Here is a 57,671-nt window from a genome sequence, read left to right on the forward strand (position 1 = left end):
TCATCGTCGCGATCCGGGCGCGGGCGCCGGGGGAGAGCGTCGTCCTCACCGTGCGCCGCGGGGACGGCGAGCAGGAGGTCGAGGTCGTCCTCGGGGAGGCGACGAGCGAGTAGGGCGTCGCCGCTCCGCGGGCGGCTCGCGGCGCGCCTATGCTGGGGCGGTGCCGATCAGTGGGTCAGAGGCGGTCGTCCTCCTCATCATCGCCCTCATCGTCGTCGGCCCCGAACGGCTGCCGGTGTACGCCCAGCAGCTCGCCCGGCTCGCCCGCGAGCTGAAGAAGATGGCCACCGGCGCCCAGGAGCGCGTGCGCACCGAGCTCGGCGACGAGTTCGCGGACCTCGACCTCGCCGCGTTCGACCCGCGCCAGTACGACCCGCGCCGGATCGTGCGTGAGGCGTTCATGGAGGACGACGCCGGGCACACGGCCTCGAGCTCGCGCAGCGCGGCCGGCACGCTCGGCAGGAAGCCGGCCGGGGGCACGCCCGGACGGACCGCGGCCGGCGCGGGAGCGGGAGCGGCGGGCACGGCTGCCGGCGCGGGAGCGCCGGGCGCGGCCTGGCGCGGGCCGGGCGCGACCCGGGCGGCCGGCGCAAGCGCGCCCGTCACCGGCGCGACCGGGCCCGCACCGACCCCGTTCGACGACGAGGCCACCTGACGCACGCCCCCCGGCAGGGGATCGCACCCCGGACTCCAGGGGGTGATCCGCTCCGGAGCCGACCGCGCCCGGGCGGGGCGGGTCAGACGGGGCTGAGGCCGAGCGAGCGGCCCGCGAGGCCGCGGGAGCGGCGGGACAGGCCGCGCGAGACCTCGCGCAGCGCCGTCGCGGCGGGCGAGTCGCCGTCACCGAGGACGAGCGGCACGCCGGAGTCCCCGCCCTCGCGCAGCGCGATCTCGATCGGCACCTGGCCGAGGAGCGGCACGTCGTAGCCGAGGCCCTCGGTGAGGCGCTCGCTCACCTTCTGCCCGCCGCCGGAGCCGAAGATCTCGAGGCGGGAGCCGTCCGCCTGCTCGAGCCAGGACATGTTCTCGATGACGCCGACGACCTTCTGGCGGGTCTGGGAGGCGAGGGCGCCCGCACGCTCGGCGACCTCGGCGGCCGCGGTCTGGGGCGTCGTGACGACGAGCAGCTCGGCGCCCGGCAGGAGCTGGGCGACGGAGATCGCGATGTCGCCGGTGCCGGGCGGGAGGTCGAGGAGCAGGACGTCGAGGTCGCCCCAGAAGACGTCGGCGAGGAACTGCTGGAGCGCCCGGTGGAGCATGGGGCCGCGCCACACGACCGGCCGGCCCTCGGGGGTGAACATGCCGATCGAGATGACCTTCACGTCGTGCGCGACCGGCGGCAGGATCATGTCGTCGACCTTCGTCGGCGCGTGCTCGACGCCGAGCATGCGCGGGATCGAGAAGCCGTAGATGTCGGCGTCGACGACGCCCACCTTGAGGCCGTCGGCGGCCATGAGGGCCGCGAGGTTCGCCGTGACGGTGGACTTGCCGACGCCGCCCTTGCCGGACGTGACCGCGTAGACGCGCGTGAGGGAGCCGGGCTCGGAGAAGGGGATGACCGGCTCGGCCGCCCCGCCGCGCAGCTGCGTGCGCAGGGCCTTGCGCTGCTCGTCGCTCATGACACCCATGTCGACGCGCACCTCGGTGACGCCGGGTACCTCTCGCACGGCGGCGGTGACGTCCTTGGTGATCGTCGTCTTGAGCGGGCAGCCCGCCGTCGTGAGGTCGATGCCGACCGTGACCTCGCCGGCGCCGTCGACGTCCACGGAGCGGACCATGCCTAGCTCCGTGATCGGGCGGCGGATCTCCGGGTCGAGGACCGTGTCGAGGGCAGCGGTGAGCGACTCCGTCGTAATGGTCATACGTCCATGGTAGGTCGCGGTGGCGGACCCCCGGTCATGCCGTGAGTCACACCGGCGCCGCCGTCAGCGGCGCCGGTCGCCCTCGCCGGCCCGGTTCCCGCGCTCGTCCTCGTCCGGGTCCTGGAGGTCCTCGAGGAGGCTCCGGAGCTCGGAGCGGACGAAGTCGCGGGTCGCCACCTCGCCGAGCGCCATGCGCAGCGCCGCCATCTCGCGGGCGAGGTACTCGGTGTCCGCGAGGTTGCGCTCCGCCCGCTGCCGGTCCTGCTCCGCCGTCACGCGGTCCCGGTCGTCCTGCCGGTTCTGCGCGAGCAGGATGAGCGGGGCGGCGTAGGAGGCCTGGAGGGAGAGCATGAGCGTGAGCGCGGTGAACCCGAGCTCGGCGCGGTCGAAGCGCAGCGCCTCGGGTCCCCACGTGTTCCAGCTGAGCCACACGATGACGAACCCGGTGAGGTAGAGGAGGAAGCGCGGCGTGCCGGTGAAGCGCGCGATCGCCTCGGAGACGCTCCCGACGGCCTCGGAGTCCAGCCGGGGGCGGCGCCACCGGCGCCGGGGCTCGAGCGGGGTGTCGAGACGGTCAGCCATGGGCACTCCTCGTCATCGCCTCGTCGGTGGCGTCCTCGTCGGCGTCGCGCCAGTCCTCGGGCAGCAGGTGGTCGAGCACGTCGTCGACGCTGATCGCGCCGAGGAGGTGGCGGTCCTCGTCGACGACGGGCAGCGCCGTGAGGTTGTACGTCGCCAGGAGCCGCGTCACCTTGCCGATGTCGTCCTGCGGGTCCACCGGCTCGATGTCCCGGTCGAGGAGGGCGCCGATGAGCCGGTGCGGCGGCTCGCGCAGCGCCCGCTGGATGTGGACGGCCCCGAGCAGCGTGCCGGTCGGGGTCTCGAGCGGCGGGCGCACGACGAAGACCATCGTCGCCAGCGCGGGCGTGACGTCGGGACGGCGCGCCGCCGCGAGGAGGGTGGCCACGGTGGCCTCCGGGGGGAGGATGAGCGGCTCGGTCGTCATGAGCCCGCCCGCCGTGTGCTCGTCGTAGGCGAGGAGCCGGCGCACGTCGTCGGCCTCCTCGGGCTCCATGAGCTCGAGCAGCTCGGCCGCGCGCGCCGTCGGGAGCTCGCTGATGAGGTCGGCCGCGTCGTCGGGCTGCATGACGTCGAGGACGTCCGCCGCGCGCTCGGGGTCGAGCCCCGCGACGATCGCGACCCGGTCCTCCTCGCCGAGCTCCTCGAGGACGTCGGCGAGCCGCTCGTCGCCGAGCTCGTTGGCGACCTCGAGCTGGCGGGCCCCGGGGAGGTCGTGGAGGAAGTCGGCCAGGTCGGCGGGCTTGAGGTCCTCGAGGGTGGCGAGGAGCGCCGCCGCGCCCTGCTGGCTGCTCTCGTCGATGAGCCCGGTGACGTCCCCGACGTCGACGAGGAGCGTCTCGCCCCGCCGCCGGCGCAGGCTGCGGCCCTCGAGGACGCGGCGCACGAACAGCTGGCTCACGACCCAGTCCCGGTTGCGCTGCTGCTCGATCGCGACGTCCTGGACGACGGCCCTCCCCGAGCCGTCGTTGAGGATCACCTCCCGGTCGAGCAGCTCACCGACGGCGAGGGTCTCGGCGGTGCGCTGGGAGAACCTCCGCAGGTTGAGCAGGCCGGTCGAGATGACCGCGCCGGTGTCGATGCTGACGACCCGGCTCAGTGCGAGGAAGACCCGCCGCTTGCCGGGGACCTCGACGACGAGGCCGACGGCGTTCGGGGGTCCCTTCGGACGCAGGAGGACGACGACGTCGTGCACCCGGCCGACGCGGTCACCGAGCGGGTCGAAGACGTCGGTGCCCGCCAGCCGCCCGACGAAGACGCGGGACGGGGGGTTCCGGGTCGGGGAGGTGGTCATGGCCGCCAGCCTAGGTCCCGGCCCGGCCCCGTGCCGACGCAGTGGGCACGTCGGCGCACGCCTGCGCCCTCGCGGGGGGCGGACGTGGCGCCGGTGCCCGACGCGGGAGAGAATCGGGGCATGCCTCCCAAGAGTCGGATCTCCGTGCCGACGACCCCCACCCTGCCCAAGGGCGTCGCCGTCGCCTCCTTCGACACCTACCTCGAGGCGCAGAAGGCGGTCGACCAGCTCTCCGACCGGGCCTTCGCCGTCGAGCGGACGACCATCGTCGGCACGGACCTGCACATGGTCGAGCGGATCACCGGCCGCCTCACCTACCCGCGCGTCGCGCTCGCCGGGGCCATGTCCGGCGCCTGGTTCGGGCTCTTCGTCGGGCTGCTCTTCGGGCTCCTCGCCGACGGCGACGTCTTCGTCATGCTCCTGCCGGCCCTCCTCATCGGAGCCGCCTTCGGCATGCTCTTCGGCCTCGTCTCCTACGCCCTCACCGGCGGGAAGCGTGACTTCACGTCCTCGAGCCAGGTCGTCGCCGGGCGCTACACGCTCCTGTGCGAGGACGAGTACGCCGGTGAGGCGAGGCGGGTCCTCGCCGAGACCGGCGTCCGTGGCACCGGCGCAGCGGCACCCGTGGCGCGCGCCGCCCAGCCGCCCGCCGTCGGCGCCCCGGTGGCGCCCCCGGCCGGCGGGGAGGCCCCGGACGCGGCCCGCCCGCCGTCGCGCTTCACCCCGCTCGAGGACGCGGACGGCAACCCGCGCTACGGCCAGCGGCTGCCGGCCGCGCCGGTCGAGGACCCCCACGACCCGGCGGGGACCGGTCCCCGCGAGTGAGCGCGAACGGGCAAGGACCGGGCACGTCCGTCGCGCTGTCGACGTCCTCGTGCTACCCGCAGAGCACCGCCTGGGCCTTCGCGCAGGCGGCGCGCCTGGGGTACGACGGCGTCGAGGTCATGGTGTGGCGTGAACCGGCGTCCCAGGACGTCGACACCCTGCGCGACCTCGTCCAGCAGCACGGCGTGCCGGTGCTGTCCGTCCACGCACCGACGCTCCTGCTCACCCAGCGGGTGTGGGGCTCGGACCCGTGGGCGAAGGTCGACCGGTCAGCCGCGCTGGCCGAGGCGCTCGGCGCCGAGGTCGTCGTCATGCACCCGCCGTTCCGCTGGCAGCGGGACTACGCCCGCGGGTTCGTCACCGGGGTCGCCGAGCGGCAGGAGCGCACCGCCGTCAAGCTGACGGTCGAGAACATGTTCCCGTGGAAGGCGCGCTCCCGGGAGAGCCCGCGGGCCCGCGACCGCCACGCCTACCTGCCGCACTGGGACCCCGTGCCGCTCGACTACGCCCACGTCACGCTCGACCTCTCCCACGCCGGGATCGCCGGCATGGACGCGCTCGCGGCGGCGCGGGCGCTCGGCCCCCGCCTCGCGCACGTCCACCTCACCGACTCCTCGGGCTCCAACCGCGACGAGCACCTCGTCCCGGGTGCAGGTGCGCAGCCCTGCGGAGAGCTGCTCGAGCTGCTGCCCGGGATCGGGTTCACGGGGTCCGTCGCCGTCGAGGTGACGACGCGCAAGATGAGCGAGGACGCCCGCGACGAGGCGCTCGCCGCGTCCCTCGCCTTCGCTCGCGCCCACCTGGCCGGCGGCGCCGGTCAGGCCTGACGCAGCGACGCCATCCACGCCTCGACGTCGTCGGGGCGCCGGGGCAGGGCGGCGGAGAGGTTCTCCACGCCGTCGGCGGTGACGAGGACGTCGTCCTCGATGCGGACACCGATCCCGCGCAGCTCGGCCGGCACGGCGAGGTCGTCGGCGCGGAAGTACAGGCCCGGCTCGATCGTGAAGACCATCCCGGGCTCGAGCTCGGCCTCGAGGTACATCTCCCGCCTGGCCTGGGCGCAGTCGTGGACGTCGAGACCGAGGTGGTGGCTCGTGCCGTGCACCATCCAGCGACGGTGGAACTGGCCCTCGGGGGCGAGCGACTCCGCCGCGGTGCCCGGCAGGAGGCCCCACTCGGCGAGGCGGGCGGCGATGACATCCATGGCCGCCGCGTGGACGTCCTTGAACCGCGCGCCGGGACGCCCGGCCACGGCGAAGGCGGCGTCCGCGGCGTCGAGCACGGCCGTGTAGACCCGGCGCTGGGGCTCGGTGAAGACACCGTCGACGGGGATCGTCCGCGTGACGTCGGCCGTGTAGAGGGAGTCGACCTCGACGCCCGCGTCGATGAGGACGAGGTCACCGGGGCGCACGGCGCCGTCGTTCGCGATCCAGTGGAGCGTGTTGGCGTGGTTGCCGGCGGCGGCGATCGTGTCGTAGCCGACGGCGTTGCCCTCCTCGCGCGCCTTCGCACCGAAGGCGCCCTCGAGGACGCGCTCCCCGCGGTGGTGGGCGACGGCGCGGGGCAGCGCGCGCACCATGTCCGCGAAGCCCTCGACGGTCGCGGCGACGGCGTGGCGCATCTGCTCGACCTCGTAGTCGTCCTTGACGAGCCGGAGCTCGGACAGGGCCTCGACGAGGCCGGCGTCGGCGTCGGCCGTCCCCTCCTGCCCGCTCCGCGCCGCCGCGACGAGCGCCTCGACGGCCGCGTCCGCGGCGCTGACGACCCGCAGCTGCACCCCACCCGCGCCGGCGTCCTTGGCGAGGGCGTCCGCGAGCCCGTCGATGTGGGCGCAGCGCAGCCCCGTGCGGGCCTCGACCTCCGCCAGGCTCGGGCGCGCCCCCACCCACAGCTCGCCGTACCGCGCGTCCGCGAAGAACTCCTCGGTGTCGCGGCCGGCCCGGGGGCGGAAGTACAGGACGGCCTCGTGGGTGGCGGCCTCTGGCTCCGAACCGGTGACGTCTGCGGGCTGCTCGTCGGGGGCGACCGGGTGGAGGACGAGGACGGCGTCGGGCTCGGCCTCGGCGGCGAGGCCGGTGAGGTGGACGAACGCCGAGTGCGCCCGGAAGCGGTAGTCGGTGTCGTTCGAGCGGACGACGAGCGCACCCGCGGGGACGACGAGCCGCTCGCCCGGGAAGAGTGCCCCGACGCGCGCCCGGCGCCCGGCCGCGTGGTCGGCCACCTCGCTCCGCTCCGGCAGGCCGGAGGCCTCCTCGCCCCAGCTGCTCGCGATGAACTCGCGGAAGGCGGGCGAGGAGGGACGCTGCGAACGGTTCGAGCCGCGGTCCTCGAGCGGCTGCTCGCCGGGCGCGGAGGCGGGGAGGTCGGCGTCGGCTGCGCCCGCCTGCGTCGGGACGGCCGGCTCTGCGGCGGCGGGGGAGGCGACGGCGGAGCCCGCGGCGGGCTCGGCGGCGGTCGCGTCGTCGGGGGCGCTGGAGGGGATCGACGTGCTCATGGCCACATCGTCGCACCTGCGGGGCGAGGGGCGCACGGGGCGCCCCGGCCAACCGCCTACCCTTGCCTCGTGCCCGTCCGCCACCCCGTCATCGACCCCCACACGCACTCGAGCGTCTCCGACGGCACCCAGTCCCCGGGCGAGCTCATGGCCGCCGCGGCGCGGGCCGGCGTCGACGTCCTCGGCCTCACGGACCACGACACGACCGCCGGCTGGGCGCAGGCCGAGGAGGCCGTCGCGACGACCGGCGTCGCGCTCCTGCGCGGGACCGAGATCTCGTGCTCGTCCGCCGGGATCAGCGTCCACCTCCTCTCCTACCTCCACGACCCCGGGCACGCACCCCTCGCGGCGGAGCTCGACCGCTCGCGCGCCTCGCGCGACGACCGGGCGCGGCTCATGGTCACGCGGCTCGCGGAGGACTACGAGCTCACGTGGGGCGACGTCGAGGCGCAGATGGAGCCGGGCACGACCGTGGGGCGCCCGCACATCGCCGACGCGCTCGTCGCCCGCGGCTACGTGCGCGACCGGAGCGCCGCCTTCACCTCGATCCTCCACGCGCGGAGCCCGTACTACGTGCGCTACTACGCCCCGGACGTCCAGGCGGCCGTGCGCTGCGTGCGCGCCGCCGGCGGGGTGCCGGTCATGGCGCACCCGTTCGCGAGCGTGCGCGGGCGCATCGTCGCCGCCGAGGTCATCGAGTCCATGGCGGCCGCGGGCCTCGCCGGCGTCGAGGTTGACCACCGGGACCAGGACGCCGCGTCGCGGCGACGGCTCACCGAGATCGCCCGCAGCCTCGGGCTCTTCGTCACCGGCTCGAGCGACTACCACGGCGCAGGCAAGCCCAACCTGCTGGCGGAGCACTCGACGTCGCCCGACGTCCTTGCCGCCATCGAGGAGGAGGGCCGGATGCCGGTGGTCCGCCCGTGAACGACGTCGTCGACCTCGCGCTCCTCTCGACGACCTTCTTCACGCTGTTCGTCATCATGGACCCGCCCGGCATCGTCCCGGTGTTCCTCGCGCTGACGTCGACGATGACGGCGAAGGAGCGCAAGCGGGCGGCCCTCCAGGCGACGGGCGTCGCGTTCGGCGTCATCTCGATGTTCACGATCTTCGGGCAGTACATCCTCAGCTTCCTGCACATCTCCGTGCCGGCGCTCCAGCTCTCCGGCGGGCTGCTGCTCCTGCTCGTGGCCATGGAGCTCCTCACCGGCAAGGCCGAGGAGCCCAGGGCGGCCGGCGCCGGACGCGTCAACGTCGCGCTCGTCCCGCTGGGCACGCCGCTGCTCGCCGGACCGGGCGGGATCGTCGCGGCGATGCTCGCCGTCGAGGAGTCCGACGGGCCCCCGGGGTGGGTTGCGATCGCGCTCGCCGTCGTCGGGGTCCACATCGCGCTGTGGCTCGCCATGCGCTTCTCGTCGGTCATCCACCGGGTGCTCGGGGAGGGCGGCACGACGCTCGTCACCCGCATCGCGGGCCTGCTCCTCGCGGCGATCGCGACGCAGCTCATGGCGGACGCCGTGTTCGCCTTCATCGACGCGCACGGCTGACCCGGGGGCGCGGCCGGCGCCCGACGCACGAGGGCCGGTCACCTCCCGTGGGAGGCGACCGGCCCTCGTCGTACGCCGTCAGCCCTGCGGCTGCTCCGCGCCGGGCGCGGCGCTGCGCGTCCGGCGGCGGTTGCGCTTGCGCTTGGGGCGCTCCTCGCCGTCAGCCGCCGCCGTGGGGGCCGTGGCCGCCGCGGCGGGACGCTCGGTGCGCCCGCCGTCGCGTCCGCCGCGCCCGCCGTCGCGCGGTGCGCTGCTGCGGCCGGCGTCGCGGCCACCGCGGCCCGCGTCCTGCCCCCGCCCGCGGCCCGCACCGGCGCTCTTGCCGGTCTCGCCGAGGTCCTCGAGCGTCTCGGCACCGAGACCGGCCCGCGTGCGGGCGCTGCGGGGGAGCCGCCCGGTCGTCCCCGCGGGGATGCTGAGGTCGGCGTAGAGGTGCTCGGACGTGTGGTACGTCTCGACCGGGTCCGCCTGGCCGAGGCCGAGCGCCTTGTTGATGAGCGACCAGCGCGGCACGTCGTCCCAGTCGACGAACGTGACGGCGATGCCCTTGTTGCCCGCGCGGCCGGTGCGACCGATGCGGTGGAGGTAGGTCTTCTCGTCCTCGGGGCACTGGTAGTTGACGACGTGCGTGACGTCGTCGACGTCGATGCCACGGGCCGCGACGTCGGTGGCGACGAGGACGTCGACCTTGCCGGCGCGGAACGCGCGCAGGGCCTGCTCGCGGGCGCCCTGGCCGAGGTCGCCGTGGATGGCGGCGGAGGCGAAGCCGCGCTCGGCGAGGTCCTCCGCGACGCGCGCGGCGGTGCGCTTCGTGCGGCAGAAGACGATGGTGAGGCCACGGCCCTCGGCCTGGAGGATGCGGGAGAGCATCTCGACCTTGTTGAGGGCGTGCGCGCGGTAGACGACCTGACGCGTCGCCTTGACGGTGGCGCCGTCGTCGCCCGGGTCCTGCGCGCGGATGTGCGTGGGGCGGGACATGTAGCGGCGCGCGAGCGCGACGACGGCACCCGGCATCGTGGCCGAGAAGAGCATCGTGTGGCGGTTCGGGGACGTGCGGGAGATGAGGGTCTCGACGTCGGGCAGGAAGCCGAGGTCGAGCATCTCGTCGGCCTCGTCGAGGACGACGGTGCGCACGTGGGAGAGGTCGAGCATGCCCTGCTTGAGCAGGTCGATCATCCGGCCGGGCGTGCCGACGACGACCTCCGCGCCCTTCGTGAGGGCGTCGATCTGGGGCTCGTAGGCGCGGCCGCCGTAGACCTGGACGATGCGCGAGCTACGTCGGCGCGCCGCCGTGGCGAGGTCGCCGGCGACCTGGACCGCGAGCTCACGGGTGGGGACGATGACGACGGCCTGGGGCTTGCCCGGCGCGGCGAGCTCCGTCCAGCCGTCCTCGCCCGGTCCCGTCGTGTGCTGCAGGAGCGGGATGCCGAAGCCGAGCGTCTTGCCGGTGCCCGTCTTCGCCTGGCCGATGATGTCCTGCCTGCTGAGGGCGACGGGCAGCGTGAGCGCCTGGATGGGGAAGGGGTGGGTGATGCCGACGTCGCGCAGCGCCTCGGCGATCGCGTCCTCGACGCCGAAGTCGGTGAAGGTCCGCTCGGGGGCGAGGGCCTCGATGGAGGCGTCGGTGATGTCAGCGTCGATCGTGTCGATGCCGGCGTCGGAGAGCGCCTCGGTGTCGGCCGCGGTCGAGACGTCGATGTCGGCCGAGCCGGGCGCGAGGACGCCCGATGTGGTCTCAGACATAGGGGTAGCCAATCGGTCGTGGCGGGGGCCGTCGTGCGGCACCGCGGACGCGGGCCACCGGGCCGCACCGCCGGGTCGTGGTAGCCGATCGTGATCATGTCGTGCCGCGTGGGCGGCGTCGTGCGCAGGCTTGTACGAGACGACCGGGCAACCGTGTGCCTCACCAGCGTACCGCCGATCCCCTCGGATCGGGCGTCGACGGGCAGTGACCCGAACTACGCTGGTCCGCATGCCTGACGCCACCGACCCCTCCGGACCCACCGTCGCGCCGGAGGACGGCCAGCGCGCCCTGGCCCTGCTCGGCCTCGTCACCGCGGGCGCCCTGGCGTCCTTCGCCCGGCTCGCCGACGACGCCGTCAGCGCCCCCGACGTCGCCGGCCGGCTCACCCTCACGCGGATGGCCGGCGAGTCGCTCGCCCACCTGGACGAGCTCGAGCGAGCCATCGAGGACCGCGCGGGCGACCCCGCGGCGGCGGCGGGCCCGTTCCTCGCGCTCCTCGGCGACCTCGACGCGCGCACCACGCCGCGCGACTGGTGGGAACGGCTCATGCGGACCTACGTCGCGGGCGGGATGGTCATCGACCTGCAGCGCGCCATGAGTGCGGGGCTGGACGGGCCCGTGCGCGCCCTCGCCCGCGACGCGCTCGTGGAGAACGGTCACGCGGACTACGTCGTGCGCACGCTCGCGCCCGTCGTCGAGGCCGAGCCGCAGCTCGCGGCCCGCCTCGCGCTGTGGGGCCGCCGCGTCGCCGGCGAGGCGCTCAGCCTCGCGCAGAACGTCGTCCGCGCGTGCCCCTTGCCCGCGGGCGACGCCGACGGGGCGGAGGCCGCGGTCACCGCGCTCGTGAGCGCGATGACCGGCGGGCACGCGCGCCGCATGGGGCGCCTCGGCCTCACGGCCTGAGCCGGTCCCGGGGGCGTGGGCGCCCAGCCGGTCGCGGCCGCGACGCCGGCCCGGAGGGCTGCGGCGTCGCGGCGGTCGGGGCTCAGGCGCCGCTGACGCCGAAGCCCACGCGACGGGGCTCCTCCATGCCGATCTCGACGTACCCGAGCGCGCTCGAGGGCACGACGACGCGACGCCCGCGCTCGTCCGTGAGGACGAGGCTCGTGCCGCCGGTCAGGGCCTTGTCCACGGCGTCGACGACCTCCTGCGCGGTGGCGGAGGACTCGAGGGTGAGCTCGCGCGCGACGTTCCGGACGCCAATGGTGATCTCCACGGGGGTTGTTCTCCTCGCCTGTGGCGGCGCGTCACGCGCCGCACGTCTCGCCTGCTTGTCCCGACCATCGTAGGTGTCGTCGGCGCTCCGGCTCGCCGAGGGCCGGGATGTCGGTGGTCCGTGATTCGATCGGTCCATGCTCGACGTCACCGCCTCTGCCCGGCTCCGGCTGCGGCTCCCCGAGGCACCCCCGCAGCCGGTGCGGCTCGACCCGGCGCAGGCGTCGGTCGTCGCGACGCCCCCCGGCGCGGGGCACCTCCTCGTCGTCGGCGCCCCGGGGACGGGCAAGTCGACGACGGCGGTGGAGACGTTCCTCGCCCGGGTCGACCGTCCGGGCGCCCGGTCCGCCCGGACGGCGTTCCTCGTCCCCACGCGCCAGGGCGCCGCCCGGGTGCGTGACCTCGTCAGCGCCCGCCTCGCGCGCACGACCTCCGACGTCATGGTCCGCACGCCGGCGTCCTTCGCCTACTCGGTGCTGCGTACCCGCGCCGCCCTCCTGCGCGAGCCCCCGCCCACGCTCATCACCGGGCCGGAGCAGGACGCGATCCTCGCCGAGCTCCTCGCCGGCCACCGCGAGGGGCTGGGCGCCCGCGTGCACTGGCCGGGATCGGTGCGGCCGGAGACCCTCGCGCAGCCGGCCTTCCGGGCCGAGCTGCGCGACCTGCTCATGCGGGCGGCCGAGCTGGGGATGAGCCCGGCCGAGCTCGCCGCCGCCGGGCGCCGCCTCGGACGGCTCGAGTGGGTGGGCGCGGCGGGCGTCCTCGCCGAGTACGAGGCGGTGACGGCGCTCGGCGACCTCACGCCGGACCGGGGTGCACGGTTCGACGTCGCCCGCATCGTCGACGAGGCGACGAGTGCGCTGCGCCACTGGGAGCGGGACGTGCCCGGCCACGCCCGCCCGCGGTGGGACTGCGTCGTCGTCGACGACCACCAGGACTCGACGCTCGCCACCGCGCGGCTCCTGCGCGCCCTGGCCGACGACGGCGCCGAGCTCGTGCTCTTCGGTGACCCCGACGCCGGGGTGCAGGGCTTCCGCGGCGGCACGCCCTCCCTCGTCGGCGCCGCGCAGACCGACGAGCCGATCGGTGGCTTCGCGGCCCGCCGCACCGAGCTCACCACCGTGTGGCGCGGCGACGAGCGGCTGCGCGCGGTCGCCCAGCGCGTGACCACGCGCATCCGCACGCTCGGCGTGGCGAGCCACCGGTCGGCCACGGCGCGCCCCGCCCCGGTCGAGGCAGCCCACCCGCACGCCGGGACCGCCGCGCCCGGTGGCCTCGAGGTGGCGGTCCTGCGCAGCGGTGCCCAGGAGGCGGCGTTCCTCGCGCGCCGGCTGCGCGAGGAGCACCTCCACCACGGCACCCCGTGGGCGCGGATGGCGGTCATCGTCCGTTCCGCGGCGCAGGTGGGCGCACTGCGCCGCGCGCTGCGCACGAACGGCGTGCGGGTGGCCCAGGACGCGGGCCAGGGACCCCTGCGGGTCGAGCCCGCCGTCCGGCCGCTGCTGACGGCGCTGCGCGTCGTCGTCACGGGAGAGCTGACCGCGCAGGCGGCGGTCGAGCTGCTGTCCTCGCCGCTGGGCGGGATGGACGCCGTCTCCGTCCGCGGGCTGCGCCGGAGCCTGCGCGCGGGCCGGTCGGCGGTCGGCGCGGCTCCCGGCTCGGAGGAGGACGCGCTCGTCGAGGTCCTCGGGGACCCGGCGCTCGCGCGGGCCCTGCCCGCCCAGCACCGGCAGGGCCCGGCCCGGGTGAGCCGGGTCCTCGCCGCCGGCCGGGCGAGCGCCGTCTCGCGCGGGGCCGGCGCGCGCGAGGTGCTGTGGGCGCTGTGGGACGCGAGCGGGCTCGCCGGCACGTGGCGCCAGCGGGCGCTCGCGGGTGGGCCCGGCGCGGACCGGGCGGACGGTGACCTCGACGCCCTCATGGCGCTGTTCCGCACGGCGGAGCGGTTCGACGAGCGCGAGGCGGGCGCGGGTCCTGCCGCCTTCCTCGCGTGGGTGCTCGCCCAGGACCTCCCGGCCGACACGCTCGCCGCCCAGGGCCTCCACGTCGAGGCGGTGCGGGTCCTCACGCCCGCCGCGGCGAGCGGCGAGGAGTGGGACGTCGTCGCCATCGCCGGGCTCCAGGAGGACGTGTGGCCGGACGTGCGGCTGCGCGACTCGCTCCTCGGCTCGCGCGCCCTCGTCGACGCCGCCTCCCACCGCACGAGCGCCGAGGTGCTGGGGTCCGGCGACCGGACGGTCGCCCGCCGGGAGGTGCTCGACGACGAGCTGCGGATGCTCGCCGTGGCCGTCACACGCCCCACGCGCCGCCTCGTCGCCACGGCGGTGCTCGACCTCGACCACCGGCCCTCGACGTTCCTCGACCTCCTCAGCGGGGCGAGCGCTGACGAGGGGTCGCCGGCCTCCCTCCAGGACGTGCCCCCCGCGCTCGACCTGCGCGGGCTCGTGGCCGAGCTCCGGGCCGAGCTCGACGCCCCGGAGGAGACGCCGGAGGCCCTCACCGCGGGGACGCGCGACCGCGCGCGCGCCGAGCGGCGCGAGACGGCCGCCGGCCTCCTCGCCGCGCTCGCGGACGCCGGCGTGCCCGGGGCTGACCCGGTGGACTGGGCCGGCCTCGCGGGGCCGAGCACGACGACGGCGCTGCGGGCGCCGGACGAGCCGGTGCCGGTGAGCCCCTCGAGCGTGGGCTCCGCCGACGCGTGCGCCCTGCGGTGGGCGCTCGAGTCCGCCGGGGGGCGCGGGGAGGACTCCCTCGTCCAGTCGCTCGGCAACCTCGTCCACGAGATCGCGGCGGAGCACCCCCGCGGCACCGTCGAGGAGCTGCGCGCCGCGCTCGACGCCCGCTGGCACGAGCTCGGGGTCGGCGACGGCTGGGTGGGGCGCCGCTCCCGCGCCGAGGCCGAGGCGATGGTCGACCGCCTCGCGCAGTACGTCGTCGGCGTGCCGGGCGAGGTGGACGTCGAGGTGCCGTTCGCCGCGGACATCGGCCGCGCGCGCCTCACGGGTCGCGTCGACCGGGTGGAGCACCTCGCCGGCCCGGACGGGGACGCCGTCCGCGTCGTCGACCTCAAGACGTCGCGCAACGCGGTGACGGCGGAGGACGGCCAGCGAAACGCCCAGCTCGCCAGCTACCAGCTGGCCATGGACTCCGGGGCGCTCGGTGAGGGGGTGCGCAGCGCGGGGGCACGCCTCGTCTACCTCGGTGCGGGCAAGACCGGTCCGAAGGTGCGCGGGCAGGACGCGCTGGCCGCCGCCGAGGACCCGGCGTGGGCGCACGAGCTCGTCACGCGCGTGGCGGAGGCGATGGCGGGGGCGACCTTCGTCGCGCAGACCAACCCCGGGTGCTCGACGTGCCCGGTCCGCAGGAGCTGCCCCGTGCAGCCGGAGGGACGGAGGGTGAGCGGATGAGTGCCGTCGCCACGCAGATGAGCGCGCTCGACATCGCCCGGGCGCTCGGGCAGCCCGAGCCCACGGACGAGCAGCGCGCGGTCATCGAGGCGCCGCTCGCGCCGCTCCTCGTCGTCGCGGGTGCCGGGTCGGGCAAGACCGAGACGATGTCCGCCCGCGTCGTCTACCTCGTCGCGAACGGCATCGTCGCCGCCGACCAGGTCCTCGGCCTCACCTTCACGCGCAAGGCGGCCGGTGAGCTCGCGGACCGCGTGCGCAGGCGCCTGCGCCAGCTGCGCGCCGCCCCCGGCGTCACGCTGCCGCGCCCGGCCGGCGCCGTCGAGGGGGTGGACGTCGACCGGCCGAGCATCTCGACGTACAACTCCTTCGCCGCCAACCTCACGCGCGAGCACGCGCTCCGGCTCGGCCTCGACCCGGACGCACGGCTCATCACCGACGCCGCCTCGTGGCAGCTCGTCACGGACATCGTCCAGGGCTGGCGTGACGACCTGCCCGTCGACGCCTCGCCGGCCGCCGTCACCGAGGCCGTCCTCGCGCTCTCCGGCTCGCTCAACGAGCACCTCCTGACGACCGCCGAGGCCCGGGTCCTGCTCGAGGACCTCGCGGAGTCGATGGCCGCCAAGGCGCCGGCGGGGGCGCGGAGCACGCCGTACGCCGGGGTCCGGGCCGTCATCGCCTCGCTCCGGGAGCGCGCCGAGCTGCTCGACGTCGTCGACGCCTTCGCCCGCGCCAGACGTGAGCGTGGCCTCGTGGACTTCGGGGACCAGGTCCTCCTCGCCGCACGGATCGCCGAGAGCGTGCCCGAGGTGGGCGCGGTGCTGCGGGAGCAGTTCCCGGTCGTCCTCCTCGACGAGTACCAGGACACCTCGGTGGCCCAGCTGCGCCTGCTCGGGCACCTCTTCGCCGACGGGCACCCGGTCACCGCCGTCGGGGACCCCAACCAGGCCATCTACGGCTGGCGCGGCGCCTCCGCGGCGGCGCTCGCCGACTTCCCGCGGCTCTTCCCCAGCGCCGGGACCGACGGGCAGGGCACCCCCACCGCGTACCTGACGACGTCGTGGCGCAACGACGCCCGGATCCTCGCCGCCGCCAACGTCGTCTCCGCACCGCTGCGCGCGGTGCCAGGGGCGGACGCCGCCGACGCCGGCGGCCGGACCGGTGACGCCGCGCCCGGGGGGGACGACGCAGGACCCCCCGGTGCGCCCGTCGTCCACGTCCCCGAGCTCGTGGCACGTCCGGGCGCCGGGCAGGGGGAGGTCCTCAGCGCCTTGACGACGACGCTGGAGGAGGAGGCCGCGTGCGTGGCCGACTTCTTCGCCGACCGGTGGGTGGCGGGCGGTGCGCTGACCGCCGCGGTCCTGTGCCGCACGCGTGCCCAGTTCGCCCCGGTGGTCGCCGAGCTGCGGGCGCGCGGCATCCCCGTCGAGGTCCTCGGCCTCGGCGGGCTGCTCGGCACGCCCGAGGTGACGGACCTGCGGGCCACGCTCGAGGCCGCCCACGACGCGTCGCGCGGTGACTCGCTCATGCGCGTCCTCACCGGGCACCAGCTCGGGATCACCGACCTCCACGCGCTCGCCGACTTCGCGCGCGTCCTCGTCGCCCGCGAGGGCACGGACCTCGACGCGCGCGCGGAGGCGAGCCTCGTCGAGGCGGTGGAGACGCCGCCCCCCGCGGGATGGACGGGGCCGCGCGGGCACACGTTCAGCGCCGAGGGGGCCCGGCGCGTGACCCGGGTCCGGGACCTGCTGCGGGAGGTCCGCTCCCTCACGTACCTCCCGCTCCCCGAGGTCCTCGCCCAGACGATCGTGCTCCTCGGGCTCGACATCGAGGTCGGGGCGCGGGCGGGCGTGGTCCCGGCGCGGGCGCGGGCCAACCTCGACGCGATCGTCGAGGTGGCGGCGGGCTTCGCCTCCGACGCCGAGGTCCCCACCCTCGGGGCCTTCCTCGCGTGGCTCGACGCCGCCGAGCAGCGCGAGCGCGGCCTCGAGCGGGCCGACGCCGAGCCGGAGCCCGGCGCCGTGCAGGTGCTCACCATCCACGCCTCCAAGGGCCTGGAGTGGGACGTCGTCGCCGTCGCCGGCCTCGTCGAGAGCCAGTTCCCCTCCTACGACGGGACGCCCAAGGACTCCGGGGAGGTGTCGGCGTCAGGCTGGCTCACGAGCCGCCGCGCGCTGCCCTACCCGCTGCGCGGGGACGTCATGAGCCTGCCGGCCCTCGACATCGAGGCGGCCGTCACGCACAAGGACATGGAGGAGGCGTGCGCGGCCTTCAAGGTCGCCGGCGGCGCGCACGCGGTCGCCGAGGAGCGTCGCCTCGCCTACGTCGCGCTCACCCGCGCCAAGCACACCCTGCTGCTCACGGGCTCGTGGTTCCGTACGGGCAAGTCCCCGCTGCCTCCGTCCCGGTTCCTCACGGCACCGCGCGCCGCCGGCCTCGTGACGGACCTGCAGGAGTGGGCGCAGCCCCCGGTCGAGGGGACGACGAACCCGAGCCTCGACCTCACCGTCGAGGCGCAGTGGCCGCACGACCCGCTCGGTGCGCGGCGCCCGTGGCTCGAGTCGGCCGCCGCGGCGGTCCGGGCGCGGGCAGGCACGTCGGTCCCGGCGCTCGAGCGGGCGGTCGACCCGCGGGCGCGCCGCTGGCTGCGCGACGCCGAGCTCCTCCTCGCCGAGCGGGCACAGGCGCGGACCACCGGGCTCGACGTCCCGCTCGGGGCGCACCTGTCCGCCTCGGCGATGGTCGGCCTGCTCCGTGACCCGCGCGCGTTCGCCCTCGAGCGGCGACGGCCGGTCCCCGCCGCGCCCAGCTCGCAGGCCTCCCTCGGGACGCGCTTCCACGCGTGGGTGGAGCAGTTCTTCGGCGCCGCGAGCCTCCTCGACGTCGAGGAGCTGCCCGGCGCCGACGACCGGGCGGACGGCGGCGAGGACCCGGGCGTCGACCTCGCGCAGCTGCAGCGCACCTTCGCCGCCTCGGCGTGGGCGCAGCGCGTGCCGGTCGCGGTGGAGGTCGACGTCGAGACACCCGTCGCGGGGACGGTCGTGCGGTGCAGGATCGACGCCGTGTTCGACGACGCCGAGGGGCTCGTCGTCGTCGACTGGAAGACCGGTGCGCCGCCCCGGGACGCCAAGGCGCTCGCCGAGCGCGAGGTGCAGCTCGCCCTCTACCGTCTCGCCTGGGCGCGTCACTCCGGCCGGCCGCTCTCCGAGGTCGGGGCCGCGTTCTACTACGTCGGGCACGACCTGACCGTGCGTGCGGGAGACCTCGACGAGCGCACGCTCGAGGAGCGGGTGGGTGCCGCCATCGCGAGCGCCGGGGGATGAGGGTGCGGGCTGGGCGCGGTCGCGGTGGAGCGCCGGGTCTTCTTCCATCCGCCGCTCGTTCCTCGCGGCTCCCGCGGGGCAGCGGCCGCTAGGCGGGGGTCCGGGCGAGCACCGGGCCGGTGAGTACCGCCGGGCGCGTCGGCTGGCGCTGGGAGCACGCGACGGCGAGGAGGGCGAGGGCGAACCCGGCCGCCTGGACGGGGGAGAGCGCCTCGTCGAGGACGGCCCACCCGAGGACCGTCGCGACGAGCGGGGAGATGAGCGGGATGAACGCCACCGAGCCGGCGGGGAGGCGACCCACCCCGCGGAACCACAGGACGTAGCCGAGGAGGGTCCCTCCCAGCGCGAGCCAGAGGTACCCGCCGACGGCGCGGCCGTCGAGCGGAGGTGGACCACCCTCGACGAGCAGGGCGAGCGGGAGGATGAGCAGGCCGCCGGCCGTGAGGAGCCAGCCCGCGTAGGAGACCGGGTCGGTCGGCGTTCCCCACCGCTTGCTCAGCACGGTGCCCAGCGCCATGGACACCGAGCTCGTCAACGCGGCCAGCGCCCCGAGCGGGCTGAGCGCGGCGCCCGGCGCCAGCACCATGAGCGCCACCCCGACGACGCCGAGGACACCCCACGCCAGCCGCCACGCCGTCGGCCGCTCGCGGAGGAGCGGGAGCGCGAGGACGGCCACGATGAGAGGGTTCGCCGCGCCGAAGACGGCCGCGACCCCGCCGGGCAGGAGGGAGGCCGCGAGGAAGAGGAGCGGGAAGAACGCCCCGATGTTGAGCGTGCCCAGCACGAGCGCCTTCCACCACCACGCCCCCCGCGGCAGCGAGCGGCCGAGGGCCAGGGCGAGGAGCCCGGCGGGTAGCGCCCGGAGCAGGCCGGACCACAGCGGGTGCCCAGCAGGGAGGAGCTCGGTGGTCACGACGTACGTCGTCCCCCACATGGCGGGAGCGGCGGCGGTCGCGCCGACGAGCGCCCACGTCCTGCCCGTCGCTGTCACGACTCGCCTCACGTTTCGAGATCGAAAGGTTTGATCTCGAGACACGCTAGGCGGGTGTTAGGTTGAAGTCAAACAGTTCGACGTCGAAGGGTGCAGGCGCATGGTCCACGACCGGGTGAGTGACTACCTCGGGCAGTGGCGCCGGCAACGGCCCGACCTCGACCCGGCGCCGATGGGCGTCGTCGGCCGGATCTCCCGGGCGGACGAGCTCATCGGGCGCGTGACCCGGGCGTACTTCGCCGAGCACGGCATCCAGGCGGGCGAGTTCGACGTCCTCGCCGCGTTGCGGCGCTCGGGCAGCCCGTTCACGCTCACTCCGGGCGCGCTCGCCGAGAGCACGATGGTCAGCTCCGCCGCGATGACCAACCGCCTCTCCCGGCTCGAGAGCAAGGGGCTGCTCGCGCGCCGGACGGACCCGGCGAACCGGCGCAACGTCCTCGTCGCACTGACGGAGCGGGGCCGCGCCCTCGTCGACACGGTCGTCGAGGGCCACCTCGAGAACGAGCGGCGCGTCCTCGCACCGCTGACCCAGGCGGAGCAGGACCGCCTCGCCGGGCTGCTCGAGAAGCTCCTCGCGGGCGGCGGCGACGTCAGCCGAGGGACTCAGGCCTGAGCCGTCGGCCGATCCTCGTCCTCGGCCGGCACCGGCGGGATCTCCTGCGTCAGGGTGGCGTCGTCGTCGTCGTCCCCGGCGCGGTCGGCTTCCACCGGCTGCCCGTGGGCGGTGGAGCCGGTGCGTGCCTCGGGGGCCGCGTCCGGCTCCGTGCGGCTGCCGATCACCGCGTCGTCGTCGGCTCCGGCCGCGGTCGCCTCGACCGGGGCGTCGTCGTCGGTGGCACGGCCGTCGACTGCGCCGCGCGTCGCGTCGTCGTCGGCCAGTGCCGGCACCGCCGCGTCGTCGTCGGCGGGGCGGTGCGCCGCCTCGCCCTCCGGCTCGCCGGGAGAGGGCTCCACCGCCGCGTCCTCCTCCGACGCCCACGCCTCGGTCCGTCCGGCGACGACGATCGGCTCGCGGAAGCCGATGGGCGGCTCGTCGGCCACCTCCTCGGCGAGCGTCGCGAGCATGCCCACGGCGTCGCGGATCACCGGCTCGTCGTCGGTGCGCACGCCGTGGAGGAGCCAGCGGGCGAGCGCGAGCTCGCTGACGAGCACCGCGCGCTCGACGAGGTTGGTGTCGCCCTGCTCGGTGCGGGTGAGGGCGTAGGCCTCCTGGATGGAGTCGAGGCACTCCGGGGGAGCGGTGGCGAGGAGCCACGCGAGGTCGACGGCGGGGTCACCGACGTGGGTCTCGGAGAAGCTGAGGATGGCGCTCACCCCGCCGTCGGCGATGAGGATGTGCTCCTCGGCGAGGTCGCCGTGGACGGGGGTGGCGCGGAAGCGCCACAGCGCCACGTCCTCGAGCGCGTGCTCCCAGCGGTGGAGCAGCGCGGGCGGGACGTGCCCGGTGCGAGCGGCCTCGTCGACCTCCGCCAGGCACCTCCGGCGGTACGCGTCCGCGTCGTAGACGGGGAGGCCGGCGTCCTCGACGAGGCGGGACGGGAGCTCGTGGAGGCTCGCGATGGCCCGCCCGAGCTCGGCCGCCAGCCCGGGTCCGGGTGCCAGCCGCTCGAGGTCGAGCGGGCGGCCGGGCAGCTGCCGGTAGACCATGGCGCGGCCGCCCTCGGGCAGGGGTGCAAAACCCTCCGGTCGCGGCACCGCGAACGGGAGCGTGCCGTCCTTGACGACGGGCGCGAGGTTCTCGAGGAACGCGACCTCCGCCTCGAGGGACGCGCCCGCGGCGGCGTGGAGGGGGCTGCGCACCACCCAGTGCCGACCACCGGAGTCGAGGACCCCGGTCACCTGGAAGTCGGCGGTGGTGCGTTGGGGCGAGCGGGTCGCGACGACGTCGAGGCCGGGGATGGCGACGGTAGCGAGGGCCGCGAGCGCCAGCGGCGTTCTGGTTGGCACGCCCCCACGGTAGGCGGAGGATGCCCGGCAGGCTTGGTGCGCACGCGGCGCGCCCCCTTTCTGCCCGGCCCGCACGCGAGCTTCCGCCCGGCCCGGGCGCGTGCGCTGCCGGCCCCGCGCGCGTGCGCTGCCGGCCCCGCGCGCGGGCGGCGGGGCGCCCGTACCGTGGTCGGATGCTCGCCGACCTGCCCCTCGCCCGGTCCGCCGTCGACGTCGACGCCATCTCCCGAGGGAGGCCCGACCTGCTCGACGAGCTCCTCGCCGAGGCGTCCACGCGGGTGCTCCTCGTCCACCGCGGCCTCGTCGCGGCCGGCGCCGCGGGGCTCGAGCTCGTGCCCGCCGCCGACCTTCCCCCGGGGCCGTGGGAGGCCGGGGAGCTGCTCTACCTCGGGAAGGAGGCCGGTGCCGGCTACCTCGCGCTCGTCCTGCCGGAGGCGCTCGGCGCTGAGCGTGACCTCGACGGGGTGCCGGTCGAGGGCGACGCCCCGCTCGTCGCGCTCATCTCCACGCTCTCGTTCGTCCACCTGCGCGACGTCGGGACGACGCTGAGCGACCGGGACGCCGGCCTCGCCACGACGGCGGTGGCGCTCGCGGCCTGGCATGCCCGCAACCCCCGCTGCCCGCGGTGCGGGGAGGCGACGACGGTCACCCACGCCGGCTGGGTGCGCCGCTGCGTCGTCGACCGCTCGGACCACTACCCGCGCACGGACACCGCCGTCATCATGGCCGTCGTCGACGACGCCGACCGGATCCTGCTCGCGCGGGCCACCCACTGGCCCGAGCGGCGGTTCTCCACGCTCGCGGGGTACGTCGAGCCAGGCGAGTCGCTCGAGGCGGCCGTGCGCCGGGAGGTCTTCGAGGAGACCGGGATCGACGTCGGCGAGGTGCGCTACGAGGGGAGCCAGCCGTGGCCGTTCCCGTGCTCGCTCATGACCGGGTTCCGCGCGTCCGTGCGGCCCGGCGCGGGTGCGGACGTCCGCGTCGACGGCGTCGAGATCGCCGAGGGCCGGTTCTTCACGCGCGCCGAGCTCGGCGAGCAGGTGGCGGCGGGCACGATCCGGCTGCCGAGCGGCACGTCGATCGCCCGCGCCCTCATCGAGGACTGGTACGGGGCCGCGCTCCCGCGCTGAGCGGCCTGCCGCCGGACGCAGCTGCGGCCGGCCGGGGACCGGCCGGCCGCAGCGGGACGTGCTGGGCGCGCGGGCGCCCGTCGTCTCAGGCGCTCAGGCGCGCCTTGACGTCGGCGAGCGAGGGGTTCGTGGCGGCGGAGCCGTCGGGGAAGAGGACGGTCGGGACCGTCTGGTTGCCGCCGTTGACCTGCTCGACGAAGTCGGCCGCCGTCGGGTCCTCCTCGATGTTCACCTCGGTGTAGGCGATCCCCTCGCCGTCGAGCTGCTTCTTCAGCCGCCGGCAGTAGCCGCACCACGTCGTGGAGTACATCGTGATCGTCCCGGCAGCCGGGGCGCTCGTGCTCGTGCTCATCGTCGTCCTCTCGCAGGTTCCCGTCGCGCCGTCGTGCGGTCGCGCGGCCGTCACCGGTGCAACGCCGGGTGCCACCGCCGTCATTCCGTCCGGGCGGACGCTACCCCTCGACGCGGACCTCGATGGTGTGCCACCCGGACGCCCCGTCCGGAGCCACGGGCGTCCGCTCGACCGTCTGGGTGACGCCCGTGCCGTCCGTCGCGCGCACCGTGAGGCGGTGGTCACCGGGCGTCGCGTCCCAGTCGTAGACCCACTGCCGCCACGTGTCCACGCCGAGGGCGTCGGCGAGGCGGGCCGCCGCCCAGGGGCCGTCGTCGACCTGGACCTCGACCCCCTCGATGCCGAGCGTGGGGGCCCACGCCACCCCGGCCACGGGCTGGGCACCGGCGGAGATCCTCGCCGAGGGGGCGGGGACGTCGATCCGTGACTGGGTCTTGACGGGCCCGGAACGCGACCACCCGCGCGGCACCCAGTACCCGACCGTCTCCTCGAACGTCGTCAGCTCGATGGCCGACAGCCACTTGGTCGCCGAGACGTACCCGTACAGCCCGGGCACGACGAGCCGGGCGGGGAAGCCGTTGACGGCCGGCAGCGGCTCGCCGTTCATCGCCACCGCCACCATGGCCTCGCGCACGTCGAACGCGTGGGTCGTGGGGAAACCGGCGGTGAACCCGTCGACCGAGCGGCCGACGAGCTGGGTGGCGGCCGGGTCCACACCGGCGCGGTCGAGCAGGACGTGCAGCGGCACGCCCTGCCAGCGGGCGTTGCCGACGAGGTCCCCGCCGACGGGGTTCGAGACGCACGCGAGGGTGATGTCGGCCTCGACGTGGGGGAGCGCGAGCAGCTCCTCATACGTGAGGCTGAACGGCCGCTCGACCATCCCGCTGACCTCCAGCGACCACGTCGTGGGGTCGACCTGCGGCACGATGAGCGCGGTGTCGATGCGGTAGAACTCCTCGTTGGGCACGAAGAGGGGCGTCAGCCGGGGGATCGCCAGGTCCGCGCCGGGAGGCACGGGCGGGGCGGGGCGTGCCGGCGCGGGGATGCGCAGCGCGGCGCGCACCGCCTCCACCCCTGCCGAGCTCGCCAACCACCGGCCCCCGGCGGCGCCGAGCGCGGCGACGCCGACGGCCGCCGCCGCGACGCTGAGGAAGGCCCGGCGGCCGAGGCCCGCCGCGGCGGGCGGGGGCCCGGAGGTCGCGACGGCGGGCCGGTGCGCCGTGCCCGCCGACGCGTGCTCCGCGACCGTCGCGCCCGGCTGGTGCTCCGCCCTCGCCCGGGCGGCGGTCTCCGCCGGCGCCGCGGCGCTCGCGCCGTGCGCGGCGGTCGGGCCGTGCGCGGCGGTCGGGCCGGGCGCCGCGGCGGCCGGGCTCGACCCCGGGACGGCGGCGGCCCGCAGGAGCAGCCGCAGCGCCCCCACGCCGGCCGCGGCCCCGAGCAGCCCGACGGCGACAGCGGCCGGCGCCGCCGTGCGCGCGTCCGTCAGCGACGCGGCGACGCCGAGCGCAGCGAGGAGGACGAGCCCGGCGGCCGCGGCGGCGAAGGACCGCCGCGCGAGCACGCCGAGGGCGGCGCCGACCACGCCGCAGAGCACGAGCGTCCCGCCGATGAGGGCGGGTTTGTCCGCCGTCCCGAGCACGGCGATGGCCGCGCGCTCGAGCCACCCGGGCACGAGGTCGATGACGACGTCGCCGACCGCGACGACGAGGGACCGGCCGCGCGCCAGGAGCCCGGCCGCGAGCTCGGCCACGCCCAGCGCGACGGCGGTGGCCAGCAGTCCCGAGAGCGCGGCGACGGCGCCGGGGACGGCCTGGGGCGCCACGGGCCGCAGCGGTGGAGGCATGAGGCACGGTACGTCGCCGGGGCGCCGTGCGCCCACCGGGCCGGCACGCGCCGCCGGGCCGGCACGCGCCGCCGGGCCGTTCGTCGGCTCCGCGCCGGGCGCCTCGTCGGCTCCGCGCCGGGCCGCTCGTCGGCTCCCCGCCGGGCGGCTCGTCGCGCCGCTGCGGCGGCAGCGCACCCACACCCCCTCCCCGGTGTCGGCACCGCCTGGGACACTGGGAGCGATGACCTCCCAGACCGCCGCCCCGGGCGCTCCCCGCACGAGCGAGGAGCTGCTCGCCGCGCTCGACGACGACCAGCGCGCCGTCGCCCAGTCCCTCACCGGCCCGCTGTGCGTCCTCGCGGGTGCGGGCACCGGCAAGACCCGTGCCATCACGTACCGCATCGCGCACGGCGTCCACGCCGGGGTCTACAACCCCGCGACCGTCCTCGCCGTGACGTTCACGGCCCGCGCCGCGGGGGAGCTGCGGTCCCGGCTGCGCGACCTCGGCGCCGGCGGCGTCCAGGCCCGCACCTTCCACGCCGCCGCGCTGCGCCAGCTGTCGTACTTCTGGCCGTCCGCGATCGGGGGCGGTGTACCGCGGATCGCGGAGCACAAGGCGGGGCTCGTCGCGGAGGCGTCGGGGCGCCTCGGGCTCGGCGTCGACCGGGTCGCGATCCGTGACCTCGCCTCGGAGGTCGAGTGGGCCAAGGTCAGCCTCGTCACCGCCGAGGACTACGCCCGCCGCGCCGCGAGCGAGGGGCGTGAGGGCGTCGCGGGCAACGACCTCACGACCGTCGCGCGCCTGCTCAGCGTCTACGAGGACGTCAAGTCCGAGCGCGGCGTCATCGACTTCGAGGACGTCCTCCTCCTCATGGTCGGCATCCTCGCCGAGCGCGACGACGTCGCGGCGCAGGTGCGCCAGCAGTACCGCCACTTCGTCGTCGACGAGTACCAGGACGTCTCCCCGCTCCAGCAGCGCCTCCTCGACCTCTGGCTCGGGGACCGGCGCGAGATCTGCGTCGTCGGGGACGTCTCGCAGACGATCTACTCCTTCACGGGTGCGACACCGCGCTTCCTCACCGACTTCTCCCGCCGGTTCGACGACGCGCGCGTCGTCCGGCTCGTGCGCGACTACCGCTCGACCCCCCAGGTGGTGGACCTCGCGAACCGCGTCCTCGCCCGTGCCGGGCGGCACCGGTCCTCCGCGGCGGTCGAGCTCGTCGCCCAACGCCCCTCAGGCCCCCCGGCCCGGTTCGAGGCGTTCGACGACGACGTGGCCGAGGCGCGCGGCGTCGCCACCCGCATCGCGAAGCTCCAGCAGGAGGGTGTCCCGCTCAGCGAGGTCGCCGTCCTCTACCGCACGAACGGTCAGGCCGAGGCGCTCGAGCAGGCGCTCGCCCAGGAGGGCATCGGCTACCTCGTGCGTGGCGGCGAGCGGTTCTTCTCCCGCCGCGAGGTGCGCGAGGCGCTCGTCCTCCTGCGCGGGGCGGCCCGCTCGGCGGACGCGCCCATGCCGGAGGTCGTCCGTGACGTCCTCACCGGCGCCGGCTGGTCGCCCGAGCCGCCGTCGGCCCGCGGCGCGGCGCGTGAGCGGTGGGAGTCCCTCCAGTCCCTCGTCGCGCTCGCGGACGACCTGGCTGCCACCCGCGGGGCGGACATGCCGGGGCTCGTCGCCGAGCTCGACGAGCGGGCCTCCGCCCAGCACGCCCCCACCGTCGAGGGCGTCACCCTCGCCTCGTTCCACGCGGCGAAGGGGCTCGAGTGGGACGCCGTCTTCCTCGTCGGCGTGAGCGAGGGGCTCCTGCCGATCTCCCTCGCCGAGGGGGACGACGCGATCGCCGAGGAGCGCCGCCTCCTCTACGTCGGCATCACGCGTGCTCGCGAGCACCTCATGCTCTCCTACGCGCGTGCCCGCACCGTCGGCGGGCGGGCGAGCCGCAAGCCCTCCCGCTTCCTCGACGGCATCTGGCCCACCGGCGGCGACGTCCGCCCGGACGTGCGTGCGCGACGCCTCGAGGCCCGCGCGCAGATCGCGGCCCTGGCGGAGGAGAACCCCGCCGACGCCGAGCTGTTCGAGCGCCTGCGCACGTGGCGCGGGCAGGTCGCCGCCGCCACGGGCAAGCCGCCCTACGCCGTCCTCCACGACACGACGCTCCAGGCGATCGCCACCGCCCATCCCAAGGACCTGCGCCAGCTCGGCGTCCTGCGGGGCATCGGGGCCGCCAAGCTCGAGGCGTACGGCCCGCACGTGCTCGCCGTCGTCCGGGGCGAGGACGTCGTCGTCGAGGCGCCCGCAGGCTGAGGCCCGGCGGCCGGAACGGCCGCGGGAACGGCCCGCGAAAAAGTCCGCCCGAAAATACCTTGCCCCCCGATCGGGGGCGGTCGTAGGCTTCCCGACGTCCGTGACCGACCGGGTTGTGCCTAGCCAGCGCGAGGACCCGTGAGCCGAGGGAGGTGAGCCGAGTGATCAGCATCGTCAGCCGCACGGCGGCCAGCGCCGCATGGTACGAGCGCATCGTCGCGCCCACCCTCGGAGCCTTCGGGGCAGGGGTGCGTCTGCGCCCCGCGCCCACCGGCAAGCCCGAGGGCCGCCCGGTCCGGAACAGGTAGAACCAGAGGTTCTCCTCCCGACCGCGGCGCCCGTAGGCCCGCGGTCCTCGCGTCTCATCTCCTGAGCCGAGCCGCCGGCCGCACCCGTCCCGGCACTCACGGAGAATCTCGTGCAGCTCACCACCCTTCTCGACAGCATGACCCAGAGCTCCTCGGCGCCCTGGCCCTCTTTCGTCCCTCCCGCAGCGGAGGCGACCGCGACCGTCGACGTCGGCGTCCCCTGCCGCGGGAGCGAGGACGCGGACCTGTGGTTCGCGGAGCGCACCGCCGACGTCGAGCGCGCCAAGGACCTGTGCCGTGCGTGCCCGCTGCGGGCGGAGTGCCTCGCCGGTGCCCTCGAGCGTGCCGAGCCGTGGGGCGTGTGGGGCGGCGAGGTGTTCGTCGACGGCCGTGTCGTCGCCCGCAAGCGCGGGCGGGGGCGGCCGCCGAAGAACCGGGCCGTCGCCTGAGCGGCCCGGCGGGCGCCGTCACCGGCCCGCGACGTCCACCCCCGGCACGCCGGCGCACCCGCAGTCCGGGTGCGCCGGCCACCGGCGCAGCTCCGGCACGGGCGAGGACGTGCTGATCTCCAGGCTCGCCCCGGCGACGGCGACGGGGCGCCCGTCGAGGGCCGCGAGCACCTGGCCGAGGGCGGCGGCGGCGCCCGCGTGCGCGAGGCTCGTCTCGACGCCCCGGTCGGGCGTGCCGAGGAGCTGGGTCGCCACGGCCGGCCAGCAGTCGTCCGCCTCCGCGCGGTGCAGCTCGACGCACCGCACGCACGGGCCGTCCCCGGGCCGCACGAGCGGTCCGACGAGGACGTCGAGCTCGCGGACGACGACGGTGAGGTGAGGGACGTCCTCACGCAGCAGCGCGCGCAGGCGCACCGGGTCGGAGACGTCCTGCTCGACGAGGACGACGAGGTCCGGGCGCGTGCCCGGGGCGGCGGACGTGCGGACCTCCGGGTACGTCGCCCGCAGCGCCGCGAGCGCCGCGTCCCGGCGCGGCCGGCCGACGTCGGCGAGCACGTAGCCGCCCGCCCCCACCTCGTCGCGGCGCACGGTGCCCACGCCGTCGACGAGGACCGCGCCCACCCCAGCCGCGGCGAGGGCCCCGGCGAGCGTCGCGCCGAGGCGCCCGAGCCCGAGCACCGCGACCGTCGCCGAGCGCCGGCGCCCCAGCACCGCCGCCCCGTCTCCGTCCGGGCGGGCACGGGACCAGTGGTCGACGTCGGCACGCAGCGGCGCGCGCGGCACCGGCGGCGCCCCGGGCCCGCCCCCGGCGTCGAGGACGCCGGCGTGGGCGAGGAGCGAGACGAGCGCACGGACCCGCGCGGCCGGCACCCCGGACGAGCGGCCGAGCTTGAGCAGCTCGGCCGTCGTCGTCTCGTTCTCGAGGCGGTCGAGGAGCCGTTGCTCGGCGGGAGCCAGTCCCTCGAGCACGACGGCGCAGCGCGGGTCGGTCCCGACCTGGCTCTCGCCCTCCCGCCGCCACAGCATCGCCAGCCCCGCCCGTAGACGCATGCGACCCTCCTTCGGCCTGCTGGCACGATGCCACGGCGTGGACGGTCACCTCTCGCGCCGTCCCCAGGGTGTGGACGGACGGCGGGGGCGCGGGCGGGTCGTACCGGTTGGGGCCCGTGCCCGGCAGGGGCGTACGGCACCGCTGGGGGTCAGCGCCGGGTCGGCGCCCGTCGTCGCCCGCGGTGCCGGACGGTCAGCGCGCGTCGTCCTCGCCGTCGTCGCGGCCCGAGGTGCCCGGCCCGATCTCGCGCGGGCCGCCGGCGCCCGGCTCGCCGGCCGCCTCGCCCGCGGCGGCATCGGCAGCAGCAGCCGCGTCGTCGTCGGCGCCGCCGAGAAGGTCCGCGATGGCCGCGTCGACCTCCTCGTCCGCGACGGCGGCCGCGTCCCGCGCCCCGACGAAGCCGAGCGGGTCGTCGAGCTCCTCGGGTGTGGGCATGAGGTCGGGGTGGTTCCAGAGCGCGTCACGCTCCGCCGTCCCGCGCTCGCGGCCGAGGCTGGCCCACAGGGTGGCCGCCTCCCGCAGGCGCCGGGGACGCAGCTCGAGGCCGACGAGCGTGGCGAACGTCTGCTCCGCCGGTCCGCCGGCGGCCCGGCGTCGCCGGACCATCTCCCGCAGGGGGACGGCGTGCGGCAGGTGCGCCGCCACGGCCTGGGCGGTCACCTCCTCCACCCAGCCCTCGACGAGGGCGAGCGAGGTCTCCAGGCGCAGGAGCGCCGCCTTCTGCGCGGGGCTCTGCTCGAGGGCGAACACACCGCCGGAGAACGCCTCGCGCAGCGCCTCGGGGTCCGTCGGGTCGATGGAGCGCACGGCCTCCTCCATGGCGGAGGTGTCGATCGTGATCTCGCGGGCGTACGCCTCGACCGAGCCGAGGAGCTGCGTGCGCAGCCACCCCACGTGCGCGAAGAGGCGCGCGTGGGCGACCTCGCGCACGGCGAGGAAGAGCCGCACCTCGTCCGCCGGGACGTCGAGCCCCTCGCTGAAGGCGGCGACGTTGGCGGGGATGAGCGCGGCGTCGGGCGCCTCGACGAGCGGCAGGCCCGTGTCGGACGTGCCGAAGGCCTCACCGGCGAGCGTGCCGACGGCCTGGCCCACCTGCATGCCGAAGACGGCGCCCCCGAGCTGACGGATCATGCCACCGGCGGACCCGAGCTGCGACGCGAGCGGGTGCTCCTCGAGGCCGAGCTCGCCGGTCTGCTCGCCGATCGTCTCCTCGAGCGCGCGCGCCACCGACGCCGCGACCGGCTCCGCGAGCCGCTTCCACGTCGGCAGGGTCTGCTCGACCCAGTCGCTGCGGCTCCAGGCGCGCTTGAAGCCGCCGCTCGGTCCGAGCTCCGTCGCGGCGTCGAGCCACAGGTCGGCGACCTGGAGGGCGGAGCTGACGTCGCTCGCCTGCGTGGCGGTGACGGTCGGGTCGCCGGCGGCGCGGGCGGCCTGCCGGGCGATGTCGTGCGCGAGGCCCCAGTTGACGGGGCCGCCGTCGCCGGCGGCGAGCACCTGCTGCATCTGGGCGAGCATCATCGACAGCTGGTTCCGGTCGGCGGGCAGCCCGGCGGCGCGGGCCATCGCCTCGGGGTCCATGCCGGAGGCCTGCATCGCCCGCATGGCCTCGGCCGCGGCCTCCGGGCCGAGCATCGAGCGCAGGAGCGCCTCCCAGCTGTCCTCCGCGTCGCCGCGGCGGCTCGGCTCCTCGCTCATGACGGTGCTCCTGACGTGGACGGGAAGGGGGGCAGTGCGCGCGGGTCCACGGTACGCGCCGGACCCCGCCCCCGGCGCGGCGGACGTGCCGGGTGGGTGATGATTGTGCGGTGGCAACAGTGGACATCTCGACCGGGACCGTGCCTGGCACCGACCTCCCGGAGCCCGAGCCGGCCTCATCGGTCTCACCGCGCGTCGTGACGGCGGCGATCGCCGGTGCGGTCACGTTCGTCCTCGTGCTCGCGATGATGCTCGTGCCCGCCCCCTACGCGATCCAGAGCCCCGGGCCCACGGTGGACACCCTCTCCCAGGTCGACGGCTCCCCGATGATCGCGGTGGAGGGGGCGCAGACGTACCCGACCGAGGGCCAGCTCCGGTTGACGACCGTCGCGGTCGTGGGCGGCCCCGGGTTCCCCGCCTCGGTCGGGGACGTCCTGCGCGGCTGGCTCTCCTCCTCGCGCCGCGTCACGCCGCGCGAGGCGATGTTCGCCCCGGAGCAGAGCCGGCAGGAGGTGCGTGAGCAGTCGAGCGCCGAGATGACGTCCTCGCAGACGAACGCGAGCGTGGCGGCGCTGAGCGAGCTCGGCTACGAGGTGCCCGCGGTCCTCGACATCGCCGACGTCCCGGCCGGCGGCGCGGCCGAGGGGATCGTCGCCGAGGGGGACGTCCTGCGGTGGATCACGGCGGACGACGGGGAGCGGGTCGACGTGACCTCGTTCGGCGCCCTCGCCGACGTGCTCGCGCAGACCCCGCCGGGGACGACCGTGACCCTCGGCGTCCTGCGCTCCGGCGAGGAGCTCGCCCTCGACGTCGTCACGGGCGACGACGGCTCCGGCGGCAGCCTCCTCGGCGTGCTCATCGCGCCCGACGTCGACCTGCCGGTCGACATCGAGATCGCCATCGAGGACGTGGGCGGGCCGAGCGCCGGTCTCATGTTCGCGCTCGGCATCGTCGACGTCCTCACCCCCGGGGCGATGACCGGCGGGGAGGTCGTCGCCGGGACGGGCACCATCACGATCGACGGCGACGTCGGCCCCATCGGCGGCATCGAGCAGAAGCTCGCCGGGGCGCGGCGCGACGGCGCCACCTGGTTCCTCGCGCCGCAGGACAACTGCGCCTCCGTCGTCGGGCACGTCCCCGACGGGCTCGACGTCGTGGCCGTCTCCACCCTCGCCGAGGGGCGCGCCGCCGTCGAGGCGATCGCCGCGGGCGACGGCGCGTCGCTCCCCGGCTGCAGCGCCGCCGACGGCTGAGCCGCCGGCTACGCGAACGTCGCGCGCAGGGCCTCGACGAGGCCGGGCACCGCGTCGGCAGAGCCCCCGACGGCGTCGTCGGAGTCGTTCCCGCGCGAACGCAGCGCGCACCACGACTCCCCGGTGCGCAGCACACCGGCGGTGATGCGGACGTCCTGGCGCGCCGGGTGCGCGCCGAGGTAGGCGATCGCCTCGTCGGGGTCCTCCGGCATGCCCGCCTCGACCTCGGGCGGCACGACGACGCGCTCGACGACGACGGCGGCGCCGTCGACGGACTCGGGCCACCCGAGCTGGGCGAGGAGCTCCTCGAGGGACGAGGCCTCGGGCAGGCCCTCCTGCTCGACGGAGGTGAGGTGCTCGGGGTCCTCCTGCGCCGCCGCGACGGCGCCGTCGGGGAGCTCGGAGGCGAGCCGCGGCTCGGTCGCCAGTGCGGACGCCGTCCGCACGAGCGCGAAGACGAGGACGGGGGAGTCCCACCCGAGCGCGCTGGCGTGCCGCTCGATGTCGAGGACCGCCCCCGTCAGCGCCAGCTGACGCGCGCTCGGCGGAGCTGGGGTCGGGGCGTCGTCGGGCGTGGTCGGTCCGGTGGTGGGATCGGTCGTCATGCCCCCATGGTCCCGCACGCCCGGGTCCAGCCGCCATATGGGAACCTAGGGGGCACGCGCGGCGTTGGACTGACGGACGCCGCGACCAGCAGCGCACACCCGCCCCCGAGCTTTGAGGTGCCCCACCCGTGACGACCGCTTCCGTCCCACGACCGCCCAGCCCCCGGACGCCGCGTCGCCGCGGCGCCCTCGTGCCGACGCTCGTCATCCTGGGCGTCCTGGGCGTCCTGCTCATGATCATGGCGCAGCTCTGGACCGAGGTGCTGTGGTTCCAGCACCTCGGGTTCGAGCAGGTCCTGTGGACCGAGTGGGGGACCCGTGCCGCGCTGTTCGCGCTCGGGGCGATCGTCATGGGCGGCGCCGTCTTCGCCGGGCTCTCGCTCGCCTACCGCACCCGGCCCGTGTACGCACCGGTCACCCCGGAGCAGCAGAACCTCGACCGCTACCGCGAGAGCATCGAGCCGCTGCGCCGGCTCGTCATGATCGGCGCGCCAGTGGTCCTCGGCCTCTTCGCCGGGACGTCGCTGAGCGGGTCGTGGCGCACCGTGCTCATGTGGTTCAACCGTGAGCCGTTCGGCCAGACCGACCCCGAGTTCGGGCTGGACATCTCGTTCTTCGTCTTCACGCTGCCGCTGGCGCGCACGCTGCTGTCCTTCCTCATGACCGTCGTCTTCATCACGGCGGCCGCCTCGCTCGTCACCCACTACCTCTACGGCGGGGTCTCCCTCGCGGGCCGTCCGCAGAAGGTCGTCAAGGCGGCCCGGGTCCAGCTCTCGGTGCTCGCCGCGCTCTTCGTCCTCCTCGTGGCCGTCAGCTACTGGCTCGACCGGTACTCGCTCATGGTGGGGGAGAACGACCGGTTCGCCGGTGCCTCCTACGCCGACGTCGAGGCGAACCTGCCGGCGCGGACGATCCTCGCCGTCATCGCCGTGCTCATCGCCGTCCTCTTCGTCGTCGCGGCGTTCCGCGGCAGCTGGATGCTCCCGGCGGCCGGCGTCGGCGTCATGGTGGTCTCCGCCATCGTCGTCGGCGGCATCTACCCCTCGGTCGTCCAGCGCTTCCAGGTGGACCCGAACGCCGTCGAGGCGGAGTCGCCGTTCATCCAGCGCAACATCGACGCGACCCTGGCCGCGTACGGGCTCCAGGACGTCCAGACCGAGACCTACGCGGCGACGACGGAGACCGAGGTCGGTCAGCTCCGCGAGGACAGCGAGTCGACGGCGAGCATCCGCCTCCTCGACCCCAACGTCGTCAGCCCGACGTTCCGTCAGCTCCAGCAGAACCGCCAGTACTACAACTTCCCCGAGACCCTCTCGGTGGACCGGTACGAGATCGACGGCGAGAGCCGGGACACGGTCATCGCCGTGCGCGAGCTGAACCAGGACGGCCTCGGCAACGACCAGCGCACGTGGGTCAACGACCACACGGTCTACACCCACGGGTTCGGCGTGGTCGCCGCCTACGGCAACACCGTCTCCTCCGACGGCCAGCCGGCCTTCTTCCAGGGCGGCATCCCCAGCACGGGTGAGCTCGGCGAGTTCGAGCCGCGCGTCTACTTCGGCCAGGACACGACGAACTACTCGATCGTCGGCGCCCCCGAGGACACGACGCCGTGGGAGCTCGACTACCCCGACGACGACGCCCCCAACGGCCAGGTCAACACCACCTACGCCGGCGACGGCGGCCCGAGCCTGGGCAGCTTCCTCAACAAGCTTCTCTACGCGCTGCGCTTCGGCTCCGAGCAGATCCTCTTCTCCGACCGCGTCAACGACTCCTCGCAGATCCTCTACGACCGCGACCCGCACGTGCGCGTCGGCAAGGTCGCGCCCTACCTCACGCTCGACGGGCGCGCCTACCCCGCCGTCGTCGACACCGACGACGACGAGTCGACCCCGAAGGAGCTCGTCTGGATCGTCGACGGCTACACGACGACGAACGAGTACCCGTACTCGGCTCGCGAGTCCCTCGAGGAGGCGACGACGGACGCGCTCACCGAGACGACCGGCGGCGTCGTCATCGGCCCCGCGCCGGAAGAGGTCAACTACATCCGCAACTCCGTCAAGGCGGTCGTCAACGCCTACGACGGCGAGGTGACGCTCTACGAGTGGGACGACGAGGACCCGATCCTCGCGACGTGGATGAACGTCTTCCCCGACCAGATCCGCCCGCTGAGCGAGATCAGCGGCGACCTCATGAGCCACATGCGCTACCCGGAGGACCTCTTCAAGGTCCAGCGCCAGCTGCTCAGCCGCTACCACGTCGAGGACGCCGCCTCGTTCTACTCCGGCGGTAACTTCTGGAACATCCCGGAGGACCCGACGCGTGGCACCGGCGAGCCGCAGCCGCCGTTCTACCTCACGATGCAGATGCCGGACCAGGAGGAGGCGCGGTTCTCCCTCACGTCGAGCTTCATCCCCGGCGGCCAGACGGACCGCAACATCCTCACCGGGTTCCTCGCGGTCGACTCCGAGACGGGGAACACCCCCGGCGAGGTGCGCGACGACTACGGCCAGATGCGCCTGCTCGAGCTGCCCTCGGACGTCACGGTCCCCGGACCCGGCCAGGTGCAGAACAACTTCAACTCCAACCCGAGGGTCTCGACCGAGCTCAACCTGCTCGAGCAGGGCGGGTCGCAGGTCATCCGAGGCAACCTCCTCACGCTGCCCGTCGGTGGCGGCCTGCTCTACGTCCAGCCGGTCTACGTCCAGGCGTCCGCCGGCACGCAGTACCCGCTCCTCCAGCGCGTGCTCGTCGCCTTCGGCGACGAGATCGGGTTCGCGAGCACGCTGACCGAGGCCCTCGACGAGGTCTTCGGCGGCGACTCGGGCGCCGAGGGCGGTGATGCCGACGTCGTCGGTGAGATCGAGGACCCGGACGCCCCGGACGTCGAGGGGCCGCAGGGCACCACCGAGGTGGACGCCGGCGCCCAGCAGCGCCTCACGGACGCGATCGCCGCGATCGACGCCGCGGTCCAGGCCGGCCAGGTTGCCCTGAGCGAGGGCGACTGGACGGCGTACGGCGAGGCCCAGGCACAGCTCGATGCGGCGCTCGCCGACGCCGTCGAGGCCCAGGCCGAGCTCACCCCCGGCGCCGAGGGTGCCACCGATGCACCGACGGACGCCGCCACCGACGCTGCGACCGAGGACAGCGAGGGCTGACACCGACCGCCGCGGGCCGCCCCCCGTCATGGGGGCGGGCCGCGGCGCCGGTGCTCGGCCGTCGCCCGGACGTCCCGTGCGCACCGCACCCCGTCATGGTCATGCAGAAGTGCCTGGGGAGCGGCGGTGAGGCGGCTCACACGGGCCGGAGTTGCCCCGGGCGCAGGCCGCGACATAGTCTGTATCTACCGACGCGGGGTGGAGCAGCTCGGTAGCTCGCCGGGCTCATAACCCGGAGGTCGCAGGTTCAAATCCTGCCCCCGCTACGAATCAGGCCCGGAATCTACGGATTCCGGGCCTGAAGGCGTTTAGGAACTTGATCGAGTGTCCACTTAGTGTCCAGAAACCCGGTCCAGGAACCCCTCCTCGACCGGTTGCCGGGGTCCGGTACGGAGTGGACCCGTCCAGCACGGAGACGTGCGGCGATGGCTGCACACCTACCTGGCATGGACGGCACCGCACGCACCGTGGGCGGCCTGGAGCCGCTGATGAGCATCGAGGAACTCTCGGAGTACCTCGATGTGCCGGTCAGGACGCTGTACGACTGGCGGCTGGCCGGCAAAGGACCGTGCGCCGTCCACGTCGGACGACAGATCCGCTACTTCGTCACCGACATCGACGAGTGGCTCCGGCACAACCGCGAGGTCGAGCCCGGGCGTGCGCCGCAGGGACGGTGACCGGTCATGGGTAGGCCGCGCACGCCGATCGGCACCTTCGGTGACATCACCTACGTCAAGGTCACCGGCGGACGGGTCCGTGCACGCACTCGATACCGCGACAACGACGGCCAGTTGCGTCGAGTCTCGGCCACCGGCACCTCGACCAAGGACGCCGAGCGCAACCTCAAGAGGGTTCTCGCACGGAGGCCGAGTCACGTCGCCAGAGGAGAGGTGACTGGGGACACTTCCTTCGCGACACTCGTCGATGCCTGGCTGGAAGACCTCGATGTGGAGTCCAAGCTCGCGCCGAGCACGCGTGCACTCTATGAGCGCAACATGCGTCAGCTCGTCATGCCTGCCTTCGAGCACTACGTCCTGCGGGAGATCACCGTTCGCCAGGTCGACCAGTTCATCAAGACACTGGCGACGACCAAGAGCTACAGCATGGCCAAGCAGGCGCGGACTGTCCTGAGCCTCGCCCTCGGTCTTGCCGTCCGCTACGACGCGATCGCCAAGAACCCGGTCCGGGACACGACCCGGCTCAGAAAGCCTCCATCCCAGGCGATGGCGCTGACGGCCAAGCAGGTCGAGGCGATCCGCGCCGCAGTTCGAGGCTGGCGACGCGGCCCCGGCGTCCCCGGCCCACCGCCAGACGGCCAGCTTGAGCACATCATCGAGGTCATGCTCGGGACGTCGGCGCGCATCGGCGAGGTGCTCGCGATCCGCAAGTGCGACGTCGACGTCACCGTCTCGCCCGCCACCGTCCGGCTCAGCGGGACGATCGTCTCCCCGACGGGTAAGCCGACCCACCGGCAGCCGCACCCCAAGACCGCAAAGTCGACGCGAACCGTCGCGGTGCCGTCGTTCACCGCGGAGGTGCTGCGTCAGCGGCTCGTCACGATCGTCGCGGAGGACCCGGAGCACCTGATCTTCTTCAGCCGCAACCACACGCCGCTGACGACCAACAACGTTCGCCGGCGCCTGCGCGCCATCCTGGACGAAGCCGGCATCTCGGGTGTCACGCCGCATTCGTTCCGTCGGACCGTCGCAACGGTGATCGACCGGGCGGGCGGTGCGGACCTCGCGGCCGAGATGCTAGGCCACACCTCATCCCAGATCACCAAGGAGCACTACATCGAGCCCGACGAGAAGGTGAACCCGGTGACCGCCGAGATCCTCGAGTCACTCGCTCCTCGTGACAGCAGCAACGACGAGCAGTAGGTGCGCGACGTGGTGGTGAGGAGTCCTCACCGCCGCTCTCTTTCCCCGAGGTTGCCTTCTCCACCGAAGCGCACGTGCCGGGGGATGGGGGCCGCATCCTCGGTGGTGACGAGTCGTCATCACCGCTCTCTTGCCCCAGGCTGTCGTCGTCTCCACCGAAGCGAACCATCTGCCGGGCAACGGCGCGTCCGCGGTCGTGATGACTCATCACCACCGCTCTCTTCCCCACGGGTTGCCGTCGTCGCCGACGTGCATTGCCACGGTGCCTTCACCCAGCTCACATGTGCGATCACGGGTTCCATGGGACTCACTCTCGCCCGGGTGCGTTGCGGAGAACGTACGGGGTGCCCGACCCCGTACGCACCCCGTACGCACCATGACGACGCACATCAGCCCAGGTGCCGGTGCGTACGGGGAGAAGGTCGCCGCGTGTTGGCGACCGGTTTCAGTTCCCTCCTCCCCGCCCTCCGCTGTAGCTCGTCGTACAGCGTCCCCATGCCCCTCGACGACCCAGAGAAGGCCTGTTCGACTACCAGGTGTGCCGGTGACGCCGGAGGGCACCGACGCGGTGTCCGGCGCCGACCGCAGACCCATCGTCGGAAGTCGCCCCGCGAGCGGTCGCACCCGTCTCAGCCATCCCGAGGGCAGGCCGAGACGGTGCCCGTTGTAGTCCCCACACCTCTGGCACCCGAGGCGCACCTGGTTGGTGTGACGGTCTCGATGCGGGTGGTCTCGGCGGGCAAGGGTTACGGCTACTTGCTGCGGTCGGTGGTGCAGGGCGACGGGGACGCGACCCAGGCGAGCGCGTTCACCCGGTACTTCACCGAGGCCGGCACCCCGCCCGGGGTGTGGATGGGCAAGGGAGTCGCCTACTTCGGGGCGGGCGAGCTGCGCCCCGGCACGACGGTGACACCGGAGCAGCTGCAGACGCTCCTGGGTCGGGGCAACGACCCGGTCACCGGGGAGAGCCTGGGTCGGCCCTTCCGGGAGTACCCGTCCGTGGTCGAGCGCACCGCGGCGCTGACCTCCCGGGTCGACCGGGCTCTGCCCGCTGAGGAGTTCGACGCCGAGGTGGCCCGCATCCAGGCCGAGCAGGCCGTGCGGGGGTCGCAGACCGCGACCGCGGGGTTCGACCTGACGTTCTCGGTGCCCAAGTCGGTCTCGGTGCTGTGGGGCGTCGCCGACGCCAACACCCAGGAGCTCATCGTCGAGGCCCACCACGCCGCCGTCGCGCAGCTGCTCGACCTCTTCGAGCGGGAGGTCGCCGCGACCCGCACCGGCCACGCCGGCATCGCGCAGGTGCCCGTCGTCGGGATCGCTGCCACCGCCTACGACCACTGGGACTCCCGCGCCAACGACCCCCAGCTCCACACCCACGTCGTCGTGTCCAACAAGGTCATGACCGCCCACGACGGGACCTGGCGCGCCCTGGACTCCCGGGCCGTGCACCACGCGATCGTCGCGCTGTCCGAGCACTACAACGCCGTCCTCGCCGACCGGCTCACCGGGACCTTCGGCCTGTCGTGGGAGCGGCGCGAACGGGGGGAGGACCGCACTGCGCAGTGGGAAATCCGCGGCGTCAGCGAAGCCCTCATCGCCGAATTCTCCAGCCGCGCCCGCGCGATCGACATCGCCACCGACGCGAAGATCGCCGAATACGTCACCGAGCACGGCCACCAACCCTCCAAGAGGCGCATCGTGCGGATGCGCGCCGAGGCCACCCTCGACACCCGGCCCGAGAAGACCATCCGGGCGCTGTCCGAGCTGACCGCCGAGTGGCGCGGGCGGGCGTGGGACCTGGTGCGCGGCGACCCCGCCGAGTGGGCGCGCGCTCTCACCACGACGCGGGCTGCGCAGGTTCTCACCTTCGAGTCCGTGCCGATGCTCGTGATCGATCAGGCGGCCGCCGAGGTGGTGGAGGCGGTCTCGGAGAAGCGGTCGACCTGGCGGCACTGGAACCTGTGGGCCGAGGCCTCGCGTCGCACGATGGGCTGGCGCTTCGAGACAGCCTCGGACCGCGAGCTCGTCGTCGCGCTCATCACCGACGCCGCCACCCGGCAGTCCGTCGCGCTCACGCCCGCCGAGGTCGCGTCCACCCCGGCCGGCATGCGGCGGAACGACGGCACCACCACCTTGCGCCCCCGGCACTCGACCTACTACTCCAGTCAGCGCCTGCTCGCCGCGGAGGACCGGCTGCTCACCCTGGCCGAGGACCGCACCGCGCCCGCCCTCGTCCCACCGCACTTCGTCGACACCGTGCCGCTCGGCACCCGGGGTGATGGGGCGGTGATCGACGACGAGCAGACCGCCGCGCTCGCCCGAATCCTCACCTCGGGCCGGCGCCTGGACCTGCTGGTCGGCCCGGCCGGCACCGGGAAGTCCACCGCGATGGCCGCCCTGGCCGGTGCCTGGACCGCCCAGCACGGACCCGGGTCCGTGGTCGGCATGGCGCCGTCGGCCGCCGCCGCGCAGGTGCTCGCCGACGACCTTCGCCTCGGCTGCGACAACACTGCGAAATGGCTTCACGACCACCGGCACGGCAGGGCGGACTTCCGCCCGGGCCAGATGGTCATCCTCGACGAGGCCACCCTCGCCTCCACCCGCACCCTGGACGCGATCGCCACCCGCGCGGCCGAGGTCGGCGCGAAGGTCGTGCTCGTCGGCGACCCGGCCCAACTGCAGTCCGTCGACGCCGGCGGAGCATTCGGCATGCTCGTCGAGGCCCGCGCCGGCGACCTGGCACAGCTGCTCGAGGTGCGGCGCTTCGTCCACGAGTGGGAGAAGGACGCCTCCCTCGCCCTGCGTGACGGCGACGTCGCCGCGATCGACACGTACGCCAGCCACGGCCGCATCCTCGAGGGCACCACCGAGGCCATGATCGACGCCGCCTACGAGGCCTGGCAGGACGACCTGTCCGCCGGGCGCGCCTCCATCCTCGTCACCGAAGCCGCCGAGTCCGTGCGGCACCTCAACGAGCGCGCCCGCGCCGAACGCATCCAGTCCGGTCACACGTCCACGGCGCGCGAGGTCGCGCTCCGCGACGACGCCCGCGCATCCGCCGGCGACGTGATCATCACGCGCCGCAACGACCGTCGCCTGCACACCAGCCCCCACACGTGGCTCCGCAACGGCGACCGCTGGACCGTCACCCACGTCGGAAGCGACGCGACGCTCGACGTCCGCCGAGCCGGCGACCCCAGCGGGGCGAGCGTGACGCTGCCGGCGTGCTACGTCGCCCGGCACGTCGACCTCGGCTACGCCGTCACCGCCCACCGCGCGCAGGGCATGACCGTCGACACCGCGCATGTCGTCGTCTCTCCCTCGACCACCCGGGAGAACCTGTACGTGTCCATGACCCGTGGCCGACGCGCCAACACCGCCTACGTCGCCCTCGACAAACCCGACCCCCTGCACACCACCCCCGCCGAAGCCGACACCACCGCACGCAGCGTCCTGGTCGGCGTGCTCAACCACTGCGGGCTCGAGCTGTCCGCGCACCAAACCATCGCCGCCCAGCAAGAGACGTGGACCGGCATCGCCCAGCTCGCGGCCGAGTACGAGACGATCGCCGCCACCGCCCAGCAGGGTCGCTGGACCCTTCTCGTCACCGACGCCCTCGTCAATGCGGGCGGGCTCACGCCGGCCGAAGCCAACCAGGTCACCTCGTCCGAGGCCTTCGCCGTCCTCACGGCAGAACTGCGCCGCGCCGAGGCCAACCACCACGACGTCAACATCCTGCTGCCGCGCCTGGTCGCCCAGCGCACCCTGCTCGACGCCGACGACATCGCCGCCGTCCTCACCGCCCGCCTCGCCCGAGCGGCGGGACGGCCCGCTCCCGGGACGACCCCGGATCTCATTGCCGGACTCCTCCCGGCCGTCATCGGCCCGCTGCCCGCCGACGCCACCCGCGCACTCGCCGAACGCCGCGAGCTCATCGAAACCCGCGCCCGCACACTCACCGAGACCGCGATCCGCGACCGGGCGCCTTGGGTGTCCCGCATCGGTGAGCGGCCGCTCGCTGCCGGTGACCGCGAACGGTGGCTCGCCGAGCTGGCCGTCATCGCCGCCTACCGCGACCGGAACGACATCACCAGCCCCGCGCCACTCGGCGCCTCGACCCAGCCCCTCGCCCAGGAACGCGATCGGCGCCGCGCCGCCGAAGCCCTGCGCCGCGCCCAGGCCATTGCCCAGACGCAGGAGGCCGGAGCGCGCGGTGCCCGCAGGCACGAGCGCAGCCTCTAGCACGCCCCAAGGCTCAACCAGAATCACACGCACGGCATCCAGCGTGGAGGCGAGCGCACGGCGTCTAGCCCCCCGGCGTAAATCTGTGGACAGCAAATACGTCCCGGTCATCCCGGCCGCGGCGGGGAGCACCTGGGCACCGGCGGCTCCGCATGGTGGTGGCACCCACGCTGTTCGCCGCGACCGACACGATGAACTTGCCCGCGTCGCCATCCGCAGCCCGTTCGTCTGGGTCTATCTGACCGTGCGCCGCCGCACCGCGTGCTGGCTGGAGACCTACCGGCGCTGGCCCGCACGGGCGACATCGCGCCACCATTAGCCACCGCACACCTTGTCTGCCTGCGCGACGCCACCGAGATCGAGCTGGCCCTTCTTCAGCTGGCCGCCGGCACGGCGAATCAGGTCGGCGCTGAAGTTGCAGCACCTCGGTTCGCGGCCACGTACCCCGCTTCCCGAGCAGGTTCCCGATCGAGTCCATCGGGAGCACTGCGCCGCACGGATTTAGGAAGAAAGAGGCTGGCCCCCCGGGCGAGCGTCAGCGCGTCGTGGATCTCCGCAGTCACCGTTTCGGCTCTCGACGCGGACGTCGCGAGACCTGTACTCGTTCGCGACGGCGTCGAGCGAGGCGTAGTCTGCCGGGGCCATCTCGACGAGGAGGAGGTCGATGGCGGTCCTGGCCTTGGCCCGCTGTGCGGCTAGCATTATGTGCTCGGCGGATCCGGGCTCTCCGGTGTCGTCCTCGGCCGGCGAAGCCATCGAAGAGCACGGCGCGTCTCGGGGTCAGCTTGCTCGCTGTAATGTTCGCGAACTGGATGACGTACTGCTTCAGGATTCGTGCTTGTAGACCGACTGCGGTTTCGGGCTGTCTAGCAGCCCGCCGTCTGTCCCCGTCGCCATGCCCCCTGCTCCCTTGCGCTTTCGCCCTATCTGTTGCCCTTGGCGCGGTTGTGCGGGACGCAGAGCATCGTGAGGTTCGCGAGGTCTGTCGCCCCGCCCTTCGACCACGCCGTCACGTGGTCGGCGTCCATCTCGTTCTGCTTGTAAATCCGAGCCTTGTTGGCGTCGGAGCTGAGTGCGCACAGCGGGCAGTTCGAAACGCCGTCGCCCTTAGCCTTCGTCGTCTGCTGCTGGTAGCCGACGCGCTTCATGTTGGCGTCGAAGAGCCGGATCTCGAGGAGCTTTGTGTCGGTCTCGCCACCCAGCACGAACTCGTAGATGTTCCGCGCCCGGTGAATCGCTGGGTCGGTGCGGAGCTCGTCCACGCGGGTGTCCAACCTGGCGGCGTCGTAGGAGGATGAGTGGTACTGCTCGTAGAGCCGACCCCACTCGAGGCCGCGCATCTCGGCGTCGGGCGAGCGCGTGAACACGCTGGTGACCCAGTCGATCACAGAGGTAAAGTAGGCCCTCAAGCTCGTGATCTCGGCGTCGGTGCGATGCTGGGCCATGTAGGCGTCAATCGTGAGGCCCTGGGACGAAGCGAGCCACTCGAGCGCGGTCCCCAGGATCTCCTGGCGCTTGACGTCGCCCTTGATGTACGCCTGCCATTTCTGAATCTGGGCGTTGTGGGAGTTGGAGTACTCGGCCTTCGCCTTGGTGACGAACGGGCCGGAGTAGATCGAATTTCGCAGTTCCTGGTCGTTCAGGGGAACGCCGGCGATGTTGATCGTCCGGAACCAGTCCTTGATCTCCGTCTCGGTGCCCTCGCACTCGTAAACGAGCAGCGTCGCATCCATGATCTTGTTCTGCCGATCGACCGGCAGCGATGAGAAGGTCTGCTCCTTGCCGTCGACCTTGATCGCGAACTTGCCTGTCGTAAACCGGCCCACGCTCGTGATGCGCTGCTGGCCGTCGAGCACCTCGAGCATGGGGTCCGCCACATTGAAGTAGATCAGGCCGAGCGGGTAGCCCTTCAGCAGCGAATCGATGACATCGGCGTCCTTGCCCCCGCCGTAGATGTAGTGCCGCTGGTACTCGGGCTGGATGACGAGCCGGCCGTTGAGGCCGAACAGGCCCTTGCCCTCGTACTCGTTGAAGACGAAGCCTTCGATGACCTCGGCGACGCTGTACTGCTTCAGCTCGGTCTTCACGCGGCCGTGTCCCTCCGGCGAATGATGATGCGCTTGTAAGCGGTGTAGTAATGCGGCTTGGTGAGCCCGAGCCGGCGGTGGCCCGGGCTGTTGCCGCCGGTGCCGCCCTGCTCGTAGTAGGTCCTCACGAAGTCCTCGCCCAGGGTGCCGACGCCTAGCTCGCGCAACGCGTCCATATCGTCGCCGTGGGCGAGGATCTCGAACTGGTCCGGGTTGTACTTGTCCAGGAAGGTAATCGGCACCCCCATGAACCCGTCCCAGTCGCTAGGGATGGCGTCGACGTGGCCGACCTCGATGGCCTCGGGGAAGTTGTAGTACCGCTGGTACTCCGCCCCGCGGACGTCCTTGTGCCTCGAGAACCGGATGTTGTCGGCCATCGTCATCAGCTGCAGCGGCTCGTGTCGACGCCCGTGGTCGACGTTGGTGAACCAGCAGGCGTTCCCGAGACGCGTGTAGTCGTAGTCGTCGTCGGACGGGTAGCCCAGCCGTGCGGCCTTCTGGCGGTCCGCCTCCTTCACGGGAGCGCCCTTCGGCACACCGAACACCATGTCGGTGTTGTTGGCTGTCGCCCCCTTCCAGAGGCGGTTCTCCTTGATGAGCGGGAAGATATCCACGTAGGTGGTCGCGGCGCTGTTGCCGATCACCGAGAACTTCCTGTCGCCGGCGACCAGCCAGGCGACGAATTCGCGGAACATGCTGAACGGCGGGTTGGTGATGACGATGTCCGCCTCGTCGCGCAGGGCCGTGACCTCGGCGCTGCGGAAGTCTCCGTCGCCCTTGAGGTACTCCCACTGGAGGTCGTTGATGTTGACGGAGCCGTCGTCATTGATGTCGTGGGGCTCCAGGACAAACTTCTTGCCGTTTGCCCGGGTCTTGGTCTCGTCGAACCGCGGGTTGGCCATCTCGAACAGCGTCGGCACGTAGTAGTTGCCCGCCGGGTTGCTGTCGGGGGCCAGCGACGTCGAGATCAGCTTTTTCAGGCCGAAGTCCATGAAGTGCAGCGCGAAGAACTTGGCGAAGTTGGACCACTCCGGGTCGTCGCACGGCAGGAGCACGATCTTGCCGCGGAAGACGTCGGGGTCGTACTCGAGATAGGCGTTCATCTCTCGCTCGATGTCGGCCCACTGCGTGTAGTACTCGTCGAACTTCGCGGACTTCGCCGACTGCAGGTTGGTGTTCTTCGTGCGAGACCGCGTGGTCACGCGCTCTGTCGGTGTCGCCATGCTTGCCTGTTCACCCCTGTGGTCCGGCCGTGATCGCGGCCAGAGTGCCGGCGCGCGCTGCATTGACATCCTATCGACGGGCTCCGCCAGTGCTGGCAAACGAGGCCGATCGGACGGGATGAACACGAGGATCCCGGAGGCCGGCGTTGCCCCTACGGTCTCGCGGTGAGGGCCCACCGCGTCAACGCGTCGATGATGGTCGGCAGGTACCGCTGCACCTGGTCACGGTCGCTGCCCCCTTCTCCTGCTCGGTGAAGTCGGCGTGGGGCGTCTCGATCCGGGCCTCCCGGCGCGCGGCAAGCTCGGCCGGGATCACGAGGGACCCGTCGTCCTGGCGCGAGCACTGGTCGTGCACGTAACGCTGGCAGCGTGCCAGCGCTCGTGCTCGACCGCGGTCAGCAGCTCAATCGGTACATTGATCTCATCGACATTGCCGTCGATGTACATGACCTTGGTCTAGCCGCCGTGCGACGGCCGCCGCGAGGTGATCACGGGTGCTCGGGCCTTCTGCCTCTGGCAGGCCCCTCCGATTGTCAGTATCCCGGGCAGTTCTGGCACGTATGTGGCACACGCCCGGATGCAGTGGGGGTCGGGGCGTGGGTTTCTGCATGTGAAGGTCGTTGCTGGTATGGCTTCCGCGACCGGACTTGAGGAAATTGTTGACAACGAATACTGACATGCTTACCGGCCCGTCACGGTTCACCAACCGGGCGGCTGATCACCACCTCATGGTAGCCGCCGTAACGGCCCGAATGCCCGACGACGCGCTCGATCCGGTAGCCGACGGCAGAGGCGTCCTTGTGCAGTAAGGCGACCGGGGATTCGTCGGCGGAGTAGAGACCGGCGGCATCGTAGCCGGCGAGATTGGAGCCGCTGACCGTGAACGCGATAACGATGTCGTCGATAGTGGCCTTGCGTTCGCAGGCGGTGACGACGTCGGCGGGCTGACCGTCTTGGGGCACCAGGAGTGTCTCGCCCCAGGGCCACTTTGTCGTAGTCCATGGGGGAGGCCCGACTTCACTTAGAAGCTCGGTAAGGCGGTCCTTCCACTGCTCTCGAGCGATCTCGTGCAATCCTGCCTCGGCGATGACGGCGCGCTCTCTGCTGTAGTGATCGCACATGTAGCGCCCGCCCATGCTCAGGCGCAACTTGATGCCCTTTGGGTCTTCTAGGTCGGGGTACCAGGTGAAGATGTGCCCGTCGTCGCTGTACTTGAATTTGCCGATGTTCGCCACGTGTGAGCGGCGCCCGGCACGGGTGGGAGTCTTGCCCTTTTTCACCAGTCGAACATGCGCAGGCCGGTCGTGCACGGCGTCGTCGACTGCCTCGAGCACGGCGGCAGCTGCTGCTTTGGTAACCGTGGAGGACTCCACGATGACGTCGCGCGGGCCGATGTGCATGCCCTTGTTTGCGCCTAGCCGAATCCGGATTACGGACCAGCCGGCCTCGGCGAGCAGCTCGTTGCGCAGCCGGTCCTTCTGCTCCGCTCCGCGGTGGGTGAAAAATCGCCCGTCTGGGACAGGATTGCACGGGTCGACCTCGATGGCGATTTTGTGCTCGACCAGCAGCAGGTCGGGTGTCAGAAGCAGGTAGAAATAGTCCTTGTCCGGGTGACGGCACACGACCGCCATGCGGTTGCGGGGCAGCGCGAAGCCCGCATCCTTGACCAGTTGGCGAACGGCGCGCTCGACCTCTGACGTGACGTCATGATGGGACGGTCGGAGGTCACCGATGGTCGCCTCCTCGACAGGGACGACCATCTTCAGCTTGGTGCGGCTCGTCATGCATCGATCATGGCGGATGCCGGACGGGCGGCACGTTGTATTCCAAGCCCATCCGAGTGGGCGGGGAGGGTGATGCGGTGGACCGGGCCGACCTCCAGGTCGGACCCGTTGCAGACGGCGCCGATGCGGCTGGCGCCTGGCCCGGCGCGGCGTGGCGTTGCATCCTGGGCGAGGGGGATGGTTTCACCGGTTGGCAAGCCACGCGCCAGCGGCGCGGTGCGTGCTCGCCAGGCTCCATCTAGGTGGAGCCCGGGTTCGGTTGGCGGTCGGGCTCCACAAGCGTCCGAGCTGGGGAGAGTCGTGGGGCATTGATGGGGCGAAAAGTGCTCGCTCTCAGTCGTTGTCCGTGGGTCTCCATCGTTCGGGTGCTCAGTACAAACCTCCAGGTCATCGGTCCTGCGGGGAGTTGCCCGGCATCGGTCGGACCTCTCCAGACCGGAGCAGGTCGCCGCAAGGCGCCTCAAAGTCGATTCTCGCCGGCGCCCGAAGTGCTCCGCGGCGACATGGTCGGCGGTTGTTAGCGACGAAGTGCGCGCCGACTCCGGTCTGTGGACCTCGCGTCGGTAATGATGCGAGGTACGGGCTCACGAGAGGCCCACGGAGTGCACGCGTGCCGCTGCGCCGTGCTCGCCGTGCGGTGCATGCGACGCCCGCCAGCCTCATCCTCTATTGCGATGATCCGCTTTCGGAAGCGGAGTGACAGCCTTGGAGAAGCAGCGTTATGCACGAAGCCATAATGGACACCACAGGCTTGAGTTCCTCTTCCGTTTTCCACTGCGTTCGAGCCTTGTCAGGGTGAACGAGGTTCCTCCAGTCCCGGATCATGTCGCCCGCAGCAGACGGGAGATTCGGCAGCGCTCCCGCGTTCTGCGCCACGAGCGTAAGGGCCTCCAGTGTCCAACTTCGCGAGCTTCCCGTAGGGATCGATCCGCTACGGAGGACGGCGCGGCGACGAGCATTGTCCCGAACCTCCACATCCATCTGCTCGGTCAGAGCGAGAAGCATTCCCTCGTATGCCGCACCCAGTCCCGCCAGGGCCAAACGTGAGTGCCCTACGTTCGCCGCCTGCACAGCACCTGCATGAAGGTCGGCCACGACACCGCGCAATCGAACGTCTGCAATCCAGTCCAGTTCCCCCACTTGCATCGGCGCTAAGACCGCCGGTTCGCTCGAGCCCGACGACTCGATAGTCTCGAGGACGACGCTAGGGCTGATTTGGGGGCTTGCGCGAAACGCGCGCTCGTAGAACTCGGAGCGCGCATACATTCGCGAAGCGCCAAAACCCGACGTCTCTATCCGGACGGCGCCCAAGATTTGAAGAAACTGAGACAACCCTTCCCCGGAACTGGGTAATCCGTCGACTCCCGACGCGATAACGCGACCCAATAGCTCTTCAGCACCCGCCTCCGCAGCCAGGCGGCGGAACAGCGCAGGCAAATGGCCATCGGCTCCGCTTCCCAGTCGAAGCAGTTGCGAATTGAACGCCTGCTCCCTATTCACCTCTTCCTCGGCGGAGACCGCATCCAGTAGTGCCTGAACGAGATAAGGCATCCCTCCCACGGCGGCGAACGCGCGCTGTGCCCACGGGACCAAGGAATCATCGCCTGTAGCGCGTGCGAGCGCAATGACCTGATCCTCACTAAGATCCTCGCTCAACACCAAGCGACTAACGTTGAAGGGGCTATTATCATCGTCGATCACCGTCTCTGGACGAAAGGTACCGGAGAAGACGAACAGTATTTGTGCCGCAACGCCTGTAGCATCTCCCGTCCGAGTTGCAGTGTGATAGGCGCGAAGTTGCGAATAGAAATCGTGCCTGACGCCCTCTTCCAGTCGCGTCGCCTCGTCTACGAGCAGCGCCACGGTCCCGCTTAGTCCAGAGAAAGCTACGCGAAGGCCTTCTAGGACCGTGTCGATCTGGACTGGCGCCGGCACTTGAGCGCCAAGGCGATGGGCGACTTGCCCAACCAGCCACGACAAGAAGTGTTCAAGCGTCGGCTTAGGAGGTGACGGGTATCCTTGCAGGTCCACGAGGGCGGCGCGAATGCCGTTCTCTTCGAGAGAATCGCGCAACCGGACTAGGCCGCTCGTCTTCCCGTGTTGGCGCGGGCCAAGAAGCGTCACCCAATCACCCGAAGCCAGAAGCCGCAGGCATTCGTCTTCGAATTGCCGATGGCGATACGTCACGTTCGACACCGGTACGACGCCCCCGACTACGAAGTCGCCCACGCGCTCTCCTCTGATTCAACCTAATCTAGGCGGGTTTACCCCGCGTGTCGAGTAATATCCCGAGCTAAATCTTCGACGATCAGGCCTGCGCCGCCCATAGCTCTCATCGCCGCGGGAAAGGCCGTTGCGCGCCAAGAAATGTTCTGTCCGGACACGTCCACAATTCCGTAGAGATCAAGCATGCGGAGTGCGGCCTCGAGATCCTCGAGTGAGTGTGCAACGTGTGAATCGGTAAGACTCCTGGCCAACTGTTCGACGGACCCGTCACCCGCAGCGATCAACCCGGTCACTAGGCGTTCCGTTGGCGTGGCCTGACCCCAGTAAGTCGCCACATAGTGCCGAATGAACGTTGAGTCGGTCACGACCGATTCAACGTCACCGACGCTAAGAACGCCGCGCGACTCTGCTGGACGTTCGTTCAACAGCATGACGAGCGACTCCCCGAGCTGCTGGACAATCTGCGGGTGCCCGCTCGTGGCTTGCCACGCGAGGTCCAGCACCTTTTTGGGCTGCTCAAAGCGGACTCCCAAAGCCGCCAGTGGTTGCGTCAGCAACGCCTCCGCGTCGGGGCGAGCGAGCTGTCTGAGTGGTATGGCCCGACAGAAGTTCCAATGAGGGCTCGAAGGATCCCAGAGGACCCCTGCGATCAGTCGCTCCCCCGAAAAGACGAACTGAGCGCGACCTTCTTGGCTAAGACTCCTCAGCGACCGAAATAGCGGTTCACGCATGCCTTCGCTGTGAGGATCCTCGCGGTCCCACTTCAGGAGTGCATCAACCTCGTCGAGCATAACGACGAGCGGCCCCGGCGCTCGGCCACCAAGTTCGGCGAAGAGACTTGTCACAGCCTCCACCGAGAATGCGCTAGAAACGCGGACATCCCAATGCGCATTTACATGCTCTGCGAAGCTTTTCCACGAGCCTACGGCTTGGCAGTCGGCGTAAAGGACGTTCCATCCTGCATCCCCCAAGCGATCTCGAGCATGCTGCAGAAGGCTCGTCTTGCCGATACGGCGACCACCGATTAGTGCAGCGCTATTCGTCGTCAGTGTATGTTGCAGTAGCGCCTCTTCGGCGCCCCGCCCGTAGAACATCCGCTGGCGAGTAGCACCCATGACAGTGAACGGGTTCGCCTTCGATAGGTCAGCTTGGGCGAGCACCGCCGAGATCACTGCATCTCGCGGACTCTTGCTTGTCGCAATTGCCCGCAGGTCCTCGAGGTCAACAACGACGACGCTCGTTGCCATGGCCGCTTGTTGTCTCATCGTAGTCAGCGCGATGTTGATGTCGGGTGTTATCAGGATGGCGACGCCACCTCCGACATCTCGCGATCGGTTGAGCCGGCCCACAGTTCGGACGAGTTCTGCGTCGACCACACCGGTTGACGACGTAGCAGCCGCGACGAATAGGCGATGAGGCAAGACTGGATCGTCGATCGTTCCGAATGCCCCGACCACGTCATCTTCCGGTGCTAGCCACTTCTCGTCACGCGCATTTAGTAGCGCCATAAGCGAGCGCACGGCGTCGGCGGCTCGATACTCTCGCGCCAAAGATTGGACGGGTTCGACCTTGGCAGCGGAGCGCCATCGCAAAGTCGCGTTGGAAATGTTCAGTTCGAGGTCTTTATCGGGATGCGAAGCAACGTAGTCGCCGAAGGCTAGTAGGACCCGGTCCTGCCTGTCAGGTAGATCTTGCGCCGAGATCTCCGTCGAGTCGCGAAGGGCGCTGTCGATCAGGGTGCCTAGAGCTCGTGTCCGTCCAGATCTTTCACCATGGCTGAGCACCGCGTCCGCAAGCGCCTCCGCGAGAATTCCTTGTTGAGCCTGCTCGGTGCTCATACCGGCCCCGACTTGCTCTAGAAGTCGGGCCAAAACGCGCCGAGGACTCTCGACAATCCCAGCCCCGTCGAGGATCAATATCAACGTCATCGGTAGCGCATCGAAGTCGCGCTGCAGTGACGGATAGGTCTCTAGCAAGTCCCTTTGCTGGCGACCCCCGCTTTGCGCCTGGAAGACACTCACGATGGCTGCTACGGGCTTGCCCTGAGCTGCCACGACAGCCGTAACGCGGCCCTTCGCTTCAGCGGGCCACTTCCATGCCGGAAGATTCGATACTTCGACACCCGTTTGAACGGCGACGTCTGCGACGGCCGTCTCTATCAGAGTGTCGAGCTGAGCCTTTACATGGTCGCGTCGACGAAACCCGCGCCGACGAGCATCCAGCCCAAGTTCGCCGACTCTTACCGCGTCGACGACTCGGGCTCCCGGGGGAAGCAGCCTCCAAATGCCTAATTGTATCAACAGGTCAGCTAGCTCGCGCCTCTTGGAGTCAGAGCTAGGGGCCTGGTCCGGCAGGCTGCGATTACCCACGAACCCCACGCGTTGTGGAGCCGCGAACAAAGCGCGGAGAACCAGCACACTTTGCGGCAGCTTGAGCCAGTCTCCGAGGGCATTCTCAGTCTGGTTATGGTCGTCGACTATGCGCTGCAATGCCGCGATGGCCTCTGCCTTCGCAGACACAGCGCGTTCAATGTCGGGCCAAGGTACGAAGGACTCCGGTGTGTAGAGATCCGATGACGCGCTTCGCTGGAGCAGCGTGATCTTCGCGTCAAGGGCCTCGCTGGCGTCGGCGGCCGGCGGCGCGACTAGTTCCGACACCTGTCGATCACTTCACTTCGAGGTCGGATCGTGGAGCCCCGCGCTGGCCCCGCGCGCGGTGCGTCCCTCGCCGTCGAGTGGTTCGCACCCATTGGCAACACCATGCCCAATCTGCGTGTGTGTGAGTCCTTCACGCACCGTAACGGAGGACGCAAGCGCTCGTACAACGGCACGCTACCGGCTCTGCAACTGGGCACGTCGGCCAAGCCGTGCGGGCGGCTTCCGGGCGGCGAGGCCGGGAGCGTTAGCCTGGGCGGCACGTGAGCGCGGCCCCGCGTCGTCCCGGGCACGAGGCGCCGAGGGCCCGCCCGGCGGGCAAGCCTATGTCGATCATCGACACCTCCACGGTCGGGGTGTTGCTTTGGCTGCTTGACCCTGGGCTGGCTGCTCCTTTCCGTGAACCGTTGCACGATGGGGCTCAGCGTCTGGGCTGGCCGCTGCTCGGCGCGCGGATGTCCGCGAGTCGACCCAGCTCGAACAGTGGCGCTGACGTCGCAGATCGCGCTTGGTCGGTTGGGGACGAAGGTCTCTGGCGCTCGTACCAGTGGACGGGTGATCGCTGTTCTGCAGCAGGGCGAGCGACTGTCGTGCCCGACCCCGCGAAGGAGGGTGGTTGAGATGGCGAAGTCAAGCGTCACCCGCCTCGTCGTCGGCAACCTTTTGTCGGCTTCACCGGGTGTGACGGTTCTCGTCGTCGGTGCCCGGGACCGCCACTGCAACCGGTGATCCCGCTCATGCGACCCGCATCCTGACCTGGGTCCACTTAGTGTCCACATTGGGTCCGCCTGACTCCGCACCTGACGGGTATCCTGGGGCTGGAAGCGAAGGGCGAATCCCTCGCGAAACCGAGCGAATCGGTAGTTTCCGGCCCGAGACCGTAGTAGTCGCGATGCCCCCGATGGCGTCCGGAGGTCGCAGGTTCAAATCCTGCCCCCGCTACAAGATGACGAAGGCCCGGACCACACGGTCCGGGCCTTCGTCGTTCGCCCGCGGCGCCGCAGCCCGTCGAATGGCCACGGTCGGCACCGACGGCCTCATCGCCCTACCCTGGGCCGATGATGAACAGGAGTCCCCGAGGCAACGGTCGTCGAGCACGGACGAGGCAGGCCTGATGGCCGGCGGACTGGCGGCGCTTCTCGACGACATCGCCGCGCTGGCAAGGCTGGCCGCGGCGTCCGTGGACGACGTCGCCGCGGCGGCCGGCAGGGCGAGCGCCAAGGCCGCCGGCGTCGTCATCGACGACGCGGCCGTGACGCCGCGCTACGTCCACGGCGTGGCTGCCAAGCGCGAGCTGCCGATCATCCGGCGGATCGCCATGGGCTCGCTGCGCAACAAGCTGCTCGTCATCCTTCCGGTGCTGCTGCTGCTCAGCCAGTTCGTGCCGTGGATCCTCACGCCGATCCTCATGGTGGGCGGCACGTACCTCGCCTTCGAGGGAGCCGAGAAGGTCTACGAGGTCGTCACCGGTCACGCCAAGGAGGCGAAGAAGCTGCCTGCCGCGGCCAAGGGCGAGGACGCGGAGAAAGCCGTGGTGAGCGGCGCGATCCGCACCGACTTCATCCTCTCGGCCGAGATCATGGTCATCGCCCTCAACGAGGTCGCGGACGAGGCCCTGGTTTCCCGCGGCGTCATCCTCGCCGTGGTGGCCGTCGGTATCACGGTGCTCGTCTACGGCGCCGTCGCCCTCATCGTCAAGATGGACGACATCGGCCTGCGCCTGGCTGCGACCAGGCAGGGCGCTGTCGCGGCCACGGGCCGCCTCCTCGTCCGCGCCATGCCCAAGGTCCTCGCCGTCCTCTCGACCGTCGGGATCGTCGCGATGCTGTGGGTCGGCGGACACATCCTCCTCGTCGGGGTCGACGAGCTGGGCTGGCACGCCCTGTACGACCTCGTGCACCACGCGGAGGAGGCGGTCCTCGACGTGGCCGGGATCGGCGGCTTCCTCGCGTGGCTCGTCAACACCCTCGCGTCCGCGCTGATCGGGCTGCTGGTCGGCGCGGTCGTCGTCGCGGTGATGCACCTCGTCCCACGGCGGAAGGGCGCCCGCACCGCTCATTGACGTCCGAGTGCGGACGGTCAGCAGTGCCGACGGGGCGTCACCGTCGGCGGTGGGTGTGCGCGAGCATCGGCACGAGCGTGGCCCAGGCGAGGACGGCGAGGGCCGCCGCGGCGCCGACGGCGAGCCACGGCACCGGCGCTGCCCCGGCGAGGAGCGTGGCGGCGAGCGCGAGGGCCTGCGCGAGGGCCTGGATCGCGACGAAGGGCCGCGCGGCGTCGGCGAGGACGCCCGCCTCGACGTGCGCCGTCCACGGCACCGCGTCGGCGAGGACGCCGAGGCGCCACGCGAGGTGCGTGGCGAGGACGAGCGCAGGCAGCTGCCACGCCGGCCCGCCCGGCGCGGTGAGGAGGACGAGCGCGACGAGGGCGACGACGGCGCCGAGGAGGAGCGGGTGCGGGCGCCACGCGAGCACGGCCCCCGCGAGGGCTCCTGCGACGAGGTGGCTCGTGTCCTGGGCGACGGACGCGGCGCTCGCGAGCACGGCGAGGGCGAGCGCGAGGCGCAGCAGCCATCCCGGCACCGCCCGCTCGAGGAGGATGCGCATGCGCGGGTCGTCGTCCGTGTGCGCGCCCGCACCGCCGCGGCGGCCCCACGGGCGGCGCGCGTCCGGCCCACCTTCGCCCGTCGCCGTGGCGCCTCCGCTCCTGGCTCTCATCGCCGTCCTCCGGAGGGGCGCTGCCGGGTCCGCGCCAGTGCCGCCAGCTCGACCTCGGCGTCGCTGCGCACGCCGCCGCGGCTCCACCGGACCACCTCGACGGCGTTGCGGCGCAGGAGCGCGAGCCGGTCCTCCCGCTCGATGTCGACGAGCCGGTAGGCGGTGAGCAGCCGCGACCCGAGCTCGTCGGCGCGCACGGGTGGCAGGACGTCGACGGCCACGACCCGGTGCCCGGAGCGACGCCACAGGACGGCCATGCGGGCCGCCTCGTCGTCGAGGAACGTCGAGAGGACGACGACGAGCGAGCCGGACGGGAGCTGCGGCGCGCGCTCGCGCGGACCGGGCGTGCCCTCGGGCAGGGAGAGCGCGAGGCGCCGCACGATGCGCTCGAGGTGGCGCCGGCCGGCGGCGGGCGGGACAGGACGCCGGCGCAGGCCGAGGTCCTCGAGCCCGACGCGGTCGCCGGCGGTGACGTAGGCCCGGGCGAGGGACGCCGCGGCCTCCCGGGCCAGGTCGAGGGACGTCGCGTCGGTCGTGCGCACGGGGACGCCGCCGGCCCACGTCGTCACGTCCGGGCCGACGTCGTCGCGGGAGTCGATGACGAGCATGACGGTGGCGTCCGCGCTCGCGTACGTCCGCCGCACGTAGAGGTCGCGCAGCTGCGCCTGGCCGGTGGCACCCGCCCGGCGGGCCGTCGTGCGCCAGTCGATCCGCCGCAGCCGGTCGCCGGGCGCGAAGAGGTGGACGTCGTGGAGGTCGCCGCCGTCCCCGGGCCGGCGCGAGCTGTGCGCGCCGGTCATCCCCTGGAGGCGGAAGGGCAGCGGCGCCCGCCGCAGGGGCACGGTGCCCGGCAGGACGAGGACGTGGGCGGGGCCGAGCGTGAGGGGAGGGCCCGTGATCACCGCCTGGTCGGGGCCGAGCGCGACGGCGTCGACCCGGAAGAGCTCGTGCGGACCGGTGCGCACCATCGCGCAGCGCAGCTCGACGGTGCGCTCGGTACCCGCGGGGAGCCGGACCAGCGCCTCGGCAGGGCGGCTGCCCGGGCTCGCCGCCCGCAGCCGCAGCGCCGACCCGCGGACGCCGGCCCCGCTCGCCGCCACGAGCGCGGACAGCTCGCGCTCGGCGACCATCTGCCCGGCGGCACGCAGCTCGAGCTCGACCGGCGCCGCCGGGCGCTGCGCCCAGCCGCGCGCGCCCGTGAGGAGGGGCGCGGCGCCGAGCGCCGCGACGTCGGGGCGGCCGACGAGCACCCCGGTGAGCAGGAGGAGCGCGCCGAGCGCGGTGCCGACGCTGGCCCAGCTGAGCGGGCGCCACGGCCCGGTCACGCCGCGCAGGCGCCGTCGACCCCCGTCCGTGGCCTGCCGGCCGGCCGCCTGGCTCACGCCCGCGCGCCCGCCCGCTGCCCGGCGCTCGCGGGCCCAGGGACGGCGCCGAGGACGGCGGCGACGACGTCCTCCGCGGGGGTGCCGGTCGCCCACGTCGTCGCCGTCAGCGTGAGCCGGTGCGCGAGCGCCGGTACGGCGACGGCCTTGATGTCCTCCGGGGTGACGTAGTCACGCCCGTCGAGGACGGCGAGCGCGCGGCCGACGAGGAGGAGCGCCTGGGAGCCGCGGGGCGAGGCGCCCACCTCGACGGCGCTGTGGGCGCGCGTGGCCGCGGCGAGGTCGACGCAGTACAGGAGGATGTCCGGGTCGACGTCGACGGCCTCGACGCCCGCCTGCATCGCGAGGAGGGTCGCCGGGTCGACGACCTGGGCCACGTCGGCCCGCTCGGCGCGCCGGGCGAGGCGCCGCCCGAGCACCTCCGCCTCCGCGTCCCGGGTGGGGTGCCCGACGGCGAGGCGCACGAGGAAGCGGTCGAGCTGGGCCTCGGGGAGGGGGTACGTGCCCTCGTACTCGACCGGGTTGGACGTCGCGAGGACGTGGAACGGCGCGGGGAGGGGGAAGCTCGTCCCCTCGACCGTCACCTGCCGCTCCGCCATCGCCTCGAGGAGTGCCGACTGCGTCTTGGGCGCCGTCCGGTTGATCTCGTCGGCGAGGAAGAGGCCGGTGAAGACGGGACCGGGCCGGAAGACGAACTCCGCCCCGGCCGGGTCGTAGACGTAGGAGCCGGTGATGTCCGCCGGCAGGAGGTCCGGCGTGCACTGGAGCCGGCGGAAGTCGAGGCCGAGGGCCGCGGCGAGGCTGCGGGCGGCGAGCGTCTTGCCGAGACCCGGGACGTCCTCGAAGAGCACGTGCCCTCCGGCGAGCACCGCGGCGAGGGCGGTGCGCAGCGGCTGCCTCATCCCGACGACGGCGGTCCCCACCTCCGCGAGGACCTCCTGACCGAGGCGTGCGACGTCCGGCACGGTGAGCGGGGCGGCGGGCGGGGTGCTCATGGCTGCGTCCTTGTCGTAGGGGGTGCGGTGGGCTGGTCCGGCGCCCCGAGGCGCTCGAGCGCACGCAGGCAGGCGGAGACGGCGCGCGCGCTCGGACCCTGGGTGGCCGGGGGAGTGAGGGCGGCGTAGGCCGCGTCGCCGAGGAGGTTGCGCACGGCCTCCGCGTCGCCGTCGAGGTCGAGGCCGTGGAGGGCGAGGCGTCCGCGCGCGACGGCGCGCAGCCGGCGCACGCCCTGGGAGTTGAGGCGGCCGTCCCGGCCCGTCATCGACCAGGAGAGCTGGGACACCTCGTGGCGGTAGCCGGCCCGGGTCCCGTCGGTGAGGCGCGGCCACGCGTGCTCGTGGCCGGCGTCCTGGGTGAGGAGCACGAGCCCGACGACGCCGGCCGCTGCGGCGGCGAGGGCGATGTTGGCCGGGGTGAAGCGGAAGTACGCCAGGACGACGACGACCGCCGTGATACCGAGGAGGACGCCGAGGACCGCGGCGCCGGAGACCGCGCGTCGACCGCGGGGCGCACGCGGGACGCCGCCGGCCCTGCGAGGCGCGTCGGTCAGCCCGCCTGCGCCGGCCCTGCGGCCCGCGCTGGCCTTCGCCACCGGCCTCACGGCGCCGCCTCGCCCGGAGCCGGCTGCGGCGGTCGGGCGGCCTGGCTCGACGTCGCCGGCCACGAGGCGGCGAGGCGGCGTAGGCACTCGGTGGCGGTGGCGACCTCCGCCTTGCCCATGCGGCCTGCCTCCCCGCGGCCGAAGCGGGCACGGTGGTAGAGACCGAGGAGGGTGCGGGTGGCCGCCGGGTCCGCGGCGGTCGCGTCGAGGACGGCGGTCGTGAACTCCGTCGGGGTCTGGGCCGGGGCACGCGGCACCCCCGAGCTCGACGCGGCCGCCTCGAGCTCGAGCCACGCGGCGATGACGACGTCGTCGGCCTTCCCGGCGGAGGCGAGGGCGGCCTGGGCCGCGTCGACGCCCCGACGCAGGGCGGGCAGGTCCGGCTCCACCTCGGGCTCGGTGGCGACGTCGACCTGCCGCCCGCCGGCAGTCTCGTGGCCGACGACGGTGCCGCCACGGGCGAACGTCGCCCGGCCGACGAGCCAGCGGGCGAGGAGGGCGCCGAGGACGACGAGCGCCGCGACGA

The 57,671-nt window shown here is 73.0% G+C and carries 44 protein-coding genes and 1 tRNA gene (2 of these 45 cut by a window edge); 21 read left to right on the forward strand and 24 right to left on the reverse strand.

What is annotated here, in order from left to right; translation table 11 throughout:
* A protein-coding gene (locus V2J63_RS12920) for a S1C family serine protease (protein WP_331231457.1) crosses the window boundary here: on the forward strand, positions 1-113 show its 3' portion. It extends 1,579 nt beyond the left edge of the window; only the last 113 of its 1,692 coding nucleotides appear in the window; the start codon falls outside the window, past its left edge; it ends in the stop codon at positions 111-113.
* Positions 114-160: 47 nt separating this feature from the next.
* Positions 161-655: a twin-arginine translocase TatA/TatE family subunit gene (locus tag V2J63_RS12925; protein WP_331231458.1), complete on the forward strand. Its 495-nt coding sequence runs from the start codon at positions 161-163 to the stop codon at positions 653-655.
* A gap of 82 nt (positions 656-737) precedes the next feature.
* Here the strand turns inward: V2J63_RS12925 and V2J63_RS12930 are convergent, their stop codons facing one another.
* The 3 genes from V2J63_RS12930 to V2J63_RS12940 form a co-directional block, all read right to left on the reverse strand.
* Positions 738-1,862: an Mrp/NBP35 family ATP-binding protein gene (locus V2J63_RS12930; RefSeq protein WP_331231459.1), complete on the reverse strand. Its 1,125-nt coding sequence runs from the start codon at positions 1,860-1,862 to the stop codon at positions 738-740.
* Positions 1,863-1,925: 63 nt separating this feature from the next.
* Positions 1,926-2,444 carry a DUF1003 domain-containing protein gene (locus V2J63_RS12935; RefSeq protein WP_331231460.1) on the reverse strand — a complete coding sequence of 173 codons (519 nt, stop codon included), beginning with the start codon at positions 2,442-2,444 and terminating at the stop codon, positions 1,926-1,928.
* Positions 2,437-3,735: a magnesium transporter MgtE N-terminal domain-containing protein gene (locus V2J63_RS12940; protein ID WP_331231461.1), complete on the reverse strand. Its 1,299-nt coding sequence runs from the start codon at positions 3,733-3,735 to the stop codon at positions 2,437-2,439. The genes V2J63_RS12935 and V2J63_RS12940 overlap by 8 nt, the downstream gene beginning before the upstream one ends.
* 120 nt (positions 3,736-3,855) lie before the next feature.
* Here V2J63_RS12940 and V2J63_RS12945 point away from each other — a divergent pair, with 120 nt between their 5' ends.
* On the forward strand, positions 3,856-4,560 hold the full coding sequence (locus V2J63_RS12945) for a YflT domain-containing protein (RefSeq protein ID WP_331231462.1): 705 nt from the start codon (positions 3,856-3,858) through the stop codon (positions 4,558-4,560).
* Positions 4,557-5,387, forward strand: coding sequence for a sugar phosphate isomerase/epimerase family protein (locus V2J63_RS12950; RefSeq protein ID WP_331231463.1), 831 nt, complete (start codon positions 4,557-4,559; stop codon positions 5,385-5,387). The genes V2J63_RS12945 and V2J63_RS12950 overlap by 4 nt, the downstream gene beginning before the upstream one ends.
* Here V2J63_RS12950 and V2J63_RS12955 read toward each other — a convergent pair.
* Positions 5,378-7,054 (reverse strand): aminopeptidase P family protein, encoded by a 1,677-nt coding sequence (locus V2J63_RS12955; RefSeq protein WP_331231464.1) that lies wholly within the window; start codon positions 7,052-7,054, stop codon positions 5,378-5,380. The genes V2J63_RS12950 and V2J63_RS12955 overlap by 10 nt on opposite strands.
* A 69-nt stretch (positions 7,055-7,123) precedes the next feature.
* Between V2J63_RS12955 and V2J63_RS12960 the strand changes: the two genes are divergently transcribed.
* Together V2J63_RS12960 and V2J63_RS12965 are read left to right on the forward strand one after the other, a co-directional pair.
* Positions 7,124-7,981: a PHP domain-containing protein gene (locus V2J63_RS12960; RefSeq protein ID WP_331231465.1), complete on the forward strand. Its 858-nt coding sequence runs from the start codon at positions 7,124-7,126 to the stop codon at positions 7,979-7,981.
* On the forward strand, positions 7,978-8,601 hold the full coding sequence (locus V2J63_RS12965; RefSeq protein WP_331231466.1) for a MarC family protein: 624 nt from the start codon (positions 7,978-7,980) through the stop codon (positions 8,599-8,601). The genes V2J63_RS12960 and V2J63_RS12965 overlap by 4 nt, the downstream gene beginning before the upstream one ends.
* A 78-nt stretch (positions 8,602-8,679) precedes the next feature.
* Here V2J63_RS12965 and V2J63_RS12970 read toward each other — a convergent pair whose 3' ends face one another.
* Positions 8,680-10,344, reverse strand: coding sequence for a DEAD/DEAH box helicase (locus tag V2J63_RS12970; protein WP_331231467.1), 1,665 nt, complete (start codon positions 10,342-10,344; stop codon positions 8,680-8,682).
* A 229-nt stretch (positions 10,345-10,573) separates the two neighbouring features.
* Here V2J63_RS12970 and V2J63_RS12975 point away from each other — a divergent pair, with 229 nt between their 5' ends.
* Positions 10,574-11,248, forward strand: coding sequence for a ferritin-like fold-containing protein (locus tag V2J63_RS12975; protein WP_331231468.1), 675 nt, complete (start codon positions 10,574-10,576; stop codon positions 11,246-11,248).
* An 82-nt stretch (positions 11,249-11,330) separates the two neighbouring features.
* On the opposite strand, the gene V2J63_RS12980 is transcribed toward V2J63_RS12975, so the two are convergent.
* Positions 11,331-11,561, reverse strand: coding sequence for a DUF3107 domain-containing protein (locus V2J63_RS12980; protein ID WP_331231469.1), 231 nt, complete (start codon positions 11,559-11,561; stop codon positions 11,331-11,333).
* Positions 11,562-11,697: 136 nt separating this feature from the next.
* On the opposite strand from V2J63_RS12980, the gene V2J63_RS12985 reads away from it, so the two are divergent.
* Together V2J63_RS12985 and V2J63_RS12990 are read left to right on the forward strand one after the other, a co-directional pair.
* Positions 11,698-14,964 (forward strand): ATP-dependent helicase, encoded by a 3,267-nt coding sequence (locus V2J63_RS12985; protein ID WP_331231470.1) that lies wholly within the window; start codon positions 11,698-11,700, stop codon positions 14,962-14,964.
* Positions 14,961-18,284, forward strand: a complete 3,324-nt coding sequence (locus V2J63_RS12990; protein ID WP_331231471.1) for an ATP-dependent helicase — start codon at positions 14,961-14,963, stop codon at positions 18,282-18,284. Before V2J63_RS12985 ends, V2J63_RS12990 begins: the two co-directional genes overlap by 4 nt.
* 88 nt (positions 18,285-18,372) lie before the next feature.
* Here V2J63_RS12990 and V2J63_RS12995 read toward each other — a convergent pair whose 3' ends face one another.
* Positions 18,373-19,218, reverse strand: coding sequence for an EamA family transporter (locus V2J63_RS12995; protein WP_491062056.1), 846 nt, complete (start codon positions 19,216-19,218; stop codon positions 18,373-18,375).
* A 157-nt stretch (positions 19,219-19,375) separates the two neighbouring features.
* Here V2J63_RS12995 and V2J63_RS13000 point away from each other — a divergent pair, with 157 nt between their 5' ends.
* Positions 19,376-19,888: a MarR family winged helix-turn-helix transcriptional regulator gene (locus tag V2J63_RS13000; RefSeq protein ID WP_331231473.1), complete on the forward strand. Its 513-nt coding sequence runs from the start codon at positions 19,376-19,378 to the stop codon at positions 19,886-19,888.
* On the opposite strand, the gene V2J63_RS13005 is transcribed toward V2J63_RS13000, so the two are convergent.
* Complete coding sequence (locus tag V2J63_RS13005; RefSeq protein WP_331231474.1) at positions 19,879-21,222, reverse strand: macrolide 2'-phosphotransferase; 1,344 nt, start codon at positions 21,220-21,222, stop codon at positions 19,879-19,881. The two genes, V2J63_RS13000 and V2J63_RS13005, sit on opposite strands and share 10 nt — an antisense overlap.
* Positions 21,223-21,395: 173 nt before the next feature.
* Here V2J63_RS13005 and nudC point away from each other — a divergent pair, with 173 nt between their 5' ends.
* Positions 21,396-22,352 (forward strand): NAD(+) diphosphatase, encoded by a 957-nt coding sequence (gene nudC / locus V2J63_RS13010; RefSeq protein ID WP_331231475.1) that lies wholly within the window; start codon positions 21,396-21,398, stop codon positions 22,350-22,352.
* 85 nt (positions 22,353-22,437) lie between these two features.
* On the opposite strand, the gene V2J63_RS13015 is transcribed toward nudC, so the two are convergent.
* Both V2J63_RS13015 and V2J63_RS13020 read right to left on the reverse strand, forming a co-directional pair.
* Positions 22,438-22,704 carry a mycoredoxin gene (locus V2J63_RS13015; RefSeq protein WP_331231476.1) on the reverse strand — a complete coding sequence of 89 codons (267 nt, stop codon included), beginning with the start codon at positions 22,702-22,704 and terminating at the stop codon, positions 22,438-22,440.
* Positions 22,705-22,804: 100 nt separating this feature from the next.
* Positions 22,805-24,547: a molybdopterin-dependent oxidoreductase gene (locus tag V2J63_RS13020; RefSeq protein ID WP_331231477.1), complete on the reverse strand. Its 1,743-nt coding sequence runs from the start codon at positions 24,545-24,547 to the stop codon at positions 22,805-22,807.
* A 223-nt stretch (positions 24,548-24,770) separates the two neighbouring features.
* On the opposite strand from V2J63_RS13020, the gene V2J63_RS13025 reads away from it, so the two are divergent.
* From V2J63_RS13025 to V2J63_RS13035, 3 genes are all read left to right on the forward strand, one after another.
* Complete coding sequence (locus tag V2J63_RS13025) at positions 24,771-26,831, forward strand: ATP-dependent helicase (protein WP_331231478.1); 2,061 nt, start codon at positions 24,771-24,773, stop codon at positions 26,829-26,831.
* A 161-nt stretch (positions 26,832-26,992) separates the two neighbouring features.
* Positions 26,993-27,139, forward strand: a complete 147-nt coding sequence (locus tag V2J63_RS13030) for a hypothetical protein (RefSeq protein WP_331231479.1) — start codon at positions 26,993-26,995, stop codon at positions 27,137-27,139.
* 110 nt (positions 27,140-27,249) lie between these two features.
* Positions 27,250-27,588 carry a WhiB family transcriptional regulator gene (locus tag V2J63_RS13035; RefSeq protein WP_331231480.1) on the forward strand — a complete coding sequence of 113 codons (339 nt, stop codon included), beginning with the start codon at positions 27,250-27,252 and terminating at the stop codon, positions 27,586-27,588.
* A gap of 18 nt (positions 27,589-27,606) precedes the next feature.
* On the opposite strand, the gene V2J63_RS13040 is transcribed toward V2J63_RS13035, so the two are convergent.
* The gene (locus tag V2J63_RS13040) at positions 27,607-28,638 is read right to left on the reverse strand and encodes a ThiF family adenylyltransferase (RefSeq protein ID WP_331231481.1); all 1,032 of its coding nucleotides are present in this window, start codon (positions 28,636-28,638) and stop codon (positions 27,607-27,609) included.
* 193 nt (positions 28,639-28,831) lie between these two features.
* Positions 28,832-30,334, reverse strand: a complete 1,503-nt coding sequence (locus V2J63_RS13045) for a zinc-dependent metalloprotease (RefSeq protein ID WP_331231482.1) — start codon at positions 30,332-30,334, stop codon at positions 28,832-28,834.
* A 110-nt stretch (positions 30,335-30,444) separates the two neighbouring features.
* On the opposite strand from V2J63_RS13045, the gene V2J63_RS13050 reads away from it, so the two are divergent.
* Positions 30,445-31,587 (forward strand): YlbL family protein, encoded by a 1,143-nt coding sequence (locus V2J63_RS13050; RefSeq protein ID WP_331231483.1) that lies wholly within the window; start codon positions 30,445-30,447, stop codon positions 31,585-31,587.
* Between the two features lie 8 nt (positions 31,588-31,595).
* Here the strand turns inward: V2J63_RS13050 and V2J63_RS13055 are convergent, their stop codons facing one another.
* Positions 31,596-32,192 carry a PPA1309 family protein gene (locus V2J63_RS13055; RefSeq protein ID WP_331231484.1) on the reverse strand — a complete coding sequence of 199 codons (597 nt, stop codon included), beginning with the start codon at positions 32,190-32,192 and terminating at the stop codon, positions 31,596-31,598.
* Positions 32,193-32,320: 128 nt separating this feature from the next.
* On the opposite strand from V2J63_RS13055, the gene V2J63_RS13060 reads away from it, so the two are divergent.
* The 5 genes from V2J63_RS13060 (at position 32,321) to mobF (ending at position 41,472) form a co-directional block, all read left to right on the forward strand.
* Entirely contained in the window at positions 32,321-35,350 is a 3,030-nt protein-coding gene (locus V2J63_RS13060; RefSeq protein ID WP_331231485.1) for a UPF0182 family membrane protein, read from the forward strand.
* A 192-nt stretch (positions 35,351-35,542) separates the two neighbouring features.
* Positions 35,543-35,616, forward strand: a tRNA-Met gene (locus V2J63_RS13065).
* Positions 35,617-35,796: 180 nt separating this feature from the next.
* A complete protein-coding gene (locus V2J63_RS13070) occupies positions 35,797-36,027 on the forward strand; it encodes a helix-turn-helix domain-containing protein (protein ID WP_331231486.1) in 231 nt (76 codons plus the stop codon).
* A 6-nt stretch (positions 36,028-36,033) separates the two neighbouring features.
* Positions 36,034-37,230 (forward strand): tyrosine-type recombinase/integrase, encoded by a 1,197-nt coding sequence (locus V2J63_RS13075; protein WP_331231487.1) that lies wholly within the window; start codon positions 36,034-36,036, stop codon positions 37,228-37,230.
* 708 nt (positions 37,231-37,938) lie between these two features.
* Positions 37,939-41,472, forward strand: a complete 3,534-nt coding sequence (mobF, locus tag V2J63_RS13080) for a MobF family relaxase (RefSeq protein ID WP_331231488.1) — start codon at positions 37,939-37,941, stop codon at positions 41,470-41,472.
* 923 nt (positions 41,473-42,395) lie between these two features.
* Here mobF and V2J63_RS13085 read toward each other — a convergent pair.
* The 6 genes from V2J63_RS13085 to V2J63_RS13110 form a co-directional block, all read right to left on the reverse strand.
* Positions 42,396-43,559, reverse strand: a complete 1,164-nt coding sequence (locus V2J63_RS13085; protein ID WP_331231489.1) for an HNH endonuclease family protein — start codon at positions 43,557-43,559, stop codon at positions 42,396-42,398.
* Positions 43,556-44,782, reverse strand: a complete 1,227-nt coding sequence (locus tag V2J63_RS13090) for an adenine-specific methyltransferase EcoRI family protein (RefSeq protein ID WP_331231490.1) — start codon at positions 44,780-44,782, stop codon at positions 43,556-43,558. The genes V2J63_RS13085 and V2J63_RS13090 overlap by 4 nt, the downstream gene beginning before the upstream one ends.
* Before the next feature lie 312 nt (positions 44,783-45,094).
* On the reverse strand, positions 45,095-45,229 hold the full coding sequence (locus tag V2J63_RS13095; RefSeq protein ID WP_331231491.1) for a hypothetical protein: 135 nt from the start codon (positions 45,227-45,229) through the stop codon (positions 45,095-45,097).
* A 245-nt stretch (positions 45,230-45,474) separates the two neighbouring features.
* A complete protein-coding gene (locus V2J63_RS13100) occupies positions 45,475-46,566 on the reverse strand; it encodes a hypothetical protein (RefSeq protein ID WP_331231492.1) in 1,092 nt (363 codons plus the stop codon).
* 666 nt (positions 46,567-47,232) lie between these two features.
* Positions 47,233-48,795: an AAA-like domain-containing protein gene (locus V2J63_RS13105; RefSeq protein ID WP_331231493.1), complete on the reverse strand. Its 1,563-nt coding sequence runs from the start codon at positions 48,793-48,795 to the stop codon at positions 47,233-47,235.
* Between the two features lie 35 nt (positions 48,796-48,830).
* Positions 48,831-50,813 (reverse strand): ATP-binding protein, encoded by a 1,983-nt coding sequence (locus V2J63_RS13110; protein WP_331231494.1) that lies wholly within the window; start codon positions 50,811-50,813, stop codon positions 48,831-48,833.
* 1,747 nt (positions 50,814-52,560) lie between these two features.
* Between V2J63_RS13110 and V2J63_RS13115 the strand changes: the two genes are divergently transcribed.
* Positions 52,561-53,508 carry a DUF808 domain-containing protein gene (locus tag V2J63_RS13115; RefSeq protein ID WP_331231496.1) on the forward strand — a complete coding sequence of 316 codons (948 nt, stop codon included), beginning with the start codon at positions 52,561-52,563 and terminating at the stop codon, positions 53,506-53,508.
* 37 nt (positions 53,509-53,545) lie between these two features.
* Here the strand turns inward: V2J63_RS13115 and V2J63_RS13120 are convergent, their stop codons facing one another.
* The 5 genes in view from V2J63_RS13120 to V2J63_RS13140 are tightly spaced (at most 53 nt apart) and all read right to left on the reverse strand, a layout consistent with a single transcriptional unit that may run on beyond the window.
* The gene (locus V2J63_RS13120) at positions 53,546-54,163 is read right to left on the reverse strand and encodes a hypothetical protein (RefSeq protein WP_331231497.1); all 618 of its coding nucleotides are present in this window, start codon (positions 54,161-54,163) and stop codon (positions 53,546-53,548) included.
* Positions 54,160-55,488 carry a DUF58 domain-containing protein gene (locus tag V2J63_RS13125; RefSeq protein WP_331231498.1) on the reverse strand — a complete coding sequence of 443 codons (1,329 nt, stop codon included), beginning with the start codon at positions 55,486-55,488 and terminating at the stop codon, positions 54,160-54,162. The genes V2J63_RS13120 and V2J63_RS13125 overlap by 4 nt, the downstream gene beginning before the upstream one ends.
* A 53-nt stretch (positions 55,489-55,541) precedes the next feature.
* Positions 55,542-56,540: an AAA family ATPase gene (locus V2J63_RS13130; protein ID WP_331231499.1), complete on the reverse strand. Its 999-nt coding sequence runs from the start codon at positions 56,538-56,540 to the stop codon at positions 55,542-55,544.
* Positions 56,537-57,145, reverse strand: a complete 609-nt coding sequence (locus V2J63_RS13135) for a hypothetical protein (RefSeq protein ID WP_331231500.1) — start codon at positions 57,143-57,145, stop codon at positions 56,537-56,539. Before V2J63_RS13135 ends, V2J63_RS13130 begins: the two co-directional genes overlap by 4 nt.
* Positions 57,142-57,671: the 3' portion of a DUF4129 domain-containing protein gene (locus V2J63_RS13140; RefSeq protein ID WP_331231501.1), read on the reverse strand. 334 nt of this gene lie beyond the right edge of the window; the window shows 530 of its 864 coding nt (coding positions 335-864); its start codon lies off the right edge, out of view; it ends in the stop codon at positions 57,142-57,144. Before V2J63_RS13140 ends, V2J63_RS13135 begins: the two co-directional genes overlap by 4 nt.

It is taken from the genome of Georgenia wangjunii, assembly GCF_036421975.1.
In the GTDB taxonomy this organism is placed as follows: domain Bacteria; phylum Actinomycetota; class Actinomycetes; order Actinomycetales; family Actinomycetaceae; genus Georgenia_A; species Georgenia_A wangjunii.

Bases quoted from the DNA above. Each gene is read 5' to 3' on its own strand.
- V2J63_RS12930 (WP_331231459.1), bottom strand. From the start codon at position 1,862: ATGACCATTACGACGGAGTCGCTCACCGCTGCCCTCGACACGGTCCTC.
- V2J63_RS12935 (WP_331231460.1), bottom strand. From the start codon at position 2,444: ATGGCTGACCGTCTCGACACCCCGCTCGAGCCCCGGCGCCGGTGGCGC.
- V2J63_RS12940 (WP_331231461.1), bottom strand. From the start codon at position 3,735: ATGACCACCTCCCCGACCCGGAACCCCCCGTCCCGCGTCTTCGTCGGG.
- V2J63_RS12945 (WP_331231462.1), top strand. From the start codon at position 3,856: ATGCCTCCCAAGAGTCGGATCTCCGTGCCGACGACCCCCACCCTGCCC.
- V2J63_RS12955 (WP_331231464.1), bottom strand. From the start codon at position 7,054: ATGAGCACGTCGATCCCCTCCAGCGCCCCCGACGACGCGACCGCCGCC.
- V2J63_RS12970 (WP_331231467.1), bottom strand. From the start codon at position 10,344: ATGTCTGAGACCACATCGGGCGTCCTCGCGCCCGGCTCGGCCGACATC.
- V2J63_RS12975 (WP_331231468.1), top strand. From the start codon at position 10,574: ATGCCTGACGCCACCGACCCCTCCGGACCCACCGTCGCGCCGGAGGAC.
- V2J63_RS12985 (WP_331231470.1), top strand. From the start codon at position 11,698: ATGCTCGACGTCACCGCCTCTGCCCGGCTCCGGCTGCGGCTCCCCGAG.
- V2J63_RS12990 (WP_331231471.1), top strand. From the start codon at position 14,961: ATGAGTGCCGTCGCCACGCAGATGAGCGCGCTCGACATCGCCCGGGCG.
- V2J63_RS12995 (WP_491062056.1), bottom strand. From the start codon at position 19,218: ATGTGGGGGACGACGTACGTCGTGACCACCGAGCTCCTCCCTGCTGGG.
- V2J63_RS13000 (WP_331231473.1), top strand. From the start codon at position 19,376: ATGGTCCACGACCGGGTGAGTGACTACCTCGGGCAGTGGCGCCGGCAA.
- nudC (WP_331231475.1), top strand. From the start codon at position 21,396: ATGCTCGCCGACCTGCCCCTCGCCCGGTCCGCCGTCGACGTCGACGCC.
- V2J63_RS13015 (WP_331231476.1), bottom strand. From the start codon at position 22,704: ATGAGCACGAGCACGAGCGCCCCGGCTGCCGGGACGATCACGATGTAC.
- V2J63_RS13020 (WP_331231477.1), bottom strand. From the start codon at position 24,547: ATGCCTCCACCGCTGCGGCCCGTGGCGCCCCAGGCCGTCCCCGGCGCC.
- V2J63_RS13025 (WP_331231478.1), top strand. From the start codon at position 24,771: ATGACCTCCCAGACCGCCGCCCCGGGCGCTCCCCGCACGAGCGAGGAG.
- V2J63_RS13040 (WP_331231481.1), bottom strand. From the start codon at position 28,638: ATGCGTCTACGGGCGGGGCTGGCGATGCTGTGGCGGCGGGAGGGCGAG.
- V2J63_RS13045 (WP_331231482.1), bottom strand. From the start codon at position 30,334: ATGAGCGAGGAGCCGAGCCGCCGCGGCGACGCGGAGGACAGCTGGGAG.
- V2J63_RS13055 (WP_331231484.1), bottom strand. From the start codon at position 32,192: ATGACGACCGATCCCACCACCGGACCGACCACGCCCGACGACGCCCCG.
- V2J63_RS13070 (WP_331231486.1), top strand. From the start codon at position 35,797: ATGGACGGCACCGCACGCACCGTGGGCGGCCTGGAGCCGCTGATGAGC.
- V2J63_RS13075 (WP_331231487.1), top strand. From the start codon at position 36,034: ATGGGTAGGCCGCGCACGCCGATCGGCACCTTCGGTGACATCACCTAC.
- V2J63_RS13090 (WP_331231490.1), bottom strand. From the start codon at position 44,782: ATGGCGACACCGACAGAGCGCGTGACCACGCGGTCTCGCACGAAGAAC.
- V2J63_RS13095 (WP_331231491.1), bottom strand. From the start codon at position 45,229: ATGTACATCGACGGCAATGTCGATGAGATCAATGTACCGATTGAGCTG.
- V2J63_RS13100 (WP_331231492.1), bottom strand. From the start codon at position 46,566: ATGACGAGCCGCACCAAGCTGAAGATGGTCGTCCCTGTCGAGGAGGCG.
- V2J63_RS13115 (WP_331231496.1), top strand. From the start codon at position 52,561: ATGGCCGGCGGACTGGCGGCGCTTCTCGACGACATCGCCGCGCTGGCA.
- V2J63_RS13120 (WP_331231497.1), bottom strand. From the start codon at position 54,163: ATGAGAGCCAGGAGCGGAGGCGCCACGGCGACGGGCGAAGGTGGGCCG.
- V2J63_RS13130 (WP_331231499.1), bottom strand. From the start codon at position 56,540: ATGAGCACCCCGCCCGCCGCCCCGCTCACCGTGCCGGACGTCGCACGC.